Below are 57,671 nucleotides of genomic sequence, written 5' to 3'. Positions count from 1 at the left end.
TCTTTCCCAATGCTCTATTCCCTACTCCCTACTCCCTACTCCCCACTGCCCATTCTATGACGCATTAATTATTGGTAAAAAAAGAGGCAAATTACTTACCGCATCTATAATTGAATTTGATTTGTTATTCAACGCATACGCGTAAAACTAATTATGACAGGTAAAGGACAGGGATTCGGCTTTGGCTTAGGAAAAATGAAAGAATTGGCTGACGCTTTTAAGAAAGCGCAGCAAGTTCAAGAAGGCGCAAAGCGACTCCAAGAAGAATTGGAGCAAATGGAGATTCTAGGAGAATCTGGCGGTGGTCTGGTGAAGGTAATTGTCAGTGGTAACCAAGAACCCAAGCGGGTAGAAATTTCTCCAGATGCTTTAGGAGAAGGTGCAGAAGTACTTTCTGATCTGGTAACAGTGGCAATGAAAGAAGCCTACAACAAATCCACAGCAACAATGCGAGAACGTATGGAAGAATTGACCAGTGGACTTGAACTTCCTGGATTTTAGTCAAAAGTCATTGGTCATTGGTCAAATGACTTTTGACTTATGACAAAGGACAAAAAATATCTATGGCTTACAAGTTGCTATTTGTCTGCTTAGGTAATATCTGCCGATCGCCATCGGCAGAAAACATTATGAATCATCTAATTGAGCAGGCTGGCTTAAGCGAACACATACTCTGTGACTCAGCTGGTACATCTAGCTATCACGTTGGTAGCCCACCTGACAGACGCATGAGTGCTGCGGCTGCTACAAAGTTGGGAATTAAACTACGTGGTCAAGCACGCCAGTTTCAAAAGTCAGACTTTCAAGACTTTGATTTAATTTTAGCGATGGATCAAGAAAATTATGAGAACATCCTCATTCTTGATAAAACTAAGCAGTATCAGCATAAAGTACGTTTGATGTGCGAGTTTTGCTCTCGACACTCCCTAAAAGAAGTTCCAGATCCCTATTACGGTGGTCAAGAGGGATTTAATCGGGTTATTGATTTACTGATCGATGCTTGTGAAGGTCTGCTTACAGAAGTTAGGAGTTAGGAGTTTTAATTCCTCACTCCTGCACAAACACGATTAATCGCATCTCTACTCCTAACTTTTTTTATTCCACCAAACCATGCTTCATGGCAAAACGCACTAATTCCGCTCGGTTGCTGGTTGAGGTTTTTCTTAATAAACTGCTAACATACTTTTCCACTGTGCGAGGACTCAGGTGTAGCTGATGACCCATTTCGGCATTAGAAAGACCATGAGTCAATAACTCTAAAACTTCCTGTTCTCTATGAGTTAGGGATGAGTGCAAGTGGGATTTCTGAATTTGAGTGGACAGAGAATTATGGGCATCCACCGCTTTTGTAGAAGCGGAAATGCCCAAACTTTCTTTATGAGAAAACCGATACTCCGATTGAATAATTTGCGATCGCTCCAAAAGATTGCGGATTGCTGCTGCTAACTCTTCCAGTTCAAAAGGCTTGGGTAAGAATAAATCGCACCCTGACTGGTAGCCCAAAATTCTTTCCTGGGTCTTAGTTCGGGCTGTTAATAAAATTACAGGTAATAACCGAAACACTGGTTGTTGACGCACACGACGCACTAGTTCGTAGCCATTCATCTGCGGCATCACAATATCTGTGACAATCAAATCTGGATGATGCTCATCCACCATAACCAAAGCCTCTTGACCGTCATTAGCCGTAATCACTGAGTAGCCAGACAGTTCAAGATAGTCACTAACAGATAGGCGAGTGCCCAAATCATCATCCACTACAAGGATCGTCAAGGGCATGGACAATACACCCCTAGCATTTTTTTACTCAGAAATTTGCTTTTACGCGCTTCATCAGTGAACACAGACAATAATATTCTTATGTTTCATACTATGACAGGATTACCACCTAATGATATTTTTAGGGATGATTTATAAAGAAAATCTTAAATCCTTAGAAAAGGTTAAAGAAATGTAACTCACCTTTGACTTTTAACTTCCCCGTTCGCGCAGCGTCCCGTAGGTAAGGGGCTGACTAGCTCTCCTTGGGAGGCATAGAAAGCTTTGTCGTTTGTAACAACTCATCAATAAAGCACGGTAAATACTACCATAGTATAAATTAATATTAACTTAATAAATAATTTACTAAAACCTAAATTAGTGATATACAGTTCATAATTTATAGCGGTTCTAAGATACAGCCTATAATTAACAAAAAATCTAAATAATTTTTTAGGTACATTTAAAGCACACAAAATTATCAATGAGCGACAAGAGCGACAGTTACAAAGTTATTAGCGACAACCGCCAAGCCCGTTATTTGTATGAAATTCTAGAAACTTACGAAGCTGGAATTGAGTTGACAGGAACCGAGGTTAAGTCGATTCGTGCGGGTAAAGTCAATCTCCAAGATGGCTATGCTTTGCTTCGCAATGGTGAAGCATGGTTGATTAATGTCCATATCTCGCCTTATAACGCTAGTGGACAATATTTTAATCATGAACCACGGCGTACACGCAAGCTGCTGTTGCATCGCAAAGAACTCCGCAAGCTAATTGGCACAGTAGAACAGCAGGGTTTAACTTTAATCCCTTTGAAAATGTATCTCAAACGTGGCTGGGTAAAAGTGAGTATAGCCCTTGGCAAAGGTAAAAAGCTCCACGACAAGCGAGAAGACCTGAAACGACGCCAAGACCAGCGTGACATTCAACGGGCAATGAAAAACTATTGAGCGTCAGTGCCGCTAAACTACCACACCAGAATGAGAAACCGATTGCTGTAAGAAGTATGTTGTATATCCACAGCGTGAGTTGTGAAAATTCTTAGTTTATAGCCGCAGATTGATTTTCTTAAAGCCGGGAATCGATAAAGTGGTGAGTAACTTCGGATGGCATAAGGAATTGTCAAAACTTATGAAAAGTAATTTCATTACAGCTGTTGGTGCTGGCGTTCTCACGTTGAGTATGGCAGTTTTACCCTTAACTCTATCCGCACAAGCTCAGACGACAACTGACCCCGGAGGCAGTACTTCTTCAGGAACGTCAACTTCAGGAACGACAACTTACAATAACGATCGCAACGGTTTTGATTGGGGTTGGCTAGGATTAATTGGTCTAGCTGGTTTGGCTGGTTTGGGTGGTAAAAAGAGTGAGAACCGACCCACTGCTTACCGCGACCCTAATGCTCCAGGGACCACTACTTACAAAGACTAGACAATAGAAAATTCATTAAGTTGTCAGTTGTTCAGTAGAAAAACAACCGACAACTTAATCATGTTAGTTTACTGTTGGTTCTGAGTTAGATGAATTTATCTGGTTTTGAGCTAAAGGTGTCCAATAGCTAGCAATTAAGGCAACTATGAGCCACCAAAGGGTATTAACTTCAGGACGATACCAAACAGTATCCACGGTTCCATGAGCTAGCATCCCCAACAAAATAGCGATCGCTCCAATTAACCAAAATCCTTCTACACTTCTCAATCGTCGCAGTCGTCGCACTTGTAGAAATGCCGTATTAAATGTGACAATTATTAGCCAGAGAAAGCAGGCTAAACCAACAAAGCCAGTTTCTAGAGTCACTTCAAACAAAATCGAATAGGCACTCAAAGCAGTGTAACGAGGGCGTTGGTAAAGAGGATAAACTTGATTAAAAGAGTTGTGTCCAGGGCCAATGCCGAAAATTGGGCGATCGCGAATCATCTCGAAAACAGCATCCCACACATTTCGGCGAAAATTATTACTGCTATCTTGACGGTCAGCAAAAATGCTGAACACTCTTAAGCGCACTGGCTCTACAAATATCACTGCTAACACCAATATACCGATCAAACCTCCCAAAACAATCGGTAGCGACCAGGTACGCCAAAAACGAGGCATTTCCACGCTTTTCCAATAAACTAGCAATGCCATCACAGCTAAAATTGCCACCACTAGTCCAATCCAACCGCCACGACTAAAAGTAAGGATCAGGCAGGCAGCATTGACAATTAACATTGTTAATGCCAAAGCTTTTTTGATCCAACTTTGCCATGCAAAAATTGCCACTAAGCTGAAAATTACTGCTGGTAAGAGGTATCCAGCCAATAAGTTAGGATTGCCTAAATAACTGTAGACTCTGGTAGTCTTAGACATAGGAGATTCTGGATCAACCCAAGTTGCCAGTGCCGTGGCTCCAAAAAACCATTGCCGCAACCCATATACACTGACAATTAAAGATACGTGCAGGTAAAGGATGATAATCCAAGACCGGAGGCGAGGCGACCTCAGTATCCTGGCACAAAGGGCAAATAGCAGCAAATACAAGGTTAAGGTTCCCAAGTCGTTAAGTGCCGCTTTTTTCACTGGTGATAATGCCGTTGCGACTGCGGCAACCCCCCAGTAAAGCAATACCAGCAGGTGAATAGGAGTGACTGAGGAGACATTTGCTGGTGTTGCCTCATCAGATAAAGTTAACAACAGCCAAAATGCTACACAAGCCCCCAGCAACAAGCCCACCAATGTACTCGAAGCAAAAGGTGCAAGCGCATACACTAAACTGAGTAAAGCAGCTGCGATCGCATCTCCCCATTGAATCAAGACGCTGGTTTGCCGCCAAGAACTTAACAGTCCCACCAGAAAACGATGTACATAACTGGTAGCAAAGTATTCTTTGAGCGGTAAAGATGATAAAGTAAATCGTTGCCAGACTAAATTCATAAAAAACATTGCGATCAATTAGCCTGCCGACGCAGAACTTGGAATTGATCATAATGCCTATGGCTATAAAAAGGTAATAACGAAAATTGCAGTTTAGTGATGATGCTCTTATTCATAGCGATCAGCCACTACCTGTAATCTAAAACACTTCAGCTAATACTAAGTGAAGATAGCCGTTGATTAACCCTTCATCTAGTTACTACATAACAAAGCATGAATTTGTATTTCCTTATTATTTATAGCCTGTAACCTGCTCGCTACTTGTAATTAGACATCGCTGATTGTTTGTGAAGAAGTCGCCAGTTGCAGTGGCAAAGAAAGCACATAACGATATCCTGATTCTGGTGAACCTTGAATCAAAATTTGTCCGCTATGCAATTCTGCCAGTTGACAACTTAGCAACAGACCCAAACTTTCACGAGAGATATTTCCATGTGATTTAGCTAAATTTATACCTGAACTAGCAGCAAAGAAATTTGAGTGATTCGCACTCAAGTGATTTGAATTATCCACTGCTACTGATGAAATATCTCCTTGCTCCTGGCTTTGTCCATGAGTATTGTAAGTTGCTACTTCACCTGTTAGCTCCAGCAGCGACAAAGAATTGAGGCGGAAGTAGGGATCAACTTCAGTAATACCGTCCCCTAGCCAAGGGTGGGAAACCCAAATAGTAATGTTAAGCGTATCTTCCTTGTAAGAAACATGAATACGAACAATGCTACCTGTAGCCGAAAGCTGAATCACACTGAAAACTAGGTGATAGAGGATTTGCCGCACCTTGTCTTTATCTAAAGGCCAAATGCGATTGCGTCCCGGTTCTATAGAGAGACGAATATCTTGTTCGCGGCGATTAGCTGCTTCTTCAAGGGTATTGATAGCTTGTTGACACAGCATTTCGATATCCACAGGAGCTATATTTAGCACAGTTGAATTTTCATCCATAGCTCCTAGTTCGGTAATTTCGTTTACTAAGGAAAGTAAATACCGACCACTGTGTTGGATAATTTCCAAATATTCTCTCTGCTTAGTCGTCAAAGGCCCATAAATCTCACGTCCTAAAACACTAGCCATGCCGAGTACAGATGTTAAGGGCGTGCGTAACTCCTGAGTTAGCTGATCCAAAAGTTCCAGTTTCAGTTCCTTGGTAGAAACAGAGCCGCTATCTGTAGTGGCTGAGGTGATTTTAATTTCAGTATTCCGTTCGTCATTGATTGAAAATATTGGAGCGATTACGGGTGTACTTGATTCGAGTCTCCGTTGCAGAAGTCGGTTACGTTCAAATTCACTCATGCTCCAACGAGCTATAATTTGTAAAAACTCAATGTCTCGGTTTGTAAAATTGCGCGGCACTAAATCCATCACCGCCAATGCACCCAAACAATGTCCCTCAGCATCAATCAGTGGCGCTCCTAAGTAAGCACGAATACCATAGTCCTGTACTAACTTGCTGCTAGCAAGTACTGGGTCTGTCAGATTCTGCGTATCATTAATTACAAAAATTTGAAGACTCTCTACTACTTGGGTGCAAAAGGATTCCCGACGTGACAGTTGGCGGCTTTGTGCTAAATGATTCATTAGCCCCAGCCTAGATAAGCCCACCGCCGACTTGAACCAGTGACGTTCTTGATCCACAAATCCCAATATGGAAATTGGTGCTTCCAAAAAGTGGGCAGCAGTCTGTGTGGCTTCTTCAAAAACCGGAATCGTCTCTGGTTGCCGCAAACCTAAATCTGACAAAGCTTTAAGGCGTTGTTGTTCTCTTGATTCATGAGAGTCCCAACCATCCTTTAGGGCAAATAATTTATTTTCAGGCTCTATCATTGCCACTGCTACCTTAATAATTTCTCGATACTGTAATTGATATAAGCCCTATTCTGGGTTATCAATTCCTATTTTTAAGCATTCCCTATTTTTGCCTCTGACAAACAAATTTGGAGCAAAAATTTTTGATCTCTTACATTAAGTCGGTTACTGGTGCTGAATATTCTTTATTTAAAGCTGGTGTAGCCTTTATTGCTTGGGATTTTACAGCCGACTGCGTTAGATTTGGATTTAGCCAGGGTAAGCTAATGCTAAGGATACAATACAAAGGGGCTGTCATTGTTTATGTACACAAGGAAAAATTCTGACTGGTATATTCAAAGTAATTTTACTGAGAAAGTTAAAAGTCTGTATCTTTTATAGCAACAATTACTTATAGCAACTAGTAACTAGTATTAATGGCTGACAATCCTAGATAGTTTATAGAAGTCTCGATTCAATAAATTAAACCTATTACAATTTTCAGCATAAAATTGTGCAGGGTTTTTTATTTTTTCCATCCAAGGAAATATTTTTTGAGGACAATTGGTAATGAATAAAATGACCGTTAAAGTTCCTTTTGTAAACTTGAAGTTACAACACGAACCAATTCAAACGCAATTGCAATATGCAATCCAATCTGTATTGGAACAAGGAGATTTTATTTTAGGGCAAGCAGTCTCAGATTTTGAAGCAGCATTTGCGGCAGCCTCTGGGGCAGCTTATGGAGTTGGTGTTGCATCAGGAACAGATGCGATCGCTCTCGGTTTGCAAGCGTGTAATATTGGTGCTGGTGATGAAGTGATTTTACCAGCAAACACTTTTATAGCAACCTTGATTGGGGTACAACGGGCTGGTGCGAAGCCAATTCTGGTAGATTGCGATCGCCAAACAGCTTTAATTGACTTAAAAGAAGCAGCAAAGGCAATTACGTCTCACACCAAAGCAATTATTCCTGTGCATCTCTATGGCCAAATGGTATCACCACATGAACTATTGAATTTTGCCGATACCTACAAACTACTAATTTTTGAAGATGCTGCACAAGCACACCTCGCCCAAAGAGACGGATATCACGCTGGTTCAGTCGGAATAGCAGCAGCTTTTAGTTTCTATCCCAGCAAAAATTTGGGAGCGTTTGGGGATGGAGGAATGCTGCTAACACGAGATTCAGATATAGCTCAGAAGATGATGCGCTTGCGAAATTATGGTGCATCGCAAAAGTATTTTCATACTGAACCAGGTACAAATAGCCGCTTGGATACTTTACAAGCAGCAGTCTTGCACCAAAAATTACCATATTTGCCACAATGGAATCGCGATCGCTTGACTATTGCCCAGCAGTATGATGATGAACTAGCACCCTTGGCAACTGCTGGTATTATCCCTATGAAAAACCAAAGTTATACAGGCCATGTGTATCACCTTTATGTCATTAGAGTTGATGATTCTTGCCCCATAGAACGCCAACAACTCCAAGAAAAACTTACAGCAGTAGGAATTCAAACTGGCATTCATTACCCAATTCCTTGTCATCTCCAACCAGCATTCACCAACTTAGGCTATCAGCCTGGAGATTTTCCCCAGGCAGAAAAATTGTCAAAAGAAATATTATCATTACCGATGTATCCTGGTTTGACCAGTAGCCAAGTTAAAGAAGTTGTAGCAGCGATCGCTCATGCAGTCTCAACTTCTAAAACAGATAAACTCAAAGAGGGAGTGGGGAGTAGGGTAATACGGGAATGAGAAATACTTGTACTTAGTACAGAGCAACTGAATTTATTCATGAGGTTCCCCACTCCCCACTCCCCTTAAACATTGAGAGTTTTTGAACTACTGAAAATCATGGTACTACCGCAACAGCTTAAAAACAGAAACGCCTCAGAATTATTAAATCTAGCTATTTTAGGCGTTTTGCTGCTGCTTTATGCTCCTATATTGCTACATTGGTTGGATGGTTGGCTGAACAAAAATATCAGTACAGAACACGAATATTTCAGCCACGGGATTATTGGTTTACCATTTGCGGCTTATCTGGGCTGGATGAACCGGAAAAAGTGGAAACGTTTACCAGATACCATCCATCCTTTGGGCCCTGTTTTGTTGTTAATCGGGGCAGTGTTTTATCTTAGTGGTGTTACAGAGTGGGTTAACCTTTCCTTGCCCGTTATACTGGCAGGATTATGCTTGTGGTTTAAGGGAATAGCAGGTTTGCGATCGCAAGGGTTCTCTCTGATACTAGTATTTTTGGCAACCCCAACGGCACTACCCTATCTCATTGCTCCCTACACCTCGCCCCTTCAAAGCTTTATCGCTGGCACAGCAGGCTTTATACTGAATCAATTTGGTATGGACGTAACCGTAGACGAGATAAATCTCTACGTGGGGGGACGGATTGTAGAAGTTGCCCCCTATTGTGCAGGGCTGAAAATGTTGTTTACTACACTCTACGTCGGCTTGATGCTGCTTTATTGGACAGATGCTTTGTCTTCACGTCGCACAGTTATAACGTTTTTATCTCTTGCTGCGATCGTTAGTACTTGTGCCAATATCATTCGTAATACTTTACTGACTTTCTTTCACGGCACAGGTCAAGAAGGGGCTTTTAAATGGCTGCATGAGGGTTGGGGTGGTGACCTCTACTCTGCTTGTATGTTGGTGTCATTAGTGCCCTTACTAAATTGGATTAATAGCTATTTTTCAGTATCAGAAACTCAACAAGAAGGGGAAAGTCATTAGTCATTGGTCATTAGTCATTCTCCCCTTACTCCCCCTGCCTCCCCTGCTTTTTCTCTACTCATAAATATTACTGAACTCATGGTGCGATTTTATGAAGTAAAATTTTGCCTAAGTATTATAAATTTTACTGATGATTTCTTTCTCCAAGTTTTTTAAAGAAAATCAATTGAGTCAGGTAGCAGCACTTTTGTTATTGCTACTCTTGTTGGCAGTAGGAGGGGTTCCCGGATATCTGACAGGACACTGGCAATGGAAACAGCCGCCACCTGTTACTACCCTCAAGGAGTTAAAACAGATCCGCCATGCTGGGTTACACCTTCCCGGTTGGCAAACTATTGAACAAGCAGAACAGCAAATTGGCGAACATAAATGGTCTTTGCAGGTTCTTAAAAAAGAAGGTTCCGAATCCCAGGCAATCTTGCTTTTGCTGCCGCAAAATGGGCCTATGGATCAACCAGAGGTAGAGTGGACAGACGTTAAGGGCTGGGGAAGATCGCGCTGGGGAAAGTGGGATATAGCTCAATATCGTTCTGCTGAATTTACTGTAAAACCGCCTGCAAAATTGACATCTAAGGTTGAAACAAAAGTAGAAGCTAGATTCTTTCGCGCTGTCACACCGCAACAAACCTTCGCTGTCTTGCAATGGTACGCTATGCCAGATGGCGGAACTCCATCACCTTTCCACTGGTTCTTGGCAGATCAATTGGCTCAGTGGCGTAAGCAACGCACTCCTTGGGTAGGCGTGAGTATTCTGATTCCAATAGAACCTTTGGGGCAGGTAGAAACATCTTGGCCTTTAGCAGAGTCTATTGGAGAAACAGTGCAAGCTAAATTAATGACAGACTCTTTGTAAAGTCTGTTACAGATGCATTTGTGCAGAGATGCTTCAGTTGTATCTCTACAATCACGTTCAGGTTAACAATATGAAGTTATAAATTAGAATGGGTAAAATTTTTCTACTTTTTGTTGGTAAAATACTCACAGATAAAAAAGACATTTAGAGCATTTTTAGAGTAAAATTACCACTCGGCGCGACTAATTTTTATCTCTGTTTTCCTGCACCGATGTTTATAGATCAAAGTTCTTATATGCGTGCATTCAGCGCCCTGTGTTTTGTCAGTCTTCAAGTAGGAGTTTTTTTAACAGCACCTATCCAGCTTGTTGTTGCCCAGCCTTTTCCACCTCAAGGACAATCACCAAGGCAGCCCCCTGCACCTGTGCCAGGTACTGAGGTTGTGCCTCCAGGTGCAAATAACGAAATTTCCCCCCAACTCAGTCGCTATCTCTTGGGGCCAGGAGATACAATTGGCGTTGTGCTTCAGCGTCCTCCTGGGCCGTACCGCTTAGGAATAGGAGATGGAATTAGCGTTTCGGTGCAACGCTTTCCAGATTTAAGCTTTCAAGCTTTAATCAACCCAGAAGGTAACATTGTGGTGCCGCTACTGGGAAAAGTTTCCTTACAAGGTTTGACTTTGGAAGAAGCTCAAGAAAAAATTCGCTTGGGTTTAAATCGTTATGTGGTTGATCCAGTAATAGTTTTAGCCTTGGCAACGCAGCGTCAAGACTTAAGTTTTCAAGCTGTAATTAGCCCAGAAGGCAACATCGTAGTGCCACAAGTGGGAACGGTGTCATTACAAGGCTTAACTTTAGAAGAAGCTCAAGAAAAAATTCGTTTGGGTTTAAGTAGCATTTTACCCGATCCAATCGTAATAGTATCTTTGGCAGGAACGCGACCAGTTCAAGTTACCATTAGTGGGGAAATATTTAAACCAGGAATTTATCCAATTAATTCAACAACACCCCGCGTTGCTGATGCCTTACTAATATCTGGTGGTTCAACTTTGAATGCAGACCTGCGACAAGTACAAGTACGCCGGAAGTTAATCGATGGTTCTGTGATTTCACAAACTATTGATTTATATGCAGCACTGCAAAATGGCGGTTCAATCCCTAATTTACGCTTACAAGACGGAGATGCTATACTCGTTCCCCGTCGTGAAGTTGGTAATAATGACGATTATGACCGCAATTTGGTAGCACGTTCATCCTTAGCTACACCACAGATTAAAATCCGCGTTTTAAACTACGCTGCGGGTGGTCTTTCGATTCAAGCACTACCTAACGGGAGTACCTTTGTAGATGCTTTGGGAGGAGTAAATCTCGACACTGCTAATCTCCGAGATATCGCTCTAGTTCGCTTTGATCCTGAACAAGGTAAAGCTGTTACCCAGAAACTTGATGCGAAAAAAGCTCTAGGAGGCGATGCATCTCAAAATGTGGCCCTTCAAGATAATGATGTTCTTGTTGTTGGTCGAAACCTTATCGGTAGAATTACTAATTTCTTGACTACCATTACTCAACCCTTCTTTAATGTCCAGTCCTTTCTCCGATTTTTTGATAACTTCGGTGGCGGGTCAAATTAATGACTCTTACCTCTTCACCGATTGTTACCGGATGTGAAAGAAGAGGAGATGAGGGTGACAAATATAAAGCTGATAACTGATTCTATATGCCCCTGCCATGACTCCACCAATTGTTAAACGCTATCTTATTGCTTTTGAAAAATACAAGTGGATTGGACTAGCTAGTTTTGGTTTAGTCGTAGTGGGGTCAACGGTAGTGGCTATGCAGCCAGAACCACAGACTAACTACATAGCATCTGCCGCACTTACTTATGCTGGGCCACCAGTTTCTTTCTCTGCAACTGGTAGTCAAATCCAACAGCAAGGAAAGGAACTAAATGAGGATGTTTTATTATCAAACCAGATACTTGCCACAGTGGCAGAGAAAGTAAATATCAAACCGAAACAACTTGGTTCAAGTATTGTCCTTTCTCTACCTAAAAAAAATGCCAAGACTGGAGAATTAGAAACTAGTACATTTGAACTAAAATATGTAGATAGTGACCCCAAACGAGCCATAGAGGTCTTGACTGAATTGATGCAATCAATGATTAAGTTGAGCAGTGACATCAATACTGGGCGATTACAAGCAATTATTGAAAAGATTAATGAGCGCTTACCACAAGCTAAACGGGAATTGCAAATTGCCGAAAAGAAACTGGAACAGTACGATCGCATAGAGCGAACGGCGATATTAGCGGCGGAGAATGGCAGTTTATTAAGCGCTGTTACTGCCAGCCAAAATCTACAACGGCAAATTCAATTAACTATTTCTGGGGTTGATGGTCAAGTTAAGAGTTTACAAAATAAGTTAGGCTTAACAGTCGGACAGGCTTATATTTCTTCTGCTTTGAGCGCCGATCCAATTATTGGTAACTTGCGAACGCAAATTTATCAGAGTGAGTCGCAAATCGCCTTACTTAGGAAAGATTTGCGGCCGGAACACCCAACGATGGTTCAATTGCTGCGTCAGAAACAAGCTGCTGAGGAATTGTTGCAACAACGGGCTGCGGAGGTATTAGGTGGCAATGGAACGGCGGCTCCGCTTCAGGGTAGTGTTGCAGGTATTCGCGCCCAAAGTAGCTTAGATCCAGCCCGCCAGCAGTTGGCAAACCAAATGGTGTCTTTGCAAACCCAACAGGAGACGCTGCAACAACAGCTAGCTCAAGAAATCCAACAAGAAGCGCGACTACGACAAGAGTATTCTTTAATACCTAATAAGCAATTAGAGCGATCGCGTTTAGAACAAGAAGTTGGACTTAAAAAAGCCATCTATGACCAAATGCAGGCGAAGTTAACTGATGCCAAAACCGCAGAGGCAGAAACTACCAGCAGCCTTAGCATTGCCAGACGCCCTACAGCAACTGCTGACGTAAAACCACCTAAGAGTGTACCTATTACCCTTGCTGTGGGTAGTTTATTAGGTGTGTTAATTGGTGGCGGGGTGATATTTTTGTTAGGAGCGCTGGAAGGTACTTTCAAAACCAGGGAGGATATCCGCGAGAGCCTCAAGCAACGAGAAGTGGTACTATTGGGAGAATTGCCTTTAATGCCAGTTGATGATTTGCCTCAAGATGCGGTGCCTGTAGTACTTTCTGCTGATTCTCCTTATTTAGAATTTTATGAGAAATTCCGTAGTAATCTGCGCCGGATTGGTGGTAAAGCCTTAAAGGTGGTGTTGATTACTAGCACTAGTAACCTAGAGGGTAAAACGGCAAGTGCTTATAACTTGGGTATAGCTTCAGCTCGTGCTGGTAAAAGAACCTTGATTATTGAAACAGATTTGCGATCGCCTTCCCGTTGTGCATCAGTGAATGTAATTCCTGACCCCGACGCCACTATTGAACCCCTGCGTTATTACGCTAACTTAAGTGAATGTATTCGTTTAGTTCCTCATGTAGAGAATTTATACATTATACCCAGCCCTGGGCCTGTGCGGCAATCCGCAGCTATTCTTGAATCTAGCGAAATGCGTCGCCTGATGGAGGATGTGCGCGAACGTTTTGATATAGTTATTTTAGATACGGGTTCTCTCAGCATATCTAATGACCCTTTGTTAATCCAACCCTACAGCGATGGCATGGTACTTGTGGCGCGACCACACTATACACAAGAGAACATGTTAGGTGAAGCTATCGATCAACTGGTTGAATCAGAACTGGGGTTATTGGGGGCAATTATAAATGGCACTGATATCATTGTTTCTTTACCTGAACAAGTCGTAGAATCATCAACATTTACATCTAAAACGGAAGAATCAGAAGAATTTTCAGCAAGTGCCAACAAAAACTAAATAGTTTCCAAATAGGGAATAGTTTTAAATTGCTTAGTACAGCTTTGAGTAAAACCGTGATGAATCGAGAGGGGAAATTTCAACGCAAAGGATACGTAGACGATTGATAGGTAGCAATTATTTCGCTACGAATCTAGGAAATTTTGTACTTAGTCCTGCCTAAACAACCCAAATAGGGGAGCAAGAATTATCCCAAAAGCAAAACCACCAATGTGTGCCCAGTAGGCAACTCCACCAGTTTCAACGCTCATGTTAGCGGCTGTTTGCAGGCTAGCAAGACCGGAAATTACATTTTGGACAATAAAAAGTCCAATTATTACTAGTGCTGGCACTCTGATTGTGGTGATGAAAAACCCCAAAAATACTAGGGTCATGACTCTAGCTTGGGGAAAGCGGATAATGTAAGCACCTAGAACACCAGAAATTGCACCACTTGCTCCCAAAGAAGGAATCTCAGAATTCATGCCAATAAACCATTGACACAAGGCAGCTAAAGCACCACACGCTAAATAAAAAATTAGATATTTAACATGACCCAATCGATCTTCAATATTGTTGCCAAAAATCCAGAGAAACACCATATTGGAGATTAAGTGCCACCAACCACCGTGTAAAAATTGCGATGTAAATAATGTTATCCACTCTCCACTCCAATTGGTAGTTAACTGTTGAGGTATTACTGCATACTGACTTAAAAACTGATTCAATTGTACATTTGACGATGCATTTAACAACCTCACCTCGTGAAGAAAAACTAAAATATTCATACCAATTAACCCGTAGGTGAAATACGGGGTGGCTCGCGTCGGATTTTCATCGTAGAGGGGAAACACAAATGTTTTTCCTAATTTATTCACTAACTGCAATATAGCTTGTAAGGCTAGCAGCTGCGAAGCTTAGGCAATTTCATTAATTAGTCTGATTAAAAGCCTTGATGATCCTCTGAAAATTACTGATACCAAGCTTCTTCCTTTGATTTATCGTTAAACAAACCCAACAGTGGGCCCAGAATTGCTCCAAAGATAAAACCGCCTGCATGGGCCCAATAGGCAATACCGCCGCTTTCCATACCGATGTTGGTACGTGTTTGCAGACTAGCAAGCCCGTAGAAGGCTTGTTCAAGAAACCAAAATCCCAAAAAGAAATATGCTGGGACGCGGAAAGTCGGGAAGAAAAACCCTAAAGGCACTATGCCGAGAACTTCAGCGTTGGGAAAGCGGAGAATGTATGCTCCTAAAACACCTGCGATCGCACCACTTGCACCCAAAGAAGGAATGCTAGAATCTTGAGCGAAGAACCACTGGGTCAAGGATGCCAAAACTCCGCAAGATAAATAAAACAGCAAATATTTGGCATGACCTAACTTATCTTCAACGTTGTTACCAAAAATCCAGAGAAATAACATATTACCTGCTAAGTGCAAGAAACCACCGTGTAAAAATTGTGAGGTAATTAAAGTTGCCCACTCTGGCACTGGTTGATGTAAAGAGACACCAGCAAAGCTTAAAGTCAGTTCTCGTGGTACTACAGCCGCAAGGCGTAGAAACCCATTTAACGCTTGGGGGGGAAGATTTGCCTCATAAAGAAAAGCGAGGACATTAGCAGCAATCAGTCCATAAGTCACATAAGGCGTAATTTTTGTCGGATTATTATCTCTAATGGGAACCACAAGCGTTTTTTCCTGATTTTAAGACATCAGTTACACAATACTAATTTTTGTAAGTAGTTTCTTCTACCTCATGGATGGATTCCATCAAGATTTGTTAGCAAGATTGCAACCCATTATAAAAAATACAGTCTTTAACACTTCGATTTCACTCTGCCGCATTCAAATTTCCGTACAGAGATATAGTTCAAAATTATCAAAATATTCTTCAAAACATTCCTAACCAAAAATCGAATGATAAAGCGCTCGCTTAACTGAATTTTTATTGATCTTTACATGAACGCGCAGCCATTTTGTTAGAGGATGTTTGAAAAGTCATGATTGATGTGCCAAATATTTTTACCCCACCCTAACCCTCCCCTTATAAAGGGGAGGGAACCCGATTTTTCTTGTTTCTCCCCAATATATCGGGGGGACTAAGAGGGGTAACAACGTAATTAAAATCACAGCCAATCACTTTTCAAACATCCTCTTAGAGGTATTTCTGTATCACCATCAAAATTAATGTTGAATAGTTAGACCACCATCTAAAACTAATGAATGTCCAATAACAAAACTAGCTGAATCTGAACATAACCATAATACTGCTTGAGCAATTTCTTCCGGTGTACCTAATCGTTGTATGGGATATTGATTGTTATAGTTTTTTATTGTTTCCTCACTTAAGGCTTCCATTACCATAGGAGTTATAATAGTTCCTGGGCAAACAGCATTAATTCTAATATTATCCTTGGCATATTGTACAGCTAAAGATTTAGTAAGTCCTAAAACGGCGTGTTTGCTAGTACAATAAAAATGAATATTATGTTTACTTTCTTGATTGTTAGTTAAATTAGCAGCTATTAAGCCTCTAATAGAAGCATTATTAACAATAGCACCACCATTTTTAAGCATTTCAGGAATTTGATATTTCATACATAGCCAAACTCCTTTTAAATTAGTATTAATGACTTTATTCCAATTTTCTTCAGAATCATCTATGTCTACTTTTAGAACTCCAGGAGTTCCAGCATTATTAAAAGCATAATCTAACCGACCAAAAGTTTTAACTGTTTGGCTAATTAAGTTTTTAACTTCGGTTTCTTGGGTAATATCTGTAGTGATAAAAATACTTTGACTACCTGCTTTTTCAATTAAATTCACTGTCTCCTCACCTTCTTGAATTCTCCTACCGGCGATCGCTACTTTTGCCCCTTCCTTAGCAAAAGCTAATGCTGTAGCTTTCCCAATACCAGAATTGCCTCCTGTAATTAGAACAACTTTATCAGTAAATTTTTTCATAATTAAATAGTTTTACCTTTATTCAGAATTTAGTCTTATAATGCCTACATTCCACAGGTGTGATGGCCTAGGCGATCGCAAAATATTATATAACGTATGCATTTAGTATGACAAAACTTGACTCATTTTAGGTATTGACGAGTTCTCTCCAAGCTTGGAAATATTCTATTTAATGCATATTAGCTAGGCAAACTCATGTTTTTTTCAAATTCTTTGGAAAATCAACTCCAGCGCTGGAACGAAACCATCCGCAATCAACCGAAAAATCCCAATGCTTACATTCGTCGAGGCATGGTTAACTTTCAACTGGCCAAGATTGATGAATCTATTCAAGATTTTGACATGGCAGAGCAATTGGATGCCCGTATCAAACCCTACCTTTGGCAACGGGGATTATCGTATTATTATGCAGAAAGATTTGCTGAGGGCGCTGAACAATTTGAAATAGATTTGACAGTGAATGCTCAAGATGTAGAAGAAACAGTATGGCGATATCTCTGCATAGCTCGTTCATTAGGTGTTGAAGAGGCACGTAATTCTTTACTAACTGTGAAAAATGACCCTCGGCGCATCATGCAGCGCGTATATGATTTTTATTCGGAAAATTGTACCTCAGATGATGTTTTAACTGTGGGTCAATCAGAAGGGATAAAGGGGAATTTTTACAGTCATCTTTACTTGGGATTATATTACGAAGTTCAAAATAATCTTGATTTAGCTCAAAAATATATAGTTAAAGCTGCTGATAATTACAAAATTGATGACTATATGTGGTATCTGGCGCAGGTACACAAAAAATTGCGAGGCTGGATATAGTCGAGTATTAATTTCCTAGAGGATACCTTTTTGAGCTTGGGGTATTATTGATATAAATTAATCACAATTATAGAGAATAAAAACCATTTGGAGTTGCGTTGCTGTTACTTACCAAGACTCAGCCCCCAATTCTATATGTACGCACAATCTACGACCATCCTCGTTATGTTGATAGACTTTTTAGAGACTGGTATGACATTACGCAACTTCCTAAAGATGGCTTAAAAGTTACAATTAATTTTAACTATTGCGAATTTCTGGGACACATCGGTGTTGCGTTTCTAGGGGGAATGGTTCGCCTGCTTGAAGCTGATGGTGGTAATTATCGACTGGAATACACTTACCGATAAAAAAATTCGTACTAACTTGGCTCAGAATGGTTTTTTATGCGATTTTGGTTACAATTGGGAACTCAATTTTCGGTGGCTTCGGTTTCAAACTGCACTTGTCGGTATAAATCAGCGATCGCTATTTCTACATCCACTGATTCCAGCCGCAATTTCTCGTCCAAATTATACTCCGACAGCACCCATTTCCCTTGTTCGTTGCGCCGAAACACTTCTACGCTCGGTTGAGCTACTTGTACTAAGACATATTCTTGCAAGGTTGGAGATTGGCGATATTTGGCAAATTTTTTCCCTCTATCGGCTGCTTCGGTTGAAGGTGATAGCACTTCAATAATTAAGCAAGGAAATTGTACCAATTGTGGATCGTTATCGCGTTCATCGCAAGTCAGCACCACATCTGGATAAAAATACTTTTGCCCCGCTTCGACTTGCACCTTCACATCTACAATGTATACTTCACAGGTGCGATCGGCTAAGGCATCATCTAAAAGCTTAAAGAAATTTGCAGAAATCCGATTATGGTTGCGTGTACCATCACTCATCATCACAACTTCACCATCCCAATACTCGTAGCGTTCCTCTTGGGTGGGTTCCCAAACCAGATATTCTTCTGCACTGATCAAAATATAATCGGGTAAAGCAACCATCGGCGCAATCTCTTAATGATTCACTTTTTTAGAATAGCCAAATAATAGCCTTCCTTTTATCCCTCTTCTGTCACTTTCCGGGAGGGCGATCGCTATAACCCTGATGAGGCAATAAATACAAGCTATACTATTAGAAAAAAATTGGTCTTGAATTTGTTATTAGAAAAGAATCGTGCGATGGCTACGGCGGGCGGAGCCATCGCTTGCTATACAAAAGCTCTAGAATTCAGAAATGGCAAATGTATTTGGAGACTGACAGAAGAGAGATATCAGCTAGACGATTTCACTGAGCATCTGTTGTAGATTCAAACTGAGCTTTCCATCTTTGCCCATCCTCTATCTCAGCAAGGAGACGAGCAGCGATACCTGCGGCGGGCTACGCCTACGCATCCTGTTCGGCAACAGGTAGAGTTATTCAATTGTGCGATGTCTACGACGGGCTACGCCTACGCACGCTCAAGTAACTCAGTCATGGCTACCACACTCTTAAAACGTAAATGGCATCTGATCCATTATCGCTTCTTGGTGGCAAGTTAAGCGCTTTCTCACCCAGGCGATAACCTTTCTGTGCAGGTAATTACTGATTTGTGAGCGTAAGATTTAGGTTAATTTCCTAACATTTTATCTCGCAGATGTTTAATGCGATCGCGCAATTTTGCCGCCTCTTCAAATTCCAGTTTCTTCGCTGCCTCTTTCATCTGCGCTTCTAACAACGTAATCAACCCTGGAATCTGTTCTAATGGCAGTTCATCTATATGTTCATCTACAACTTTTAAGTCAGTTGCATTTAAGCGCCGAGAGACATCTAAAAAAGCCAAAATCGCATTACTTGATTTTTTCACTATCGGTTGTGGTGTAATCCCATGCAATCGATTATGTGCTGTTTGAATACCACGCCGTCTATCTGTTTCATCAATGGCTTTAATCATGCTACCTGTCAGATTATCGGCATACAAAATTGCTTGTCCCTGGATGTGACGCGCGGCTCTACCAATAGTTTGAATTAAAGAACGCTCCGTTCGTAAGAAACCTTCTTTATCTGCATCCATAATTGCTACTAAGGAAACTTCGGGTAAATCCAAGCCTTCCCGCAGCAAGTTTACACCTACTAATACATCAAATTTCCCCTCGCGCAAGTTCTGCAAAATTTCAATGCGTTCAATAGAAGTAATCTCGGAATGTAAATACCTTACCCTTATACCGTGGTCTTGCAAATATTCGGTTAAATCTTCCGCCATGCGCTTAGTTAATGTGGTAATTAACACTCGCTCATGGCGATCGGCTCTATCTTTAATTTCTCCCAACAAATCATCAATTTGTCCTTCTGTGGGACGTACAGAAATTTCTGGATCAACCACCCCAGTTGGTCTAATCACTTGCTCAACTACACGATCTTCAGAAATTTCTAATTCCCAATTTCCGGGAGTTGCTGAAACAAAAATACACTGATTCACCTTTTGCCAGAATTCTTCTGCTTTTAAAGGACGGTTATCAGCAGCACTAGGAAGCCGAAATCCATGTTCAATTAAAACTTTTTTTCTAGCTTGGTCCCCGTTATACATGCCGCGAATTTGTGGCACTGTAACGTGAGATTCGTCTATAACTAGTAGCCAATCTTTGGGAAAATAATCAATTAAACATTCTGGCGCTTCTCCAGCTTGTCTTCCTGCTAAGTGACGGGAATAATTCTCAACGCCGTTGCAGTAACCTACTTCGCGCAGCATTTCTAGATCATAGCGTGTACGTTGATCTATGCGTTGCGCTTCTAATAGTTTCCCAGCTTGTTCTAAGTCTAGTTTTTGCTGTTTTAATTCGGCTGCAATGTCATTACAAGCTACTTCTAATCGTTCTTCTGGGGTGACGAAGTGGCGTGCGGGGTAAACATTCACCGCTTCTAAACTTTTTAGAATTTCACCTGTCACTGGATCAATGTAGCGAATCGCATCAATTTCATCACCAAAGAACTCGACACGAATAATTCGGTCTTCATAAGCTGGGCCAATTTCTAAGACATCACCACGGACGCGAAATTTTCCCCGACCCATTTCTATGTCGTTGCGGCTATATTGAACATTTGCCAAATCCCGTAAAATTTGGCGCTGATTTACTTCCATACCTATCTGAAGGGGGATGGCAGCTTTCAGATATTCTGCTGGCATTCCTAAACCGTAGATGCAACTGATGGAAGCAACGACAATGACATCACGGCGTTCAAAAAGCGATCGCGTTGCCGAATGCCGCAACATATCTATTTCATCATTAATTGCCGCTGTTTTTTCAATATAAGTATCGGTAACGGGAATATACGCTTCTGGCTGATAATAATCGTAATAGCTAACGAAATACTCGACTGCATTGTTGGGGAAGAAATCCCGCAACTCGTTACAAAGCTGTGCAGCAAGGGTTTTATTATGCGCTAGAACTAAAGTAGGCTTGCCAATTTTCTCAATAACTGCTGCTACCGAAAATGTCTTACCAGTTCCAGTAGCTCCTAGTAGAGTTTGGTAACGATTACCCGCTTGGATACTAGCAGTGAGTTGTGCGATCGCTTGTGGTTGATCGCCTGTGGGACTAAAGGGAGCTTGAAGACAAAATTCTGTCATACAGTTTTGCTGTTAATACCCTATCTCATGGTGATGATTCCGCCCTGTATCCATTGTAGCTGGGTTATTAGAGCAAATAAATAGTAATGATTCTTTACAAAAATTATTTATTTAAATTTCCTTATGTATCAGTTTTAAAGATTCTTATATCTATATGAGGTTTTTTAAGGTTAAACTCTAATATATATAGGAAAAAATTTCATCTTTCCTTAATTATTGTAAAATTCAATTAACAAACCAGAGGTTTTCGTTTATGACTATTAGCAACGCTGGCAAAGCAACTAGTTCTCGGCAAAAGTATGCCAAGTCTTTAGGAGAAGCTACAGAGGAAGTTGAAAATCAACAAGACCAGAGCTTGAATGCTGATAAAGTCGATGAAGTTAATGAACTGCCAGTGGGAGCTTCTGGAACACTCGCCATTTCTGGAATTCGTCCTATAGGGGCTAGCGACTTAGAAGTTGCTGAACACCTCTCAATTGCTGGGGTGCGTCCCGTTAGCACCAGTAGCTTGGAAATAGTTGAAACCTATAACTCAATGGGCATTCGTCCAATTGGTGCTAATACATTCCAAGTTGTTGAAAGTATTAATCTCTCTGGGGTTCGTCCAATTGGCTCAAGTTTATTGGTAATTGATGAAAGCTATTCCACCTTCGGTAATCGTCCAATAGCATCAAATGAGATTGACAATTCTGAAAGCCTGATGGGTTTTCTAGATTAGACAAATAAAAAATCCCCATAATTTTATTAACCCAGTTTCTATACAAAACTGGGTTTTTTATTTAAACAGTTAAAAATAAGATTACCATATTTGCATTGGTTCTATGTCTTTTAGCATAGGTAACTGAATTATTCTTACTTTAATTTACATTAAGCCAATAGCCAGGATGCTTACTACAACTAACTTTCTTAATTACGGATTACGGATTACGAATTACGAATTACGAATTATTAGAATATGCCTTGTGGTGGAAGGCTTTAGCAAAAACTTTAAGCTAGTCTGTAAAGGTAATAACAAAAGATTTCAAAGCTGTAAACAAACTTTGAAATAATTTTTTGATTAAATCAGGAGTACAAAATGAGCATAGAAGATCGCGCAAAAGCAGCTGCTAAAAATGTTGAAGGTAAAGCCCAAGAAGCTTTAGGAAATGTCACTGGAGATCCAGAAGATAAAGCTAAAGGTAAAGCAAAGCAAGCTGAGAGCGAAGTACGTCACGGTATTGAAGATGTGAAAGATAATGTCAAGAAAAATATTGACTAAGAAATAATTACAGATTTTTTGCGAAAATAGGGATATAAATGGGGTGAATTCCATTTTTGCAAAAAAGCATGAAGGATTGAAGATTCAAGTCTATACCTCTTTCTTCTCTTCTTAGCAAGTTTGGAAAGTTAAAGAAATAGCTTGATTTGCAGAATTCCTTGTAGAGACGTAATTTATTACGTCTCTACATTAAAAAAGAAATATATTACAAATTAGAGGAATAACCGCTATATATTCCAAGTTTATAAAAGCAATTAGTTTGAATATAAAACCTATTCTATCTGTTTGTTGTTTAAAGTGTTTTTTCAGGAGGTAAAAAAATGATTCTGCTTCAGCAAAGTCGCAAAATATTGGCGACTTTCCTTTTAATCGGCGTACTGATGATAACTACCGCTTGTGGTGGTACAAGTACAATGTCACGAGTTGACCGCTCAACTACTCCCTCAGCAATTGGTCGAGATGTAACTTATGCAGAGTTAGAGCGAGGCAATACCCCAGGAGGGCAAACCTTTGGTAACTGGGTTGTCCAAGCATCTCAAGGGTTAGTTCAGGACGCTTTTGTTCGTGATAACAACAAACTGGGTGTTGTGATTTCCCCTAAAGTTCGTCCGAACGAAGTGCGACCATTAGCAAAATCTTTAGTTCAAGGTTTTCATAAAAACTTCCCAAAACAAGACTTGAAGGTTTTGATTTACGCACCTGATAAGCAATTGATTTTGACTACTGAATATGACACTCAAACTAATCAAGTCAAGTATACCTAATTGCTGTATTTGCAATGGAAACTTGAAGATAGGTTGATGAATTTGGAATTAAGGCTTGGAAATATTAGCCATCCAAAGAGTTTGATAAAAAAGGAGATTATTAAAGTGGCAACCAGCGAAGATTACAAACGTCAAATAATGAAAGATTTGGCTAAAGGCGATGTTGAATCTCTGGATGATACTACAGCCGAATCAACGACGGAATACCAAAATTTTGATGATTTTGCTCAACGGACAACACCAGATCAACGTCGCCACTTATTTGGTAAATCTTTACATCCCGATCGCATTCCAACCAGCCAAATGGAGCCAGAATTACAACAGGCGATCGCACAAATTAAACCCAATGAACGGGATGATGTAGCAAGAGCCTTTTTCAAACACTTGAAAGAAAGAAAACTCGACGAGAAGCATCTAGAGCAACAGTTGGGACTTTCTACACACCACCCCAGCCGCATGAGTGCTGATGATGTTAGCAAACTAGCGTCTTTTGTGTATCATAACCATCCCGACATTTTCCGCGAAGTGCTGGCGGAGCAACCAGGGATTATCAAGTTTCTTAGTAATCCTGTAGTAGCAGGCATTCTCGGAATTGCGGCGGCTAAGTGGTTGGGTGGTCGCAAGTAAGTTCTGACATTTTAAGTTTGGAGGATGAGTAAGAGATTAGGTGGGTAATAACCCACCTTTATTTTTTGCTTATTAAAATGAGCCAGATAAGCGATCGCTAAATGGCAATATCTACCACGAGCCTAGTTGCTGCAACTTTGCCCTGAAAATCATTCCAAATATCAAAAAACTGTAGTAATATACCACAGGCATTAACTAACTTTAGCTACATCTGATTATTAACGCTGTTAAATTTACTGAGAATATACCGTGAGCCTAACTCTTTATTTCCTCCGTCACGGACAAACAGAATGCAGCCGCAATAATTCCTTTTGCGGTTCCATAGACTCAGAACTTACCCCAGAAGGGTTGGAGATGGCAAAGGCTTTTGCTGACGCATATAGTTCTATGGATTGGACAGCAATATTTTGTAGTCCAATGCAACGAACTGTATTGACAGCAAAACCTTTATGTGAAGCAATAAAGATAGAACCACAACTCAGAGATGGTTTAAAGGAAATCAACTATGGTCAGTGGGAAGGAAAAACGCCAGAAGTAATTAGCCGTGAATATCACGATGATTATATTCGCTGGTCAGCAGATCCGGCTTGGAATGCTCCTACTGGTGGAGAAATGGCTGTGACAATTGCTTCTCGCGCCTTGCAGGTAATTGAAGAAATTAAACAAAATTACACTAGTGGCAATGTTTTAGTTGTTTCACACAAAGCAACCATCAGAATTATGCTGTGTAGTGTACTGGGGATTGATGTGGGACGCTTCCGTTTTCGTTTGGGATGCCCTGTTGCTTCGGTGAGTATTGTAGAATTTAGCTCACATGGGCCACTGTTAAAGGTTTTGGCAGATCATAGTCATTTGAATGAACAATTACGAAATTTACCGGGAACGTGAGAGAAGTTAGGAGTTAGGAGTTAGGAGTTATTATTTTTACCTTGCTCCCCCTCGCTATCTGTCTCAGTGTATTTGCAGAGAACGTTTATTCCAATTTTCAAAATATATAACACGACAATTGTGGCGATGTCTACGACGGGCTACGCCTACGCACCATCAATAGGTATGCCATGTACTGCTGCAATGGCAACCAGTGAGCCAATGATACTATTGAGCAGAGAACCACTACCAGGGTTATTAGTGTATTCTTTGATTTTGCCCCGTAATAGCACCAACACTTGTTCGCTTGCCTCTAGAAAAGGTTCACGCTCAAGGGCATCATCTACAATGATGTTGGTGTCTAACAAGATTTTCACAGATTATGTTTCTCCTTTAAAGCTTCCCATCGAGCTTGGTCTGGGTCAAAGTCTGGTGGTGTCGGTGGGGCATTTTCAAATAAACCTTCAAATGCTTTGACTTTAGACTTTCTTCTCGGCTTTTCTGGCTGTGACTCAGTAGAAGTTTCCAAGGATGGAACTGGCTGCAAAATAATCACTTCCACCTTTCCAGGAGCAATATTTAGAGGTTCGTCAATAATTAAATGGCCTGATTCATCAATTGTGGCGTTCAGCTTGTAGGCTTGCATACTTTTGCCCTTTTTGTTTCTAGGATAGAACACTGCTGCTATCAATATTGCGAAAATGTTGCGATCGCACTTCCAAATGACTAGCTTGTAGTGGTCAAAACGATCGCTTTAGTCATGAAAACGATCGCATTGGTTATGAAAATGACGATGTTGGTTACAAAAATGATCGCTTTGGTTATGAAAATGATGATTTTGGTTATGAAAATGACGATGTTGGTTATGAAAATGATGATTTTGGTTATGAAAACGATCGTTTTTGTGGCAAACGCTTATGCGATCGCAACCAATGCTTAAACAAAACTTATGAATGAGTAAGACGCGTTAGTTGAGTAGCTGCAATATCCCCGACTTCTTGAAGAAGTCGGGGATCTGAATCAACCTAGCCTATCTCGTGCTGTCCAAATTGCCTCGCGCACCTCTCCAGCGCACTCTCCACTCGTCGCCTTGCGCCAAATGGCTTGAAATTGACTTTCTCCTAATTGCTTGAGCATACGGGCTAAATTATCGGTCTGATAACCAATCCAATCTTGATTATGCTGTAGGCCAATGGCTAAAACACAAATGTAAATTTGCAAAGCTCCAGAGTAATTTTCTTGAGCTTCTAAAACCCTCCCACATTTCCATAGTATTGCTGAAGCTTTATACCAATCGTGGAATTTTTCAAAAACTTCCCAGCCCTTTTGATAATACTCAATTGCTTCTGCAAACCCCTGCTGGTCTTCGGCTAACATACCCAGTTGATGATAAATACTGGCAGCACTGTACAAACCCTTTGCATCTTCATAAATTTTTAGTGCTTTGAAGTAGTAATCAACTGCCACATCAAGCTGCTGTTGTTCTTGAGCTACTACGCCCATCTGGTAATATTCATCAGCAGCACTATACAAATCTTTTGTATCTTTGTAAATCTTCAGTGATTTGAGGTAGTAATTAACTGCTACTGTCCTGGTTCCTGGGTAATTTGATGCTAGCTTAATTTGGGTAATTTACGCAGAAGCGCAAAAACGCAGATTCAGTTTTTGTAGGTTTTAATTCAGTACAGATACAGCGATAATGTAATCAAATCATCACCGAGTTGTTTCATGCTGGCAATTATTGAGACTATTGTATTACGTCAAATGGCTTCAGGCGATCGCCTATCCTTACAACTATACAAATTCATCGGCGCTCAACCTGGTAAAAAGGTTTACATTCAATCTAATCTGCACGGTGCAGAAATCGCTGGTAATGCCGTTATTCACCAGCTAATTGAGTTTTTGCTAACAATAAATGATACAGATTTAGCTGGAGAAATTTGGTTAGTTCCCGTTTGTAATCCAATGGGGACGAATGAACGCGCTCACCATTTCTCCCCTGGTCGTTACTGCGTTTACGAAGCCAAAGACTGGAATCGCATATTTTGGGACTACGAGAAAGAAGCTGATGATTTAGTCGCTTTTACTAAATCTCAACTTCATATTGATTTAGAGATAATTCGACAAAATTATCTAACTATAATTAAGCAAAAATTCGCAAACATTTTAGAAAAAATTAATTCTTCTAGTGGTGTTCCTTACACTGAGCTTTTTTCCTACAAGCTACAAAACCTGAGTTTAGATGCAGATTACTTAATTGATTTACATAGTTCTACCAATCAAGCTTTAGACTACCTTTATTACTTCCAAAATCGAGAAGATAGTGCAAAATACTTCCAACTCGATTTCGGAATCTTGCTTAATAAATATGATGGTGATGCTTTTGATGAAGCTTTTATCAAACCTTGGTTAGCACTGGAAGCTTGTTTTAAAGAGTTGGGTAGAGAAATCAAGTTTGATGTGGAAGCTTGGACGCTGGAATTAGGAACAGGAATGCAAATGAACCCTGATTCAGTCGCTAAAGGTGTACGGGGTGTGAAAAGTTATTTAGCACAAAAAGGTGTACTGCAAATGTCTGATTTATCAGGTGACACAAAAACTCATGAAATGACTTTTGCATCTAGCAGCAACCGGAAAAAATATTATGCGATCGCAGGTGGTATGATTCAATCCAGAATCGAATTAGGTACTCAAGTAAAAGCTGGAGACAAGCTCTATCAAATTCTCAGCTTTAATAAAGAAGGTAAACTACCTAATGTAATTGATATCTGCGCTCAACATGATGGATTGGTTTATGATGTCGCAACTAATCAGGCTGTGAATGAAGGTGAATTTGTATTGGGAATTGTTAGTTAGGGGATAGCGCCAACACAGAAAACTAGCTTTTTTAATTTCCAACACCTGTGCAATATCAAACTCTACTAAACTTTGTACTTTGATAGGCACAGCTATGCTGTGCCTATACCATGTATATTTAGTCTCCCAAATAAATACCCATACCACGAGCAGTTTTAACTAAAGTACCATTGGGATCGACGGCACTATATTGAGCGATCGCTTCTGTAATTGGTACACTTAATACTTGGCGATTTTGCCAAGTCACCATGCGATCGTATTTATCCTCTGCAATTAGATTAACTGCCGCAACACCAAAAGCAGTTGCAACTAATCTATCTAATGGTGAAGCAGTTCCACCCCGTTGAATGTGTCCTAAAACTGTGACTCGCGTTTCTACGCCAATGTGTTCAATAATTTTATCTGCTAAATATTCGCCAATTCCACCGTATCGAGATTGGCCTAAGCGATTTGTAATTGTCACATTTTCCCCATCGTGGGTACGAACTGCTTCAGAAACAATTATCAAACAATAGTTTTTGCCTTTCTCTTGGCGTTCTTTAATTTTGTGGCAAATATGCTCAACTGTGTAAGGGATTTCGGGAATTAAAATTACATTTGCTCCCCCCGCAATTCCCGCAGCTATTGCTATGTGTCCGGCATCACGCCCCATTACTTCCAAAATCATGACTCGGCTATGACTTGCAGCAGTAAAATGTAATCTATCTAATGCTTCTGTAGCAATATTAACTGCTGTATCAAAACCGATAGCGTGTTCAGTAACACCAATATCGTTATCAATTGTTTTGGGAATACCTACTAGATTAATCCCACCTTGTTGAGCGAGGCGGCGGAGAATTGCCAAGCTACCATCGCCACCAATACCAATCAAAGCGTCTAAACCTAGCTCATGATAACCTGCAATAATTTCTTCGGAGCGATCGCATAAACTTCCATCCGCCATTGGAAAAGCAAAAGGGTCGCCTTTATTGGTTGTCCCCAACATTGTGCCACCCGCAGTTAACAGCGAGTCAACTTGATCAACTTCTAGCTTGGTAAATTGTGGGGGATGCGCCATTAATCCTAAAGTGGCTTGACGAATTCCCAAAACCTCCCAGCCGTAAGTATCCACAGCACAATTCACTACAGCCCTAATCACAGCATTTAAGCCAGAACAATCACCTCCACTGGTAAGAATTCCTATGCATTTGGGTTCTCCCATATTTTTTATTGACATTTTGATCCAAATATATTGAGTAGTCAATGAAACTTAAGCCAAAGTTAGCAGCAGATTAAACCTAAGCAAATGCGCTCCTTATAAATCCAAAGTAATTTTATGTTTGTTTTGTATCTAAAAACAAAACAAAGTTATCTCAGCTGTAAAATATAGGTGTATAGGCAGTAGTAGATTAAACCTCGGCAAAAGTAATCCCTAAAAATGCCAGGGGAATTTTATGCTTGTTTTGTGTCTAAGAAAAAACCAAGTTATCCCAACTGTAAAATATGAGGGTGGAGCCAAAGGTGACTAGTATTGATAATTACAACTTCTCTTTTTCAGGAGAAGTAGCAATTCCACAGGCTTCTCCTGAATTCAAATCAGGTTTTATCGGCATTGTTGGTCGTCCTAATGTCGGTAAATCTACTTTAATGAATCAATTAGTAGGGCAAAAAATTGCCATTACATCACCAGTAGCGCAAACAACACGTAACCGTTTGCGCGGCATTTTAACTACACCAGAAGCGCAATTAATTTTTGTAGATACGCCAGGAATTCATAAGCCCCATCATCAATTGGGGGAAGTATTGGTGCAAAATGCCAAAATTGCCATTGAATCAGTAGATGTAGTGCTATTTGTAGTAGATGGAGCGGTAGCTTGTGGAGCAGGCGATCGCTATATTGCCGAATTGCTATGTCGCAGTAAAACACCAGTGATTTTGGGCGTTAATAAAATCGACCAACAACCATCCGATTCTCAGTTTCTAGATGATAGTTACGCTCAGATGGCCCAGTCCCATGAATGGGAAATCGTGAAATTTTCTGCCAAGACGAGTGCAGGATTACCGCAACTTCAAGAATTATTAATTGAACATTTAGAAATTGGGCCGTTATATTACCCGCCAGATTTGGTAACTGACCAACCAGAACGCTTTATTATGGGTGAATTAATCAGAGAACAAATTTTATTATTGACTCGTGAAGAAGTACCCCATTCAGTAGCGATCGCTATTGACCTAGTAGAAGAAACTCCCAGCATCACCCGGATACTTGCTACCATCAACGTTGAGCGCGATTCTCAAAAAGGCATACTCATTGGCAAAAGTGGAGCAATGCTCAAAGCAATTGGTAGCGAAGCCCGCGAACAAATCCAAAAGTTAATCTCTGGTAAAGTTTACCTAGAATTGTTTGTGAAAGTTCAGCCAAAATGGCGACAGTCGCGGATCAGTTTAGCAGAATTAGGCTATCGCGTGGAAGAATAAAAAAGTTAGTCATTGGTCATTAGTCATTGGCAAGCAAAAAAGCAAAAGATGAATAACTAATAACTAATAACTAATAACAGATGACAAATGACTCTTAATAAATAAAAATGTCTTTAGATACTCGCTATCCCTTAAATTTACCCGCCAATGCTCCGCCGTTGCGCGTGTTAATTGTCGAAGATGATCCGATGATGCAACTCGGATTAGAGCAATCATTAATGGCTCATCCTCAGTTAGAGATTGTTGGACAAGCAGAAGATGGTTATTTGGGAGTTCAAGCAGCACTACAACTGAAACCTGATTTAGTGGTTATGGATATTGGGTTGCCGCGATTGGATGGCATTGCAGCAACACAGCAAATTAAGGCGGCGCTGCCAGCAACTCATGTGGTGATGCTGACATCTCATCAAACGGAGACAGAAATTATTGCAGCACTCTCTAGCGGTGCAGATGCATATTGCATCAAAGGTGCAAGTGTGGAACGATTGTTAAGTGCGATCGCAGCCGCAGTTGATGGTGCAGCCTATCTCGATCCCCAAATTGCGCGGCGAGTAATCGATAATCTCAAACCGCCTTCACCCACCACCAATACAGCCAATTTATCTGGGCGCGAGTTAGAAGTATTGAAACTGATGGTAGACGGCTTGAGTAACCCGGAGATTGCCGAAAAACTCTATCTCAGTCCCAACACCATTAAAACTCACGTCCGAGGGATTATGAACAAATTAGCAGTGGATGATCGCGTGCAAGCAGCAGTTGTGGCACTGCGTTCTGGGTTGGTTTAGAAAACAAATGCAGCAAAAGTAAGATTACTGATGTATCCAAACTTAATAATGAATTCCCTATTTTCTACCCTCAAAGCCGCGAAAAATGGCGGAAATAGTTAGAAAAAAACCATCGCAATATTAAAGAACTTATAGAACAAGGTTTGATGACTACAGTTTAAGCTGCAAAACAAGATAGCTCATAGAAGATGTTAGATGCGATCAAAAAATAGTGCCAAAGAAGCTTAACTCCTTTGGCACACTTTCTTTATAACTATATATTTTATCGCCTCATGCGCGGTTTTTAATTAAGATTACTTGGATAATTTGTATTGCTATCTCGCTAGAAACACCTAAAGCTTGATATAAATCATTTAAAAAGTTTTTTTCTTCTTCAGCTACGATACCTTCAGATAGAACTAGATCGGTGGCTACTGCAAAGGCTGCTTCCCGCAAGTCTTGAGATAGAGCATCTTTAGCCGCATTAAATAAATTATTAAAGCCATCTCCTTCGAGAATGCCCAAGATTTTCTCAAACAGCTTGTTCATCATCTCATGGGGATAACTTTTAAAAAGTTTCATCCGAGACAGCACAAAACTGATAGAATTGGCTTCCTCAAAAGAAAGATAACCGTCTGACGCCGTTGCTGCCAAAACAATGACAGCAAAAGCCTCCGCAGGATTGAGTGCTGTTTTAGTTTGGCTTTCTGTGCCCAACACAGCGTCAAATAGACCCATTGTAGTAACTCCTTGGTTAGAGCCTCAATAGCGCTACAGTTACCTGCCTGTTTGGTAGATTTACAGGCAAGAGTGCAACGCTATGAGACTTTCATGCTTTAGTATTCCCAGGATTTGTTTATGGCGAACACTTGCACCCAATGGTTTTTGGCAATAACTACACTGCCATTTGTAAACTACTTAGCGTTCTTCTGCCTTTTCTATTGTTTCAATTACCGCCAAACCTATACCAGAAGCTGCTATTAACAGTACTACTGATATTAAATAAGCGTTGGTCAGCATCCGTAGGGCTTCATCAAAAAAAATGTAGGTGGTCATTGCTTCACCTTTTGAAATTTGTGCTGCTAGTACTTTTTATTTCTCCACACACCGATAGGTGAATTTCGCCGAGAAACTGCTAGCAATTGCATCTTAACAAAACTTTAGCTGTTTCAGAACAACATTCAAACTTTTTATTTCTGAAGATTTGATGAATTTTAGAAAGCCTTGGTAAAAGAAATTACTTAGGTTGAGTTTAGAGCAAAAGTTGTGCCGCCCTAATTTTACGTAAAAATAGCTGTTAAATTAGTCAACTAACTCACAAATAATTATGAGAAGAAGTATCCACAAATTGTTTATTTTTGCAGATTATGTTGTGAAATCCAAAGAAAACACACAAAAAGATTCCCAGTTTATAAGAGAAATTGGGAATTTGAGCCACAAAGAAATAGGATTATTATGATCTCAGTGCATGTACGAAAGTCACTCAATTACGAATTCCGAGGTTTTACCTAAAAAAAAGAAAGTAAAGAAAGTATCTAAAGTAAACAATTTTCAATTGTCGCTACAACTGATTGAGAAAGAGAGTCAAAGTCGTAACCACCTTCTAAGCCAAACAGAATTTTACGAGTTATCCCTAGACAATAATCAGTAAATAAAGCGTAGTCTTCTGGCTGCAAATTGATACTTGCCAAAGGATCTGCGGCATTACCATCATAACCAGCACTCACAATTAGCAAATCCGCCTGAAAGTTAACTAAAAAGGGTACAACCTGTCTTTCAAATAGTGGCTGATATACTGCAATATCACTACCAGGGGGTACAGGTAAATTTAATACATTATTATGAAAGCCGCGTTCTGTCGATCTTCCAGTACCAGGATAGCAGGGATACTGATGTAGGGAACAGTAGGCGATGTGTGCTTGGGTTTCAACGATCGCCTGAGTACCATTACCATGATGTACATCCCAATCGAGGATAGCGACGCGGTTAATTCCGGGTTGTTCGAGGGCAAATAATGCCGCGATCGCAGCATTAGAAAATAGGCAAAAGCCCATCCCTGCATCACTTTCTGCATGATGTCCTGGGGGACGTGCTAGTACAAAAGCTGGATTAGCCGACTTTAACACAGCCTCAACACCATCCAACCATGCACTTACTGCCAACAATGCCACATCATAACTACGCGGGGAAACTGGCGTATCTCCATCCAAAGGGCCGCCACCACTAGAAGCGATTTGCCAAAGTTTTTTGATGTAGGCTGGGCTATGGGCCTTAGCTAACATAGACATCAGTGATGGCTGTTCTGATGCTGGTGTAGGCGATCGCCAGTCAATTTGATCTGCGAATGTAGCTGCTTTTAGGGCAGTAGCGATCGCACTTAAACGTTCTGGTCTTTCAGGATGGTATTTTCCAGTCTTGTGATCTAAAAATTCGTCGGAATAGATGACTGGCAGCATAGGACGAAAAAGGTTGACAGCAAGACAATGAATGCTATTGTATCGTCACTGGTACAAACAGTTTTTCTTTAGTATTAGTTACTGTGTCAAGCTAAGTTTGCTGGATTATGTAACGTAGACGCATTCGCAAAGCGTCTCCAAGAGTTGCGGCTTGTCGCAGGATACCGCAGAGGCACAATGTTGCGAAGCTTCCCTAAATATAGATTCGTATCAAAAGTAAATATATCTTAAGAAGCATTTAAATAAATAAACCCAGCAAATATACTGTTATGAGACATGTAGATAATTTTAACTTTGATAAATTGTATTTAATAAAATAAAAATCTCAGCAGGTTGGGCTTGCTCCAACTTTGTACTTTGGTCAGTAATGGAAAAATTTGATTGCTGTCTCATCATTGATAGATAAATTAGTAAATCAAGAAAACAAGTTCTGCAATACTTAATTTACAACGTGTCTACTTTTGCAATTAACCCGGCGATTCCCTGCTCAATAGGGACTAAAGACTTGAGGAAGGCATGGGATTTGCTTCCCTAGTTTTTTCCTTCACAGCTACGCTTCATAGTTATGTGAGTTGAGCAACATGAACGTGGATGGATTTAGCCAGCAGATAGAGAAATTGTACTCAAAGATACAGGGGCTATTGCAATGCAATGAAACTAAGGCAAACTCACAAGAAGAGATAATAACAGAGGCTATTGAGGAACTCCACACTGCAATGGAAGAACTATTGACAGCCTCCGAGGAGTTAGAAATAACACGAGCCGCAGCAGAGAAAGAGCGCCAGCGTTACCAAGATTTGTTTGAGTTCGCTCCAAATGGTTATTTGGTAACTAATGCCGTAGGGACAATCCAAGAGGCTAACCATGCAGCAGCAACTTTGCTCGGTGTCCACCAAAAGTATCTAGTAGGTAAACCATTAATTGTCTTTATTGCTCAACAAGACCGCCAGTTCTTTAGCCTTCATCTGAACAATTTCCAGCAGCTACTGAACTGGGAAATTAACTTACAACCACGGGGAGGAGAGCCTTTCCCAGCTATGATTAAGGCGTCTGCGGTGTACGACTTACAGAAGAAGCAGATTGGCTGGCGTTGGTTGCTGTGCAACATCAGTGAGCGCAAACAAGCTGAAGAAATGTTGCACCAAGCTTACGATAAGTTAGAAATACGAGTAGCAGAACGGACAGCAGAACTGGTAAAAGCAAATCAGAAATTGCAAACTGAAATTACAGAGCGTAAACGAGTCGAATCACAACTGCTGCACCTTGCGTTTCATGATGGGCTGACGGGTTTGCCGAACCGCGCTGCATTTATGAACCGCTTAAGACGTGCAATCGATTATTCAAAACGGCATTCAGATTATTTATTTGCTGTACTATTTATCGACCTAGATCGCTTTAAGCTGATCAATGACAGTCTAGGACACATGAAAGGAGACCAATTTCTGCTTGCTATTGCAAATAAGCTAGAAATATGTCTACGCTCCATAGATACAGTTGCACGCCTTGGGGGAGACGAATTTACCATCCTGCTTGAGGGAATCCAAGATGTGTCAGACGCCATCAAAGCGGTTGAGCGGATTCAACAGGAACTAGCGTTACCCTTTTATCTTGACGGACAAGAAATGTCCGCAACGGCAAGTATTGGTATTGCGTTGAGTTCGACAGTAAGCTATGAACAGCCAGAAGAACTTTTGAGGGATGCTGATACGGCAATGTACCGAGCCAAGGTACTGGGCAGAGCGCGTTACGAGCTATTCAACTCAGATATGTATGCTAATGTTCTGGCAAAATTGCAGTTAGAGACCGAGTTACGCCGAGCAACTGAACACCTTGAGTTTCGAGTTTATTACCAACCGATTGTTTCGCTCACCAAAGGCTCTATTTTAGGTTTTGAGGCTCTGTTGCGCTGGCAGCATCCAGAGCGTGGTTTGCTTAATCCAGCAGATTTTATTCCCCTTGCAGAAGAAACTGGACTAATTTTCTCTATTGGCAGCTGGGTGTTAAATGAAGCCTGTCGCCAAATGCAAGCTTGGCGGATGTGTCATCATTCCAACTTGCTAGAGAAAATCAGTTTCAATCTCTCCCTCAAGGAATTTTCCCAGCCAAATTTGATTGAGCAGATTAGGCAAGTTTTGCGCTCAACTGGTCTTGATGCTGCTAATCTAATGCTAGAGATTACTGAAGGCGTAATTGTGGAAAATAGCGATAAGGCAACTGCTGCACTTTTACAACTTCGAGAGATGGGCATTGAGTTATCAATTGATGACTTTGGTACGGGCTACTCCTCATTAAGTCATCTTTATAACTTTCCGATTAGTGTGTTGAAGATTGACCGTTCTTTCATCAGCCTGATGAGCGCTAATAGGAAAAACTTAGAAATTATTGAGGTAATTATTACATTTGCACACAAACTGGGTGTGGATGTGCTAGCCGAAGGAGTAGAGACAAAAGAGCAATTAGCACTTCTAAGAAAGTTGAACTGTAAATATGCTCAGGGACATTTTTTCTCTGTTCCATTAAATAGTTCAGCAGCAGAAGCATTAATTATGACAAATCCTCGGTGGTAAGGGTTATTTAAAAATTAATTCGTTATTTGTATTTCAAACGGGTATATAGCGCCAAACCAAAGTGAGGATTTGTTGTAATCTAGTTTTGTAAAAGAGACTTTGACTGAAACAAAACCACTTGATAGACGAATGCGAGTGCGTCTTTGCAGCACAGGGGGAAGTGAACTACCCCGTAATAATTGGTCATTGCCCTCGTTACCGTAGTTACTACCCATCACATTAACAAGCTCTCTCGTTTTTCCTTTATCCCTTTTGTTCAATGACTCTCAACTTTCGCTAAATTGGAAAAAGGTAAACTTAAGGGAATTTTAAATGTCAGCACAATTGTTACTGGTGGATGATGAACCAGGGATACGGGAAGCCGTGAAAGACTATTTGCAAGAGAGCGGTTTCAGCGTTCAAGTCGCCAGTAACGCCCTTGAAGGTTGGGAATGGATGCAAATGAATACACCTGACTTAGTGATTTCTGATGTCATGATGCCTCAGGTGGATGGCTATCAGTTCCTCAAGCAACTGCGAGAAGACCCCCGCTTCCAAGCACTACCCGTAGTATTTTTAACTGCTAAAGGTATGACAGGCGATCGCATCCAAGGGTATCATGCTGGTGTCGATGCCTATCTACCCAAACCTTTCGATCCAGATGAGTTAGTGGCTATAGTCGAAAATTTACTAGCCCGACGCGCCGCTAAAGCTGCAACTACAGGAGATGATGTTGAAACCCCCGATCTTGCTGAACTAGCTAATCAGATTGCCCAAATTAAGGCATTGTTAACTCAAAGAAGTGCCATTTCCCAATCGCCAGCCCCTTTTAAAATTGATTTGACTCCTAGAGAACAAAGTGTTTTAAACTTGGTCGCTGAAGGGTTGATGAACAAAGAAATCGCCCGTCGCTTAGAAACCAGCGTCCGCAATGTAGAAAAATACGTCAGCCGTTTGTTCAGTAAAACTGGCACCAATAGCCGTACAGAGTTAGTTCGTTTCGCCCTAGAACACGGTCTTGCTAAGTAGACAGTTTTTAAATTGGGCATTAGGCATTGGGACATAGGAGGCAGTTTTTGCTGGAGGCAGAAATTCTTGAATTTTGAATTTTGTTAGCGCAGCGTTAGCGAGTCCGCGTTCGCGCAGCGTCTCGTAGAGAGCGTCATTTTGAATTTTGAATTGATTTCTCCTCCTGCCCCCTTCTTGTGGGTAATTGGCAATAGGTAACTGGCTGTTAAACCATAACCTATTACCAGTAATAGATAAAACATAAGTATTTCAGCAAATCAGGCACTTAGCTAAAGTAAAAAGCTAAAAGTAAGGTTATTTATTTTCACTTTAGTCTTTTAGGTTTTCATTGAATTCGCGCCTGTTGTCCAATTCCCCATCTGTAAAGACACAGAATTTTCTTGTTCCTACAATGTTTTTATAAAAACTCGGTAAAATGCACCCGGCTGAATTTGCTCTTAGATTCTACCAGTACCCTTTGCTACAAAGTTTTTAATAGAGAAACTGTTCCTGGGACTCCGTGCTGCTAAATAAGACTTTCACAAAGGAGAAATCACAATATTTTATGAATTCTACTTACTGCTTAGTTTTTATTGCAACGGGGCTATACGATCAACATTTGATTTGATGCCCAATTCATGTTTTTTCGCTACTTAAATTACACCTTTAAGGCTGGGGATTTTCAGCAGCATTACGCAAGCGCATCAGTTGGCGTCGCATTTGAGGTGAAGCTTTAAACTCGGACACTTCCTGCGCTTTAACAGACGCTTGCAGTGTCTCTAGAAAGTCGTCAGAACCCTCGGTCAAGGCATCAAGTAATACCTGTAACAGTTGTTCGCGATCGCCCAATAGACTCTTTTCCTCAATCAACCGAAATTTGAGATGGATTTCGCACTCATAAACACCTACTTCGAGATTATTTATCTGGCGTGGTAATGCTTTGGAGTTCATAGCTATTGAGATTCCTTTACTTGGTGGTCATGAGGGTAAGGAGGTAGATGCCCAGCAAAATTCTTTATATCTTCTTTGAATCTAAAGTGCTTGAATTAAGAATTTTTCTTCATCAATCACCTTTGTATTCCATTTCAGTCTCCTGTGTTTTATTTTCAAGCTAGATTTTGATGTGACTGTGCCAGATATAGCTTATGGTAAGCCATAACTATTATTCAGTTTTTAAGATTCTACACAATAAAGTTTCTGTAAGAAGTTGTCCGGTCTTTTTAAAGGTTTTTACATCAACTTTATATGAACGTCAAGAACAGTTTGACTTGTTACTTGAATTTTGGTGTTTATACGTAAGTAAAATCGCTTAATTTTTTTGAACTTATTAAAGCCAGAGGTCGATGTAGCCTTATTCAGTAAAATTACTTGATGTACGTTTTTTGCAATAGAAAATTTTGCAGAAATTGATGAGCAGAATAATTAAGGTAAAAACTTTTGTTCTCCATAAAAAAATGTACACAGATCAAATTATTCCTGGTGAGTGCTTGACTCTACTGGCTTTTAGGCTTCATGAGTACGAAAATCTTAGCAGTAGGTAAGATTAGCACACCACTTTGACTTGTTTGTATACGCCAAATAAAAACACTCTCACCAGTAATTTTTACAAAAAAATAATTGGACTACTGTCAGTACTCGCTACTAATTGTGTCTTCAACTCCTAACAGAAGTAGTAAGTTAATCAGTACAGGTGATATTTTTACTTATGCCCATTCAATATACCCTTTTGAAACTGAGTTCAAAGCTTGTAAATTGAGAGCATTCAAGCTTGAATATAGCGTTTACAATAATTTCAGTGTAATCCACCCAAATCTTACACCCTCTTATGGATAACCCGATGCTGCTCAAGTCCACAACCCGGCATGTCCGCATTTTTGCAGGCGAAATTGACCGGGATGGCGAACTGATTCCCAGTGAACAGGTCTTAACGTTAGATATTGACCCAGATAACGAATTTAACTGGAACGAAGATGCGCTGCAAAAAGTTTATCGAAAATTTGATGAACTAGTAGAAGCATCTAGTGGCGCAGACCTTACAGACTATAACTTGCGCCGTGTTGGGTCAGACTTAGAGCATTATCTGCGATCGCTCCTGCAACTCGGCGAAATCAGCTACAATCTATCTGCCCGCGTTACCAACTACAGCATGGGAGTCCCCCAAGTCGCAATTGACGACAAACAATAAGCGAATGAGTTGGTAGCGATTTAGTTGAACTTTTCTGACAATTCAGATTCATCTGGAATCCACGAAAAACCTAACACCCTAACCCTCTTCCTGCGTTGGGAAGGGGGAAAATTAATCTGTGAAGCTTTGCAATCTCCCGAGAAAGAACCCGAAAACGAGATTACCAGATTTTTAAAGCCTCTTCATTAGTCAGCTACTTTGAGTAGTTCACTTATCTTAATTCTTAATTAAAGTTAATTCTTGCTATCCTACTTATAAACTAAATAAATACCAAGATTATCTGCCTCTTGATGATGGGGTAATTCAGCAAAATCTTGGGGCGCAGTTATGCTTGGGTTATGCTTTGCTAACAGGGTTGGAGTTAGTTGCTTTGGTGATGGAGAGTCACAGAGCAATAGAAGCTATGATGAGGCTGTAGGGTTGACTTAGGAGCGGATTCTTTGGATAAGTAAGTATTAGCACCTGCTGATATCCCCCAGCTAAAATCATCATCTAAAGTCTGGGTATGTCAAGTTTAAGAAAGATGAGCGGTCTAGATTGTCCCTAATAATGCTGTTAAAGAAATTGCCAATCGCTTCCCGGTGCGAAAACTATGGAAAATGACGCGGCAACGCTCTACTGTACAAATGAAAGTTGTCAGGCTGCCAACCCCCTGACTCACAAGTTTTGCCTGCGATGTTCCACGCCCCTAACGAAAAATTACCTCTGGGCTGTGGTAGATGGCCCGAGTGTGGGTAGCCCTGGAGAAATATTAGCCGATCGCTATTTAGTCCTTGATAAATTTCTTCTTTTAGATACCAAACCTGGTTTATTAGCGCTAACGTCTGAGTTAGATAATTTGCAGCCTCTAAAAGCTTACCTGAGACTGATTCCCTACCGTTTACACGTACCGCAGGTATATGGAGCGCTTTTTCTCGGTGACGGGCCTTCCCATCGAGAAATATTACTTTTAGAAAAACCTCCATTATTAGTAGATGACAAAATCCAACAAGTGCAGTTGGCCAGTGAGTTAACCACTGCTTGGCGTGATGCAACATCGATGCGCCAACTCAATTGGTTATGGCAAATAGCTCATCTGTGGCAACCTCTTGCAAGTGAAGGTGTCGTTTCTAGCTTGCTTGACTCAAATGTATTACGGGTAGAAGGATCGTTAGTCCGTTTGTTAAAATTGCGTTTCGATGCCGCAACATTACCAGAATTGCCCCAATTAGGTCAATTTTGGCAGCAGTTGGTTAGTGGTGCTAAACCAGCCATAACTGAATTTATTAATGAGGTTAGCCTTTCTTTAATTCAGGGAAAGATTAATTCAAGCGATCAATTAATCGGAGTTTTAGATCGTGGACTGGCTGGGTTAGGGCGATCGCAAACACCCTCAATCAAAATTATCACCAAAACCGACACCGGGCCAAGTCGCCAACGTAATGAAGATGCGTGTAGCCCACCCAGTGGAACTCTAGTAAGTAAACCACCCCAGCCAACAGCCTTAGCAATTGTCTGTGATGGCATCGGTGGGCACGAGGGTGGCAATGTCGCCTCAAATTTAGCCATTGAAACGATCCAGCAACAGGTACAGCAACTAACAAAAGTTCCCTACGACCACATAGATCCCTCACTGCTACTTAATGACCTAGAAAAGGTAGTGGCAATTGCTAATGACAAAATTAGTCAGCGCAATGACAGTGAAAATCGCCAAGGGCGTCAGAGGATGGGCACGACTTTAGTCATGGCATTGCCTGTTGCTCATGAAATGTACATTACCCACGTCGGTGATAGTCGTGCTTACTGGATTACCCGCCACGGTTGTTATCAAGTTACCCTAGACGATGATGTTGCCTCCCGCGAGGTGCGGCTAGGCTATGCCATTTACCGCGAGGCTGTACAACAAAGTTCTGCTGGCTCTCTCGTCCAGGCTTTGGGCATGGGGCCTAGCACTTCATTGCATCCCACATCTGGGCGGTTTATGCTCGATGAAGATGCTGTTTTTCTGCTCACATCCGATGGTTTGAGTGATTTTGATCGGGTGGAGGAGTACTGGGAAACAGAAATCTTGCCGATTCTAGTTGGGGAAGCAAATATAACAAATGTTGCAGATAGATTAGTTGAAATTGCTAACACTAAGAATGGACACGATAATGTCACCATCGCTTTAGTCCATTATCAAGTCCAATACTGGGAACCAGAAATTACGATTCAAGCCTTCATTCCAGAGAGTTATTCTGCCAAAACTATCGATTTTTCATCCAGGGCGACAGCTCCGACACTTTTAAGTAGCCCAAACCATAAAACTCAGGTGATTCCAGATACTGAGCCTGCCAAAAGGCGCAGTTTACCCCTACAGTGGATTGTTCCGTTAATATTTGTGGTAGCAGCAGGTGCTTTAGGATTGTTCGTGAAGCAAGTGCGACTGCGATCGCCATCAGTCCCCTTGATTTCATCCACTCCCATACCAACTTCAAATCCTACCATCGAAGCAACACCTATACAGCGATCGCTAGCCAACCTTTCTCCTGGCTGGGTAATAAAAACTAACAATCAAATCACCTTGGGAAACAACCAATCACTTCCACCTGGAGCTTTTTTACAAGTTATCAACACAAAACCAAATCCTAAAACTGCTTCGGGAAATTTTTCAGTGTCTATGCGAGTCTGTGCTAATAAAAGCACACAAACTCCAGCTAACACTAATAATCCAGCAGTAACTTCCTCAGTTCCATCAAATTCAAAACCTTTGCCAGAAACAGTATTGCTGGACTTCTCCCAACTAAAACGCTTTGGTGTCTCTGTTTTACCAGAAGATGCAACAAGTCCATGTACACCTGTCACACAACCGCCAGTTACTCAACCACCTGACGACAGCAGTCGAACTTAGTCAAATAATCGATAAACTGGTAGAAACCTGGAATAATAACAGGTAACATCAGAGTAAAAACTTACAAGGTAAAAAAGTAGAAAGTTTTCACCTTGGACAATTCTTATTTGAAATTATTTATTTTAGTTTTTATTTTAATGAATCCATGCCATCCCTGAATTTGGCGATCGCCCGTCTCCGTAACACTGGCACTGACAACTTCGCCATTTGGGTGGTCAAAGCTCCCTATCCCAGTGGCTACGTTTTACGTGACTGTGTATGGCCTGATGAACTCAATCACGTCTGGCAAGAATGGCAGCAACTGTTTGCTGGTCATAGTCACTTAGATATTTCCCCAAACTCAACATCCCAAAAGTCCAACCCATTCCCCATAGATTGCATTTCACCCCCTTCAGGTCAAACCACTGGCCCCTACAGCAGTCGTCTGATGCAAAACTTGGGAATGAATTTATGGCGCTGGGTATTTGATGGGCAAATTCTTGGTAGTCTAGAACGCAGTCGCGGTATTGCTATGGGTCAGCATACACGTTTGCGTTTTCGCCTAGAAATCCGCGACCCGGATCTGATCGCTCTCCCTTGGGAAATTATGCAGCGTGAACCTGGTCAATCAGCTATGTCTCTCTCCCAAGATTTGCTATTTAGTCGCACCAGCACCGAAGTTGACCCCTTACCGTATTTGCAAACTGACCAGGCTTTAAGTATTCTGCTGGTTTTAGGTCATGATGACAAGCTGCAACTAGAACAAGAAGCTGCTATCTTACAGCAAACTCTTGCAGATACATCGGTGGGTGGTAATTCCCACAGATGTGCCCCTTGTATAGTGACTCAACTCTTACAACCAACTCCACAGGAGTTAATTCAAGAATTAGAAACTAGAGCATACAATGTTTTCTTTTACGCTGGACATGGTTTGCCAGGCCCAGACGGGGGGTTACTGTTTTTGCGATCAGATATGCCCCTAAATGGGATAGAATTAGCGCAAGTATTGACTCATACAGGTGTGAAATTAGCAGTTTTTAACGCCTGTTGGGGCGCACAACCAGCTGCTATCAATCATCAAGCTATCCCTGCTAGCAGTTTAGCAGAAGTGTTGATTCGTCATGGTGTGCCTGCGGTTTTGGCGATGCGCGATGAAATCGCAGACCACGAAAGCCACAGTTTTATTCAAGCCTTTACTGAGGCTTTGCGATCGCACAAACCAATTGATGAAGCCGTAGCCCAGGCTAGACAAGAGTTGTTAACACTGTATAAATTTAATCAACCTGCTTGGAGTTTGCCTGTTCTCTACTTGCATCCAGATTTTAATGGCGAACTAATTAAGAATCTGGATGAAGGGATTACCGAACTACCAGACACAGCCATTCCTGATATAGGTTCCCCACTTCCGGCTGCTTCGTTGCGATCGCTTGCCCCAAAAGGTAAAACCTGGTTCCTGCGTTATGGAGTCACCCGCATCGGTCGCACGCAAGACAATGATATTGTTATCCCCGAACCATCGGTATCCAAACGCCATGCCGAAATTTTCTGCCGTAATACTCTTACTGATGCTACATTGGTGCGAAGTTATTATTTGCAAGATTTTTCTACCTACGGGACAACTTGGTTTTTAGGGCCTAATGGTTGGCAACAAATCCTCCGAGAGGAAGTCCCATTGAAATCGGGAATGCAGTTAAAGTTTGGAAGTGCTAGAGCTGAAACCTGGGAGTTTATTATTGAAGACTCTTAGCAGAGCTATTGTAAAAATAAATTTTAGTCTTTAGCATCAACCTTTAAAATCTGTTTTTACTGGAGAAAAATTCAACTGTTTTTGCGGAAATCTATTTTGAGGAATTGTAGTTGTAAAGACGACCAAATAATAATTGTGAGGCAATTAAAAATGGCTAATAAAATTAACGGTTCAGAGACTTTCTCTTCTTTGCCATATAAAGTAGATTTAGAATTATTAGAAGCATTACTGGAACCAGATGATGCTACCTATCCCTGGAATCCAGGTGATGAAGAATCAGAAGCTTATTTTGACGAATTAGAACAACAGTTCGGAATACAAGATTTGCTTGAGGAAGAACTGACAACGCGATCGCAAGATTTTTATAGCCATCTAGATACACTTTGGTCTGGTATCTCTTTAGAGTCAGACAATAATCACAATCCCCAACAAGCACAAGTACTTAATCTTCAAGAAAGATTATCTAGTACTTTTGCCGCCTGTGTCCCGCAAGCATTGCTCAACGCCATCGCCACCAAAGCTGCTGAAATTCTTGCTGCCCAGCAATCAATCGGTGAACAACTGGTTGAGTGTGTTCAGACAGTACTACCAAATTGGGGAACAGAGGATCTTTTAGTTTTGGCTCGTCCTTTTGCTTACGCTATGCGAAGCAGCGAATCGCAAAACGCGGCATCTGCACTCAAGAATCTTCAAAACAGCGAGTGGACGGCTTTATCAGAAGTAGAGAAAGCAAAAGTTACTTTAGCGATCGCTTCTTATGCTTTTAATGAACTCAACAAGTCTGAGTATGAAGCATAACTTGAATGCACTGTCTCTTTTTTCTACATAAATTTCCGGTGCAAGCAGATTTATCTCCTGATAACACTTATGCTCCGATTTTAAACATCCACTAATTCTTACTACTTTTGTATAGTGAGCCTAAAGTAACCTCACAATAAACTGATTATAACATTAGGCCATCTATCACAAGACATAAATATTCAAAAGTAATTAGGCATTGGGCATTGATTATTAATTCTTGTCTCTTGCTCCCTGATCTCCGCCTGCCTCGCCAGATCCTACTGCCCCATCTCTTATTTTGGGCCAAGAAATCGGGTTGCAAAATTTTGCGATCGCGTCGGTGATAGCGCCCGTGCCTTGAGAATTGCTGCCATCAAAAAAGCGTAAGATAACACCCCAACAACTACCAACAGCAAGGCATTGATTGATCCTGTAGCATTCCACAAAGCATGGAGCGCAGCAGCACTAAGATAACCAATAGAGAGAATTTGCCAACTTCTACTGGGTTTGAGGACAGCCAACCCAATAAAGTAACCCAGATAGCCACTATAAGCCATGTGTCCGGCTACAGACCCTAAAATTCGCGGAATTAGCAGTTGCAAACCCGCCAGTTGACCAGCAGCGCCTATACCTACCTGTTGCGTGACATTCTGAGTAATATCTGGCACATATTGTCCGAGAGTTTCCAAGAGAGTGAAGCCTACAGCAGAAGCTGTCCCCAGGAGAATACCATCTAAAGGTTCCCAGATGCCTATGCGTTCCCGCCAAGGTGAAGACAATATTCTACCGATGGCAAACGCCCCTAGTACAGGCAATGCCTTGAGTAATTCCTCCATCAAGCCAGCGCCAAAAAACATCCGCACCAGTAACTCTGTAAAGGTGATAGATTCTTGGGATGAGGGCAAGTTTCCAGGCAAGACGGTGCGAAACACGAAGATAAATAAATCCAACAACGGACTAAGCAAAATCAGCATTGTACCCAGTGCCGCAGCCATTAGCACCCACCAAGGCTTCTGTTTACCGCAAAGTTGATAAACAAAATAGTACGCAGCAAAGGCGATGTAAGTAGCTACAATCACTTGATTTGCTTGGGGCTGACCGACTGTAGCAAACATTAACACTACAAAGATTACAGTCAGTATTCCCGGTACGAGGTAAGCTTTACGGGTTAAATCTTTACCAGTGGAAATAATCGGAAAAAGCTGGGTGAAGCTAACAGAATCTGGCTGCTTTAATTGCGTGTGGCTGTGGTGATTTGTCGCCGAAGGTAATGGTGTAACTTGGTTAACTGTTGTGGCCGGGGTGAGTAAAGTATACTCGTACTCAAAAACGTATTGCGGCCCATCAGCACCTAGAGAAATGCGATCGCCTGGGTGCAATTCCTGACATTCATACAAGCGTTGTCCATTCAAATAAGTGCCATTTGCACTATTTAAATCACAAAGCACCCAGCTGAATTTGCTATCTGGCGATATAGAGAGGGGACGAACCACCGCATGACGACGAGATACCATTCGGTACATCATGGCATCCAAGACAACTTGGCAGCTGGGGTCGCGTCCAATTACCATCTCTTTACTGGGGGGCAGGGAATAGCGAGATTCTGATCCAAAAGCTGCCCCATTACCAGACACTAGCCGCAGAAATGCATTATGTCTTGCGTGTTTGCCTGTCATCGATAAGAAGTGCGTTTCTAAACTAATTCTTCACATAATTTGGCAGCAGGACTAACCTTAGCCACATTAACAGCAGCATTGCTAAATCCACTATAGCTTCACTTTCTGCTAAGAAATTTAAATTTATAGATGCAAAATTTCAAATTGTTTTACCTAACGTAAATAAGTATTCCATTTGCTCTTGAGTTTATCCTAAAACTGGCTTGTTAGGCGGATAAATCAGATTGTATGGGTGGTATACTCAAGACATCCTAACTGCAAATTAAACCCATTGCAATTTATCAAAAAACAGTATTTTTTACTGCATTTTGTTCTATTCCAAAAATATATAATTTTCAGTGCTATTTTGTGAGCTAGTACGGTCTTTTGACAAAAGGAGAGGCTAGCGCCTTCTCTGCTAGAGGCTTTTATACAAAGCGTCTCGTAAAGAAAGGGGTTTCCACACCACTTGCTTTATGCCTCTTAACCTGCCTCGAAGATCGAACCAAAAGATTTCCGGTATATTACCTCAAACAACTGTGGTCAATTCTGGGTGTTCAATCTTAGTTCCAAGTACTGTCAGGAATTCTGCCAACCAATGGGGGTGAGCAGGCCAAGCTGGTGCTGTCACCAAATTACCATCAACTATTGCCCGATCAACAGGGATATCGACATAAATACCTCCAGCACTTTTGACATCTGGGCTACAAGCAGGGTATCCAGTACATCTTTTGCCTTGCAGTACATCAGCCGCCGCTAATAACTGCAAGCCGTGGCAGATGGCAGCAATCGGTTTATTCGTTTGGGCAAAGTAACGGGTGATTTCTAGTACTTGCTGATTCAGGCGGATATATTCTGGTGCGCGTCCTCCGGGAATGACTAAGGCATCGTAGGTTGCAGCTTCTACTTCTGCAAAGGTGGCATTTAAAGTGAAGTTGTGGCCAGGTTTTTCACTATAAGTCTGATCTCCTTCAAAGTCGTGAACTGCTGTCCGCACCTTGTCGCCAGCTTTTTTGTCTGGGCAAACTGCATGGACAGTGTGTCCCACCATTTGCAACGCCTGGAAAGGAACCATTACTTCATAGTCTTCTACGTAGTCTCCAACCAGCATCAAAAGTTTCTTTGCAGCCATATTTTTCCTACCCTCACTTACTAGTCAATAGTGGTTTATTTATTAAATATTAATTGAGAGTTAGCTACATTTAGTGTTAAGCTATGCGTAACTTTCTGATACATTACAGCACAGTTAATGCTGTAATGTATCATTTCAGAGCGTCAAATTAACAAAGTTGTTCTGTTAATGATTATTGACTAATTAAAGCAGATGGAATTCTGCGATCGCTCTCTTAAAATTTTGATTTTCATGTCCTGGGCGGCTGAGTTTAATCAAGGCAAAACGCTGTAAGGGCGTTAAACCTGCCCAATGTTGCTGTGTCAGGGTTACACCTATTTCTTGAGCTTTTTCTTGGAGGCTAGGTGGTAAAGTGGCATCTAGCCATGCGGGATGAGGCTCAATAGGCAATTTTGTAGCTGGGATACCCGTGCGTTGTAGAATTAATTGCTGGATATGCTCGCGGTAAGACTGAATTTCTGTTTCTGTAGCGCAAGGTAATTCGACTAAAGCTTGACGCTCGGCTGTAGTCATTTGATTCCAATCAGACAATTTTAGCTTAATGCCACAGGTATCTAATTTGCAACGCACCTGCATGGGGATACAACGCAGCGAATCAACAAAGTCTGCTTCAAATTCAAAGAAATCTGTCATAAGAAAGTATTCAAAATTTGAACGTTCAAAATTAAAGGTTTTTAACCATCAATGGAAGGTGCGTTACGCAACGTTTCACACCCTATATATACCTAGATTTTTTCATAATCAAATCGGATTGTTATATATCTAACTAAATTGTATGCCAGACGTCTTGAATTTTTAATGGGTATTTTTGGAATTACTAAGACGAATTATCAAATAACTAATTGACAATGCGAGAATAGCAATTCCTAAACCAATTATATCAAGACCTCCAACTTTTTCTAAGTCAAGAATAATAATTTTTCTGGCAACAGCAATTAAAGATGTGACAATAACTAATTCAACTTGAAAAACGTGTTTTCGTAAATAAGCTGTGATATTTTCTAAAATTTCTAAAGCAATTAAAATATTCAAAAATAGCCCAAAAATTTTATACAATGTTGTGTAAAATTTTGCATAAGACGCTGTAAATAACTCTTTAAAAATAAATACTCCTAAATCCCCGATTGCTACCAAAATTACGATCACCATAAAAATAGATAGAACTTTAGAAACTATCACTTCTATGTTTTCAATGATGTACATGAAGTTCTCATCTTTGGTAGCTCCTAGAATTTGCCTCATTAACTTTTTCATCTGCTGCACCCAATTTTTAAACAAAATAAAATCCCATAGATAAATCTAGAGGATTAAAATAAGATGATTTCTAATACTATCTGATTTTTATTTTTTACCATAGCTGAACTCGGCGCTAGTCAAACCTCCGGTTATTATAAATTTAACCTCTTCAAATATGGTAATTGGTATAGGTCAATAGTAGAGAGCTATAAAAAATAATAATCACTATTGGCTATTGATTATTGACTAAATTACCTATTGGTGATTATTAATTATCTCTTAAGCAGTAAACTTAGGAGTTTACCATTGTGAGGATTGGAGTTGATAATCTTTGACTGTAACTTCTACAGAGATTGGTATCAGCTGTACAGCACAAGCTTTTAATTCTGGTTGCAGCGAATCGGGACAAGATTCTGGATGGGTTAGGGCGTTGGCTTCGGCATTATCTGCCCACAGTGAACCCCAATGCATGGGGACAAAAACTGTACCAGGCGCGATCGCTTTTGTCACTTTAGCAGGAAACTTCGCTTTACCCCGACGCGATCGCACTTCAACATACATAGTATCTACAATACCTAACCGAGCAGCATCACGGGGATGAATTTCGATAAACGGTTCGGGATGCATTTTACAAATTTTTTCAATTCGCCCGGTACGTGTCTGCGTATGCCAGTGTCCGTAAAGTCGCCCGTTAGTTAGCACAAAAGGATAATCTGGATCTGGTGGTTCTGCCAATCCCTTTGAGTAATATGCTCCAAATCGAGCGCGTCCATCAGGGGTGTGGAAACGCAAGTTAGTATATAAGCGTTTCCCAGAGCGATTGGCAAATACTTCTCCCCCTGCTTCCCCTACTCCTCTACTCTCCCTGCTCTCTTCAGGGTGAGGCCATTGAGTCGGGCCTTTAGCTTGTAATTGCGCGTGGCTGATACCCGTCATATCGCAGGGGCGAGTTTTAGTTAGTTTCACAAACTCAGCATAAACTTCGGCGGAGTTAGCAAAGGCAAACTCTTTCTCAAAACCTAATCTACGTCCAACTTCGGCGAAAATTTCCCAATCTGCTTTAGCTTCTCTTGGCGGTTGGCGGAATGCTTGACACAGAGTTACTACCCGTTCGGAGTTTGTCATCACACCAGTTTTTTCACCCCACTGGGCGGCTGGTAGCAAAACGTGAGCATAAGCAGAGGTTTCTGTAGGATAATATGCGTCTTGGTAGATAGTGAAAGGCGATCGCAATAACGCCTTCTTTGTGCGCTCCAAATCTGGCATACTCACAGCTGGATTAGTCGCGGCAATCCACAGTAACTCTACAGCGCTATTTTCCAAGCCAGTAATCATATCCCAAGCAGTCAAACCCGGATTGGGCGAAATCTGTCCTGGCTTAAGTCCCCAAAACTGCTCAACTTCTGCTCGGTGCTGAGGATTTTTTACCGTCCGATAACCCGGTAATAAATGCGCCAAACCTCCGGCTTCCCGTCCTCCCATTGCGTTCGGCTGACCAGTGAGGGAAAAAGGCCCAGCCCCAGGTTTGCCAATTTGTCCTGTCATCAGGTGCAGGTTAATGATAGTTCTTACCTTAGCCGTCCCTTCTGAGGATTGATTTACACCCATTGACCACAAAGAAAGTACCCGCTCTGATTTACCCCAATAGCGAGCTGCTGTTTCTAAATCTTCAATACTGATTCCACATTGACGAGCTACTATTTCTGGGGGATAGTGGCGAATTACTTCAGCATAAGCCGGAAAGTTGCTGGTGCAGTCGTCCATGAACATGGTATCAATGTAGTTCCAGCGCATTAATAAATGTGCGATGCCGTTTAACAAGTCGATATCTGTACCGGGACGAATTGCTAAATGCAAGTCAGCAGCTTCTGCGGTTGGTGTGCGACGGGGATCGACCACAATCATTTTGACTTTGCGGTTCTTTTTGTGATATTTTTCTAGCCGATTAAAAACGATAGGGTGACATTCGGCTGTATTAGTACCAATTAAAAATGCACAATCAGTTAACTCCAAGTCATCGTAACAGCATGGAGGGCCATCTGAGCCAAAGCTTTGAATGTAGCCAGCCACCGCACTAGACATACATAAGCGAGAGTTAGCATCAAAATTATTAGTACCCAGACAGCCTTTCATTAGTTTCTGGGCTATGTAATAATCTTCAGTTTGAAACTGGCCAGAACCATACATACATAAGGCTTCTGACCCTTGGGTGAAGCGGATAGTTTGAATGCGCTGCGTGATGATATTAAAAGCTTCATCCCAACTAACGCGGCGAAACTCTTGATCTAAGGAGTCTCGCACCATTGGGTAATGTAATCTATTTTTATCTAAAGATTCTGCGATCGTTGCGCCTTTGACGCAAACCATTCCTTGACTAGATGGATGGGCTTTATCACCGCGCACCCGCCAAGTTGGAGTTCCTTGGCTATCTCGATTAGTTGCTTTGCCAAGTTGGGCTGGGGGTGAAACTTCTAAACCACAGCCGACACCACAGTAGGGACAAAGGGTTTTGGTAAATTCACTCATGGCTGTTGTACCATTTTGTTATTTTGATTTTGCAACCTCAGATGTAGCGCCAGGTTGAGAAATTTGTGTTTTATGCAAAAACTCTTTGAATTTGAAATTCTTATTCCTTTGCGTCCTTTGTGTCCTTTGCGGTTTGTTTTTTCATAAATCTGAAGATAGGAATAAGAGAATGAGTAAACGAACCACGAAGAACGCAAAGAGCGCAAAGCTAAGAAGGTAAGAAAGGGTTTTTGCATCAGTACTGTTAATTTTTAAAATATCTCAGCGCAGAGAGAAGAAAAAAATCATGAATTAGGATTGCTATGGAAGGATGAAGTCTAAAGTTCCCTAATTCAGATTTGATAGTGAATTTTTTACTTCATCCTTCAGTTGATTATTCTTCAGTTAAGAAAATGGAGTTTTTAGTTGCTGTTTCTGGTAATTCATCTTCATAAGCAGCGGCAAAGGAACCTTTTGGTTCTTTGAGGAAGAAGGCGCACATGAAAGCACAGACTAAAGCAGCTATACCCATTGTGCTAAACAGCGTTGGAGCGTCGGTTAAGCTAAAAATTGTCAGGTAAACTACGCCGCCAAAATTACCGTAGGCTCCCACATTACCGGCAATTTGTCCAGTGGCTTCTTTCTTAATTAGGGGTACGATGCTATAGGTTGCACCGCAGCCGGCTTGGGCAAAGTAAGCGGCAAACATTGTAACTGCGATCGCTAGCGGAATCGGCCAGTTACTACTAATAAAATGTGCGATCAAATAACTAACACCAATGCCAGCACTGATAATTGTCATTGTCCACTTTCGGGAGCTAAATTTATCAGAAATTAAGCCACCACTGGGACGAGAAATTAAATTTAAGAAGGGATAAGTAGCAGCAATCATCCCAGCTATAACATGCTCTAAAGCAAAAGTTTTTTCAAAAAATGCCGGAAGCATGGAAACGGCTGCCAGTTCGCTACCAAAACTAGTTATGTAAGTAAATTCTAATAAAGCTACTTGACCAAATTGGAAACGTTCAGATGGAGCGTAAGTTTTCTCGCCAATTAGAAGTTCTCGGTTTACCTGCCAAGCTTTGTAACTTTGGTAAACAAATAATCCTGCTAATAGCAACCAAGCTAGGTACATTTGGCTCAAAGTTAGGAAGTGAATATTTTTTTGTTCTAAGCGCCAAGCTAATAAACCTAGAGCGAAAATCAAACCAAAATTCGAGACAATCATTGCCCAGAAGCTTTTAATACTGGTCACTTCTAGAGAACCATTTTTCTTAGGTTTCTTGTAGACTTTACCTGTGGGCGTATCTTGGACGTTATTGTAATAAATTACGCCATAGATGGCTGTAATGATCCCTGTAAGTGCGATCGCAAACCGCCAGTTAGAAGCACCACCAGCAAAAAAGCTAGTAGAAACTGCAATCATCGGTAAGGCAAACTCTGCACCAAAAGCCCCAAAGTTACCCCAACCGCCATAAATGCCTTGAGCAATTCCCATCTCCTTCGGCTGGAACCATTCCGCCACCATGCGGATACCCACAACAAACCCAGATCCGACAATTCCCATCAGCAAACGACTGATAACTAATTGATTAAAGTCTTGCGCTAGTGCCGTCGCCAAACAAGGAACAACCGCAAACATCAGCAACATTGAGTAGGTGATTCTGGGGCCAAAACGATCCAGAAGCATTCCAATAATTAACCGGGCGGGAATTGTGAGAGCAAGGTTACAGATGCCTAAAGTTTTGATTTGCTCTGGTACTAGATGTAGTTCTCTGCCAATGGTTGTAGCGAAGGGAGCAAAGTTAAACCAACAAACAAATGTCAGAAAGAAAGCAAACCAAGTCTGATGTAAGATACGGTAGCGATCGCTGAACGAAAATAAGTTTTTAAGCATTCTAATCTTTCTAATTGAATAAAATACGGAGAAGATAAGCCTTTTTACTCGGAAGTTGCACCTTTGAACTCGGAGGTTGAGCCTTTGAACTTGGAAGTTGCACCTTTTTACTCGGAGGTTGAGCCTTTGAACTTGGAAGTTGCACCTTTTTACTCGGAGGTTGAGCCTTTGAACTTGGAAGTTGCACCTTTTTACTTGAAAGTTGCACCTTTGAACTTGGAAGTTGAGCCTTTGAACTTGGAAGTTGCACCTTTTTACTTGGAAGTTGCACCTTTGAACTCGGAAGTTGCACCTTTGAACTCGGAAGTTGAGCCTTTAAGGTTGAAATATGAGTTTTGCTCAATCCCCCATGCCCAATGCCCAATCAGTTCCTAACTAGTAGAGCTTCTTGCTTGAGTTTTGCCCCAAAGTTTTTGATCAGTAAATCTTGTAATACTGGCTGCAAGTCTTCGCATGGTATGCCTTTGATGACGCAAGTTCCCAAATGGGCATCTTTGCCGACTTTGCCACCCATATATATGTCAACACCTTCCAAGGTTTTGCCATTTTTGCGAGTTTTAGTTCCCATCAAGCCGATGTCTGCAACTTGGGGTTGTCCGCATGAGTTGGGGCAACCTGTCCAGTGAATTCGGACTGGATTGGTAAAGGTTAAGTCTTCTTCTAAGGCTTTAATCATTGCCAGGGCGCGGTTTTTGGTTTCGATGAGGGCAAAGTTGCAAAATTGTGCGCCTGTGCAGGATACTAGCGATCGCGTCAGCAAACCTGGATCAATAGAAAACCTTTCTAGCAAAGACTCTGTTAAAAATGTTGCTAAACGCGAGTCAGAAATGTTGGGAATAACGATGTTTTGCTCAACTGTGAAGCGGATTTCGCCACTGCCGTAAACTTCTGCAAGACGGGCAATTTCAAACATATCTTCGGCATACAGCCGCCCGACGGGAATGTTCAAACCTGCGTAATTTAATCCTGCTTGTTTTTGTTTATATACCCCGATATGGTCGCGTTTTTCCCAGTCGATTTCGTCTTTTGCTGCTGCGGGTAATAATGATTTACCCAAACGGCTTTCTACTTCTGCTCGAAACTTTTCTACACCCCATTCATCAATTAGCCACATTAGGCGCGATTTTTGCCGATTAGCACGCGGGCCATGATCGCGAAAGACTTCCAAAACGGCTCTACATACAGCAACTACATCTTCGGGAAGTACCCAAGCATTTAAAGGAATCGCCGCCTCACAACGTTTAGCTGAGAAAAAGCCACCCACAATGATATTGAAGCCAAAAACTTTTTGGGGAGTAGGGAGTAGGGAGCAGGGAGTAGGAGATTGTTCATCATTCCCTACTCCCCATTCCCCACTCGCTTCCTTAAATGCTGGAACAAAAGCTAAATCGTTAATTTCAGCATGAACTGAATTGTCTCGTCCACCTGCGATCGCAATATTAAACTTCCGTGGTAAGTTGCTAAACTCTGGGTTCCCTTGGCCTTTGTTGGTGAGCATATCTTGAATTTGCTGTACCAACTCTCGTGTGTCGTACAACTCATCCGCATCCAACCCCGCCACCGGATCGCCTGTGATGTTGCGGACGTTATCCATCCCTGACTGGATAGTGGTTAAACCAACTGCGTGAAATCTATTAAAGATATCTGGTAAATCTTCAATTCTGATCCCCCGTAATTGGATATTCTGTCTCGTAGTAATATCAGCGCAACCATCATCACCGTAACGTTGCACTACTTGGGCTAAAACACGCATCTGGCTACTGCTGAGAATACCGTTAGGCATTCGCAACCGCATCATAAACTTACCTGGGGTGACTGGGCGAAAAAACACACCCACCCACTTGAGCCGATGATCGCGATCGGTTTCGTCCATTGCTTCCCATCCCAAGGCGGCAAATTTCTCTATCTCATCCCTGATTGCGAGTCCATCTTTTTGAGCCTTGAATTTCTCGAACTTGTTGAGGCTGGTAGTCTTAGTTGTTGTGTCTGTCATGAGCCTGGCTCTCGTTTAAACTACTGAATATGGTGATAATTGCCCAATCTCAATCAACCCGTAGTTCCATCTGTTGTATCTACGAGGATTTTGACTTTTTACCGCATCTGGAAAACCTCACTTCTATTTCTCTCTTCCTTTAAGGAGAGAGACTTTGAATTTTCCCCCCTTCCCGCGACGAGTTGGGGGTTAGGGGGTTAGGTTTTTGGTGGATTCCACATAACGTCAAAAGTTAGACAAAGGTTAGGAAATAAAAACTTAATATTTGCTTACGGTTGATTATTTTTACTTCAGAGCATTCAAAGCGAAACTCCAAATCCGTGATTCGTTAAGGAAAAGTTGTTGCCATTTACATCTTGGAAATTTGTCAAACAGATTCAGATAATGTTCATGTAACAATTTCGATACTTATAACTTAAAGCCAGATTTCTGTTAAGATCGTATAAATAGCTACGGTTTTTTGGTAAGATTGCTGAAAAAGGATAAATAATATGCATTTTTTGCATCAAAACCAGCCAATATCTTACGCAAACCTTTAATTACGAGTATTTGAAACGATCAAAGAGATTTTGGATTGCCATAAATTAATCCTGAATCCAAAATTGAGTGGCAGATGTTAGCTAAAACTTAAATATTATTTCAGCAGCTATGAAACGTCGTGATTTTATTAATTGGGTAGGTTTGGGTTTGATAGCGAGTTCTCTACCTGTAGCGATCGCAGCTTGTTCTTCTCAAACAACCCCAGTATCTAAGGATTGGCAAACAGTCGGTACATCGGCAGAATTAGATAAAACTGGCCAATTGCTGGCTAAAAACTCACCTGCTGGGCCTGTGTTAGTAGTCGGTACATCTAAAGGTGCAAATCTGACAGCAGTTAACCCTACCTGTACTCACGCAGGTTGCACAGTGGGATGGATAGCTGAGGCAGAAAAATTCGCCTGTCCTTGTCATGGTTCGGAATTTGGAATTGACGGTAAAGTGCAAAAAGGCCCAGCGACAGAAGCGCTTAAAACTTATGCCGCCAAGATTGAAGGTAATTCAGTTCTAGTCAAGCCAAGTTAATAATAATTCGTAGTATGCACTTTAGTGCTTAAATCAAAGCTAAAACTCTCACTACGAGCCGAACTAAATAGATGTAATGATGTACTAAAAAGCAGAGTAAGGACAAAGCAAAATAGCAATTTATTTCCGATTTTGTGCTTTTGTTGTATTTATATTAATTCAAAAATCAGGGTATGGTGAGTAATATCAACCAGCTTTTAGTGCAAGCCCAGACAGCATACGATGCAGCTGATTGGTCATCACTAATTCAATATTTACAACAATTAATTTTAGGGACAGATTCTGAGCATCCAGAAATAGTTAAAAATCGAGAATATCTACTGAAATTAATACTTGCAATCTTAGAGATGGGCGATTTTCAGCAACGCTGGGAAATTACCAAGGTGTTAACTCGCTTGGGAAATATTGCCATCCCACCACTCATTGAGATATTAGAAGACGAAGATGCAGAGGAAGAATTACGCTGGTATGCAGCACGGACTTTAGGCGAATTTCAGCACCCAGAAGCCATCGCACCCTTAGTTGAATTATTGAAAACCGATGAGGATGAAGAAGTTAAAGCGATCGCAGCTACAGCGCTAGGACAAATGGGTACTGTTGCGATTACTTCATTAACTGAACTTCTAGCAGATGAAGATACAAGGCTTTTAGCAGTGCGATCGCTTTCCTGCATTCCTCAAACAGAAACCATCACACCATTATTGAGTGTAGTGCAAGATCCACAAGCAACAATCCGCATGGCTGCAATTGAAGCCCTCAGCAGCTTTCATGACGAACGTATACCACCGATATTGTTAAACGCTTTGGATGATATAGCCGCCACAGTTAGGCGTGCAGCAATACTTGGTTTAGGTTTTCGCCCCGACTTACGCGAAGCATTAGATTTGGTGAAGAGATTACAACCCAAGCTTTACGACTTTAATATTGATGTTTGTTGTGCAGCCACAGTTTCCCTTTCTCGAATGGGTTGTGATGACGCAGCCCAGCAATTATTTAAGCTGCTAATATCACCCCATACACCGCTACCACTGCAATTAGAAACCATCCGCGCTTTAAATTGGCTGGGGACGTTATCTAGTTTGGAATATTTACAAACAGCATTTAATCAAATCACTTCAGAGACACTTTGGCAAGAAATTGTTACAGTTTTCGGGCGAGTGCAAAAGCCGCAAACTACACAAGCCGCAGAAATATTATTGCAAATCCTACGATCGCACCATCCAGCCATAGAGATTGTCAGTATCAAAAGTGCGATCGCTTTATCTTTAGGGCAGTTAGGCGAAATGCAAGCTATTGAACCATTGATTTCGCTGCTAGCTGATTCTAATGCATCAGTGAGACTACACGCGATCGCAGCACTAAAAAATTTGGATAGGGAAGCCGCATATCAAGAATTGCAGCAGTTAGCAAAAAATACCGCACTCACACCAGATTTGCAACAAGGAATAGCGATCGCTCTGGCTGAGTGGTAATTTCGTCAAATGGCAACAAGACTGATTTGTATCAGCAAATGTATCAAACCCAGATTTCACAGTTATAAATGGTCTGTCAAGGTATTTTTCAAATAACTCTATAAGGATTTTACTATAAACACCCTCTGATAAATATTATCCTCACAATCAAGGACTTATGGCTTTTTGAGCGGCAATATGTCATCAAACCGAGTATAAGTAGGTGGGCGGGAAAATTTATAACTATGTAACGAAAATTTAACCAGAGAAATTAGAGTTAAATTTAATACGTCGCGTACTGTAGTTGCCT

51 protein-coding genes and 1 pseudogene are annotated in these 57,671 nt (G+C 41.2%); 29 read left to right on the top strand and 23 right to left on the bottom strand.

The window, feature by feature from the left end; translation table 11 throughout:
• Positions 1–153 precede the first annotated feature (153 nt).
• Together V7K25_RS06580 and V7K25_RS06575 are read left to right on the top strand one after the other, a co-directional pair.
• Positions 154–501 (top strand): YbaB/EbfC family nucleoid-associated protein, encoded by a 348-nt coding sequence (locus V7K25_RS06580; RefSeq protein ID WP_100900466.1) that lies wholly within the window; start codon positions 154–156, stop codon positions 499–501.
• A gap of 62 nt (positions 502–563) precedes the next feature.
• Positions 564–1,034 (top strand): low molecular weight protein-tyrosine-phosphatase, encoded by a 471-nt coding sequence (locus V7K25_RS06575; protein ID WP_335156200.1) that lies wholly within the window; start codon positions 564–566, stop codon positions 1,032–1,034.
• Between the two features lie 61 nt (positions 1,035–1,095).
• Here V7K25_RS06575 and V7K25_RS06570 read toward each other — a convergent pair whose 3' ends face one another.
• Positions 1,096–1,779: a response regulator transcription factor gene (locus V7K25_RS06570; RefSeq protein ID WP_335156186.1), complete on the bottom strand. Its 684-nt coding sequence runs from the start codon at positions 1,777–1,779 to the stop codon at positions 1,096–1,098.
• A 463-nt stretch (positions 1,780–2,242) separates the two neighbouring features.
• Between V7K25_RS06570 and smpB the strand changes: the two genes are divergently transcribed.
• Both smpB and V7K25_RS06560 read left to right on the top strand, forming a co-directional pair.
• On the top strand, positions 2,243–2,710 hold the full coding sequence (gene smpB / locus V7K25_RS06565; protein ID WP_100900463.1) for an SsrA-binding protein SmpB: 468 nt from the start codon (positions 2,243–2,245) through the stop codon (positions 2,708–2,710).
• Positions 2,711–2,891: 181 nt separating this feature from the next.
• Positions 2,892–3,191 (top strand): WGxxGxxG family protein, encoded by a 300-nt coding sequence (locus V7K25_RS06560; protein WP_335156184.1) that lies wholly within the window; start codon positions 2,892–2,894, stop codon positions 3,189–3,191.
• Positions 3,192–3,254: 63 nt separating this feature from the next.
• On the opposite strand, the gene V7K25_RS06555 is transcribed toward V7K25_RS06560, so the two are convergent.
• Positions 3,255–4,673 carry an IctB family putative bicarbonate transporter gene (locus V7K25_RS06555; protein WP_335156182.1) on the bottom strand — a complete coding sequence of 473 codons (1,419 nt, stop codon included), beginning with the start codon at positions 4,671–4,673 and terminating at the stop codon, positions 3,255–3,257.
• 267 nt (positions 4,674–4,940) lie between these two features.
• Positions 4,941–6,494 carry a sensor histidine kinase gene (locus tag V7K25_RS06550; RefSeq protein ID WP_335156198.1) on the bottom strand — a complete coding sequence of 518 codons (1,554 nt, stop codon included), beginning with the start codon at positions 6,492–6,494 and terminating at the stop codon, positions 4,941–4,943.
• 540 nt (positions 6,495–7,034) lie between these two features.
• Here V7K25_RS06550 and V7K25_RS06545 point away from each other — a divergent pair.
• The 5 genes from V7K25_RS06545 (at position 7,035) to V7K25_RS06525 (ending at position 13,907) form a co-directional block, all read left to right on the top strand.
• Positions 7,035–8,219, top strand: a complete 1,185-nt coding sequence (locus V7K25_RS06545) for a DegT/DnrJ/EryC1/StrS family aminotransferase (protein ID WP_442948067.1) — start codon at positions 7,035–7,037, stop codon at positions 8,217–8,219.
• Positions 8,220–8,318: 99 nt separating this feature from the next.
• Positions 8,319–9,212 carry a cyanoexosortase B gene (gene crtB, locus V7K25_RS06540; RefSeq protein WP_335156178.1) on the top strand — a complete coding sequence of 298 codons (894 nt, stop codon included), beginning with the start codon at positions 8,319–8,321 and terminating at the stop codon, positions 9,210–9,212.
• A gap of 130 nt (positions 9,213–9,342) precedes the next feature.
• Entirely contained in the window at positions 9,343–10,065 is a 723-nt protein-coding gene (locus V7K25_RS06535) for a cyanoexosortase B system-associated protein (RefSeq protein ID WP_335156176.1), read from the top strand.
• 211 nt (positions 10,066–10,276) lie between these two features.
• The gene (locus V7K25_RS06530; RefSeq protein WP_335156174.1) at positions 10,277–11,635 is read left to right on the top strand and encodes a polysaccharide biosynthesis/export family protein; all 1,359 of its coding nucleotides are present in this window, start codon (positions 10,277–10,279) and stop codon (positions 11,633–11,635) included.
• Between the two features lie 97 nt (positions 11,636–11,732).
• The gene (locus V7K25_RS06525; RefSeq protein WP_335156172.1) at positions 11,733–13,907 is read left to right on the top strand and encodes a GumC family protein; all 2,175 of its coding nucleotides are present in this window, start codon (positions 11,733–11,735) and stop codon (positions 13,905–13,907) included.
• Positions 13,908–14,056: 149 nt separating this feature from the next.
• Here the strand turns inward: V7K25_RS06525 and V7K25_RS06520 are convergent, their stop codons facing one another.
• From V7K25_RS06520 to V7K25_RS06510, 3 genes are all read right to left on the bottom strand, one after another.
• Entirely contained in the window at positions 14,057–14,740 is a 684-nt protein-coding gene (locus V7K25_RS06520) for a rhomboid family intramembrane serine protease (RefSeq protein WP_335156170.1), read from the bottom strand.
• Positions 14,741–14,856: 116 nt separating this feature from the next.
• Positions 14,857–15,576 (bottom strand): rhomboid family intramembrane serine protease, encoded by a 720-nt coding sequence (locus tag V7K25_RS06515; protein ID WP_335156168.1) that lies wholly within the window; start codon positions 15,574–15,576, stop codon positions 14,857–14,859.
• A 498-nt stretch (positions 15,577–16,074) separates the two neighbouring features.
• The gene (locus V7K25_RS06510; protein WP_335156166.1) at positions 16,075–16,854 is read right to left on the bottom strand and encodes an SDR family oxidoreductase; all 780 of its coding nucleotides are present in this window, start codon (positions 16,852–16,854) and stop codon (positions 16,075–16,077) included.
• A 195-nt stretch (positions 16,855–17,049) separates the two neighbouring features.
• On the opposite strand from V7K25_RS06510, the gene V7K25_RS06505 reads away from it, so the two are divergent.
• Positions 17,050–17,670, top strand: a complete 621-nt coding sequence (locus V7K25_RS06505; protein ID WP_335156164.1) for a tetratricopeptide repeat protein — start codon at positions 17,050–17,052, stop codon at positions 17,668–17,670.
• Positions 17,671–17,768: 98 nt separating this feature from the next.
• Positions 17,769–18,020, top strand: coding sequence for a hypothetical protein (locus tag V7K25_RS06500; protein WP_335156162.1), 252 nt, complete (start codon positions 17,769–17,771; stop codon positions 18,018–18,020).
• Positions 18,021–18,082: 62 nt separating this feature from the next.
• On the opposite strand, the gene V7K25_RS06495 is transcribed toward V7K25_RS06500, so the two are convergent.
• Both V7K25_RS06495 and uvrB read right to left on the bottom strand, forming a co-directional pair.
• Entirely contained in the window at positions 18,083–18,664 is a 582-nt protein-coding gene (locus tag V7K25_RS06495; RefSeq protein WP_335156160.1) for a Uma2 family endonuclease, read from the bottom strand.
• Between the two features lie 605 nt (positions 18,665–19,269).
• On the bottom strand, positions 19,270–21,267 hold the full coding sequence (uvrB, locus tag V7K25_RS06490) for an excinuclease ABC subunit UvrB (RefSeq protein WP_335156158.1): 1,998 nt from the start codon (positions 21,265–21,267) through the stop codon (positions 19,270–19,272).
• Between the two features lie 253 nt (positions 21,268–21,520).
• Between uvrB and V7K25_RS06485 the strand changes: the two genes are divergently transcribed.
• The 5 genes from V7K25_RS06485 (at position 21,521) to V7K25_RS06465 (ending at position 24,804) form a co-directional block, all read left to right on the top strand.
• Positions 21,521–21,985 carry a hypothetical protein gene (locus V7K25_RS06485; RefSeq protein WP_335156156.1) on the top strand — a complete coding sequence of 155 codons (465 nt, stop codon included), beginning with the start codon at positions 21,521–21,523 and terminating at the stop codon, positions 21,983–21,985.
• A 357-nt stretch (positions 21,986–22,342) separates the two neighbouring features.
• Entirely contained in the window at positions 22,343–22,525 is a 183-nt protein-coding gene (locus tag V7K25_RS06480; protein ID WP_099103871.1) for a CsbD family protein, read from the top strand.
• Between the two features lie 320 nt (positions 22,526–22,845).
• Positions 22,846–23,289 carry a hypothetical protein gene (locus V7K25_RS06475; RefSeq protein ID WP_335156154.1) on the top strand — a complete coding sequence of 148 codons (444 nt, stop codon included), beginning with the start codon at positions 22,846–22,848 and terminating at the stop codon, positions 23,287–23,289.
• A gap of 105 nt (positions 23,290–23,394) precedes the next feature.
• Complete coding sequence (locus tag V7K25_RS06470) at positions 23,395–23,916, top strand: hypothetical protein (RefSeq protein WP_335156152.1); 522 nt, start codon at positions 23,395–23,397, stop codon at positions 23,914–23,916.
• Positions 23,917–24,165: 249 nt separating this feature from the next.
• Positions 24,166–24,804, top strand: coding sequence for a histidine phosphatase family protein (locus tag V7K25_RS06465; RefSeq protein WP_335156150.1), 639 nt, complete (start codon positions 24,166–24,168; stop codon positions 24,802–24,804).
• A gap of 20 nt (positions 24,805–24,824) precedes the next feature.
• Here the strand turns inward: V7K25_RS06465 and V7K25_RS06460 are convergent.
• Positions 24,825–25,160, bottom strand: a pseudogene (locus V7K25_RS06460) (hypothetical protein).
• Positions 25,157–25,429, bottom strand: coding sequence for a hypothetical protein (locus tag V7K25_RS06455; RefSeq protein ID WP_251959623.1), 273 nt, complete (start codon positions 25,427–25,429; stop codon positions 25,157–25,159). Before V7K25_RS06455 ends, V7K25_RS06460 begins: the two are co-directional and overlap by 4 nt.
• A gap of 90 nt (positions 25,430–25,519) precedes the next feature.
• Between V7K25_RS06455 and V7K25_RS06450 the strand changes: the two genes are divergently transcribed.
• Positions 25,520–25,723, top strand: coding sequence for a hypothetical protein (locus tag V7K25_RS06450; protein WP_335156148.1), 204 nt, complete (start codon positions 25,520–25,522; stop codon positions 25,721–25,723).
• A gap of 80 nt (positions 25,724–25,803) precedes the next feature.
• On the opposite strand, the gene V7K25_RS06445 is transcribed toward V7K25_RS06450, so the two are convergent.
• A complete protein-coding gene (locus V7K25_RS06445; protein ID WP_335156196.1) occupies positions 25,804–26,406 on the bottom strand; it encodes a tetratricopeptide repeat protein in 603 nt (200 codons plus the stop codon).
• Between the two features lie 105 nt (positions 26,407–26,511).
• On the opposite strand from V7K25_RS06445, the gene V7K25_RS06440 reads away from it, so the two are divergent.
• Positions 26,512–27,639 (top strand): succinylglutamate desuccinylase/aspartoacylase family protein, encoded by a 1,128-nt coding sequence (locus V7K25_RS06440; protein WP_335156146.1) that lies wholly within the window; start codon positions 26,512–26,514, stop codon positions 27,637–27,639.
• Positions 27,640–27,757: 118 nt separating this feature from the next.
• Here V7K25_RS06440 and V7K25_RS06435 read toward each other — a convergent pair whose 3' ends face one another.
• A complete protein-coding gene (locus tag V7K25_RS06435; RefSeq protein WP_335156194.1) occupies positions 27,758–28,840 on the bottom strand; it encodes an ATP-dependent 6-phosphofructokinase in 1,083 nt (360 codons plus the stop codon).
• A gap of 281 nt (positions 28,841–29,121) precedes the next feature.
• Here V7K25_RS06435 and era point away from each other — a divergent pair, with 281 nt between their 5' ends.
• Complete coding sequence (era, locus tag V7K25_RS06430) at positions 29,122–30,096, top strand: GTPase Era (protein ID WP_335156144.1); 975 nt, start codon at positions 29,122–29,124, stop codon at positions 30,094–30,096.
• A gap of 107 nt (positions 30,097–30,203) precedes the next feature.
• Positions 30,204–30,881, top strand: coding sequence for a response regulator (locus V7K25_RS06425; RefSeq protein WP_109008954.1), 678 nt, complete (start codon positions 30,204–30,206; stop codon positions 30,879–30,881).
• A 270-nt stretch (positions 30,882–31,151) separates the two neighbouring features.
• Here V7K25_RS06425 and V7K25_RS06420 read toward each other — a convergent pair whose 3' ends face one another.
• The 3 genes from V7K25_RS06420 to V7K25_RS06410 form a co-directional block, all read right to left on the bottom strand.
• Entirely contained in the window at positions 31,152–31,598 is a 447-nt protein-coding gene (locus V7K25_RS06420) for a tellurite resistance TerB family protein (protein WP_335156142.1), read from the bottom strand.
• Positions 31,599–31,778: 180 nt separating this feature from the next.
• Entirely contained in the window at positions 31,779–31,916 is a 138-nt protein-coding gene (locus V7K25_RS06415; RefSeq protein WP_229471698.1) for a hypothetical protein, read from the bottom strand.
• 479 nt (positions 31,917–32,395) lie between these two features.
• On the bottom strand, positions 32,396–33,316 hold the full coding sequence (locus V7K25_RS06410) for a histone deacetylase family protein (RefSeq protein ID WP_335156140.1): 921 nt from the start codon (positions 33,314–33,316) through the stop codon (positions 32,396–32,398).
• Between the two features lie 581 nt (positions 33,317–33,897).
• Between V7K25_RS06410 and V7K25_RS06405 the strand changes: the two genes are divergently transcribed.
• A complete protein-coding gene (locus V7K25_RS06405; protein ID WP_335156138.1) occupies positions 33,898–35,883 on the top strand; it encodes a sensor domain-containing protein in 1,986 nt (661 codons plus the stop codon).
• A 312-nt stretch (positions 35,884–36,195) separates the two neighbouring features.
• Entirely contained in the window at positions 36,196–36,891 is a 696-nt protein-coding gene (locus tag V7K25_RS06400) for a response regulator transcription factor (RefSeq protein ID WP_335156136.1), read from the top strand.
• 645 nt (positions 36,892–37,536) lie between these two features.
• Here V7K25_RS06400 and V7K25_RS06395 read toward each other — a convergent pair.
• Positions 37,537–37,821: an Npun_R1517 family heterocyst differentiation transcriptional regulator gene (locus V7K25_RS06395; RefSeq protein WP_118166493.1), complete on the bottom strand. Its 285-nt coding sequence runs from the start codon at positions 37,819–37,821 to the stop codon at positions 37,537–37,539.
• Positions 37,822–38,695: 874 nt separating this feature from the next.
• On the opposite strand from V7K25_RS06395, the gene V7K25_RS06390 reads away from it, so the two are divergent.
• The 4 genes from V7K25_RS06390 (at position 38,696) to V7K25_RS06375 (ending at position 44,448) form a co-directional block, all read left to right on the top strand.
• The gene (locus tag V7K25_RS06390; RefSeq protein WP_100900765.1) at positions 38,696–39,055 is read left to right on the top strand and encodes an NAD(P)H-quinone oxidoreductase subunit M; all 360 of its coding nucleotides are present in this window, start codon (positions 38,696–38,698) and stop codon (positions 39,053–39,055) included.
• Between the two features lie 592 nt (positions 39,056–39,647).
• Positions 39,648–41,924: a PP2C family protein-serine/threonine phosphatase gene (locus V7K25_RS06385; protein ID WP_335156131.1), complete on the top strand. Its 2,277-nt coding sequence runs from the start codon at positions 39,648–39,650 to the stop codon at positions 41,922–41,924.
• Positions 41,925–42,069: 145 nt separating this feature from the next.
• Positions 42,070–43,650, top strand: coding sequence for a CHAT domain-containing protein (locus V7K25_RS06380; RefSeq protein WP_335156129.1), 1,581 nt, complete (start codon positions 42,070–42,072; stop codon positions 43,648–43,650).
• Positions 43,651–43,800: 150 nt separating this feature from the next.
• Entirely contained in the window at positions 43,801–44,448 is a 648-nt protein-coding gene (locus V7K25_RS06375; RefSeq protein ID WP_335156127.1) for a hypothetical protein, read from the top strand.
• A 275-nt stretch (positions 44,449–44,723) separates the two neighbouring features.
• Here V7K25_RS06375 and V7K25_RS06370 read toward each other — a convergent pair whose 3' ends face one another.
• The 6 genes from V7K25_RS06370 to V7K25_RS06345 all read right to left on the bottom strand — a co-directional run bounded on the left by V7K25_RS06370 (position 44,724) and on the right by V7K25_RS06345 (position 52,855).
• Entirely contained in the window at positions 44,724–46,106 is a 1,383-nt protein-coding gene (locus V7K25_RS06370) for a PrsW family glutamic-type intramembrane protease (RefSeq protein WP_335156125.1), read from the bottom strand.
• Positions 46,107–46,614: 508 nt separating this feature from the next.
• Positions 46,615–47,217: a DJ-1/PfpI family protein gene (locus V7K25_RS06365; RefSeq protein ID WP_335156123.1), complete on the bottom strand. Its 603-nt coding sequence runs from the start codon at positions 47,215–47,217 to the stop codon at positions 46,615–46,617.
• Positions 47,218–47,400: 183 nt separating this feature from the next.
• A complete protein-coding gene (locus V7K25_RS06360; RefSeq protein ID WP_335156121.1) occupies positions 47,401–47,850 on the bottom strand; it encodes a nitrate reductase associated protein in 450 nt (149 codons plus the stop codon).
• Between the two features lie 162 nt (positions 47,851–48,012).
• Positions 48,013–48,471 carry a phosphate-starvation-inducible PsiE family protein gene (locus V7K25_RS06355; protein WP_335156119.1) on the bottom strand — a complete coding sequence of 153 codons (459 nt, stop codon included), beginning with the start codon at positions 48,469–48,471 and terminating at the stop codon, positions 48,013–48,015.
• 282 nt (positions 48,472–48,753) lie between these two features.
• A complete protein-coding gene (locus tag V7K25_RS06350) occupies positions 48,754–50,979 on the bottom strand; it encodes a molybdopterin oxidoreductase family protein (protein WP_335156117.1) in 2,226 nt (741 codons plus the stop codon).
• A gap of 373 nt (positions 50,980–51,352) precedes the next feature.
• Positions 51,353–52,855, bottom strand: a complete 1,503-nt coding sequence (locus V7K25_RS06345; RefSeq protein WP_335156115.1) for a NarK family nitrate/nitrite MFS transporter — start codon at positions 52,853–52,855, stop codon at positions 51,353–51,355.
• Positions 52,856–52,939: 84 nt separating this feature from the next.
• On the opposite strand from V7K25_RS06345, the gene V7K25_RS06340 reads away from it, so the two are divergent.
• Positions 52,940–53,230, top strand: a complete 291-nt coding sequence (locus V7K25_RS06340) for a hypothetical protein (protein ID WP_335156113.1) — start codon at positions 52,940–52,942, stop codon at positions 53,228–53,230.
• Here V7K25_RS06340 and V7K25_RS06335 read toward each other — a convergent pair.
• A complete protein-coding gene (locus V7K25_RS06335) occupies positions 53,220–54,848 on the bottom strand; it encodes a ferredoxin--nitrite reductase (RefSeq protein WP_335156111.1) in 1,629 nt (542 codons plus the stop codon). The two genes, V7K25_RS06340 and V7K25_RS06335, sit on opposite strands and share 11 nt — an antisense overlap.
• A 648-nt stretch (positions 54,849–55,496) precedes the next feature.
• Here V7K25_RS06335 and V7K25_RS06330 point away from each other — a divergent pair.
• A complete protein-coding gene (locus tag V7K25_RS06330) occupies positions 55,497–55,910 on the top strand; it encodes a QcrA and Rieske domain-containing protein (protein ID WP_335156109.1) in 414 nt (137 codons plus the stop codon).
• A 173-nt stretch (positions 55,911–56,083) separates the two neighbouring features.
• On the top strand, positions 56,084–57,382 hold the full coding sequence (locus V7K25_RS06325) for a HEAT repeat domain-containing protein (RefSeq protein ID WP_335156107.1): 1,299 nt from the start codon (positions 56,084–56,086) through the stop codon (positions 57,380–57,382).
• Positions 57,383–57,671: the final 289 nt, after the last annotated feature.

The organism is Nostoc sp. (genome assembly GCF_036919495.1).
Lineage (GTDB): Bacteria > Cyanobacteriota > Cyanobacteriia > Cyanobacteriales > Nostocaceae > Nostoc.
The sequence above is the reverse complement of the archived record's forward strand: the minus strand, read 5'-3'. Positions and strand labels throughout refer to the sequence as shown.

What these genes read in the sequence shown, in the direction of transcription:
- V7K25_RS06580 (WP_100900466.1), top strand. Translation starts at nt 154, where the DNA reads ATGACAGGTAAAGGACAGGGATTCGGCTTTGGCTTAGGAAAAATGAAA.
- V7K25_RS06575 (WP_335156200.1), top strand. Translation starts at nt 564, where the DNA reads ATGGCTTACAAGTTGCTATTTGTCTGCTTAGGTAATATCTGCCGATCG.
- V7K25_RS06570 (WP_335156186.1), bottom strand. Translation starts at nt 1,779, where the DNA reads ATGCCCTTGACGATCCTTGTAGTGGATGATGATTTGGGCACTCGCCTA.
- smpB (WP_100900463.1), top strand. Translation starts at nt 2,243, where the DNA reads ATGAGCGACAAGAGCGACAGTTACAAAGTTATTAGCGACAACCGCCAA.
- V7K25_RS06560 (WP_335156184.1), top strand. Translation starts at nt 2,892, where the DNA reads ATGAAAAGTAATTTCATTACAGCTGTTGGTGCTGGCGTTCTCACGTTG.
- V7K25_RS06555 (WP_335156182.1), bottom strand. Translation starts at nt 4,673, where the DNA reads ATGAATTTAGTCTGGCAACGATTTACTTTATCATCTTTACCGCTCAAA.
- V7K25_RS06550 (WP_335156198.1), bottom strand. Translation starts at nt 6,494, where the DNA reads ATGATAGAGCCTGAAAATAAATTATTTGCCCTAAAGGATGGTTGGGAC.
- V7K25_RS06545 (WP_442948067.1), top strand. Translation starts at nt 7,035, where the DNA reads ATGACCGTTAAAGTTCCTTTTGTAAACTTGAAGTTACAACACGAACCA.
- crtB (WP_335156178.1), top strand. Translation starts at nt 8,319, where the DNA reads ATGGTACTACCGCAACAGCTTAAAAACAGAAACGCCTCAGAATTATTA.
- V7K25_RS06535 (WP_335156176.1), top strand. Translation starts at nt 9,343, where the DNA reads ATGATTTCTTTCTCCAAGTTTTTTAAAGAAAATCAATTGAGTCAGGTA.
- V7K25_RS06530 (WP_335156174.1), top strand. Translation starts at nt 10,277, where the DNA reads ATGTTTATAGATCAAAGTTCTTATATGCGTGCATTCAGCGCCCTGTGT.
- V7K25_RS06525 (WP_335156172.1), top strand. Translation starts at nt 11,733, where the DNA reads ATGACTCCACCAATTGTTAAACGCTATCTTATTGCTTTTGAAAAATAC.
- V7K25_RS06510 (WP_335156166.1), bottom strand. Translation starts at nt 16,854, where the DNA reads ATGAAAAAATTTACTGATAAAGTTGTTCTAATTACAGGAGGCAATTCT.
- V7K25_RS06505 (WP_335156164.1), top strand. Translation starts at nt 17,050, where the DNA reads ATGTTTTTTTCAAATTCTTTGGAAAATCAACTCCAGCGCTGGAACGAA.
- V7K25_RS06495 (WP_335156160.1), bottom strand. Translation starts at nt 18,664, where the DNA reads ATGGTTGCTTTACCCGATTATATTTTGATCAGTGCAGAAGAATATCTG.
- uvrB (WP_335156158.1), bottom strand. Translation starts at nt 21,267, where the DNA reads ATGACAGAATTTTGTCTTCAAGCTCCCTTTAGTCCCACAGGCGATCAA.
- V7K25_RS06485 (WP_335156156.1), top strand. Translation starts at nt 21,521, where the DNA reads ATGACTATTAGCAACGCTGGCAAAGCAACTAGTTCTCGGCAAAAGTAT.
- V7K25_RS06480 (WP_099103871.1), top strand. Translation starts at nt 22,343, where the DNA reads ATGAGCATAGAAGATCGCGCAAAAGCAGCTGCTAAAAATGTTGAAGGT.
- V7K25_RS06475 (WP_335156154.1), top strand. Translation starts at nt 22,846, where the DNA reads ATGATTCTGCTTCAGCAAAGTCGCAAAATATTGGCGACTTTCCTTTTA.
- V7K25_RS06455 (WP_251959623.1), bottom strand. Translation starts at nt 25,429, where the DNA reads ATGCAAGCCTACAAGCTGAACGCCACAATTGATGAATCAGGCCATTTA.
- V7K25_RS06440 (WP_335156146.1), top strand. Translation starts at nt 26,512, where the DNA reads ATGCTGGCAATTATTGAGACTATTGTATTACGTCAAATGGCTTCAGGC.
- V7K25_RS06435 (WP_335156194.1), bottom strand. Translation starts at nt 28,840, where the DNA reads ATGGGAGAACCCAAATGCATAGGAATTCTTACCAGTGGAGGTGATTGT.
- era (WP_335156144.1), top strand. Translation starts at nt 29,122, where the DNA reads ATGAGGGTGGAGCCAAAGGTGACTAGTATTGATAATTACAACTTCTCT.
- V7K25_RS06425 (WP_109008954.1), top strand. Translation starts at nt 30,204, where the DNA reads ATGTCTTTAGATACTCGCTATCCCTTAAATTTACCCGCCAATGCTCCG.
- V7K25_RS06420 (WP_335156142.1), bottom strand. Translation starts at nt 31,598, where the DNA reads ATGGGTCTATTTGACGCTGTGTTGGGCACAGAAAGCCAAACTAAAACA.
- V7K25_RS06415 (WP_229471698.1), bottom strand. Translation starts at nt 31,916, where the DNA reads ATGACCACCTACATTTTTTTTGATGAAGCCCTACGGATGCTGACCAAC.
- V7K25_RS06410 (WP_335156140.1), bottom strand. Translation starts at nt 33,316, where the DNA reads ATGCTGCCAGTCATCTATTCCGACGAATTTTTAGATCACAAGACTGGA.
- V7K25_RS06405 (WP_335156138.1), top strand. Translation starts at nt 33,898, where the DNA reads ATGAACGTGGATGGATTTAGCCAGCAGATAGAGAAATTGTACTCAAAG.
- V7K25_RS06400 (WP_335156136.1), top strand. Translation starts at nt 36,196, where the DNA reads ATGTCAGCACAATTGTTACTGGTGGATGATGAACCAGGGATACGGGAA.
- V7K25_RS06395 (WP_118166493.1), bottom strand. Translation starts at nt 37,821, where the DNA reads ATGAACTCCAAAGCATTACCACGCCAGATAAATAATCTCGAAGTAGGT.
- V7K25_RS06390 (WP_100900765.1), top strand. Translation starts at nt 38,696, where the DNA reads ATGGATAACCCGATGCTGCTCAAGTCCACAACCCGGCATGTCCGCATT.
- V7K25_RS06385 (WP_335156131.1), top strand. Translation starts at nt 39,648, where the DNA reads ATGGAAAATGACGCGGCAACGCTCTACTGTACAAATGAAAGTTGTCAG.
- V7K25_RS06380 (WP_335156129.1), top strand. Translation starts at nt 42,070, where the DNA reads ATGCCATCCCTGAATTTGGCGATCGCCCGTCTCCGTAACACTGGCACT.
- V7K25_RS06375 (WP_335156127.1), top strand. Translation starts at nt 43,801, where the DNA reads ATGGCTAATAAAATTAACGGTTCAGAGACTTTCTCTTCTTTGCCATAT.
- V7K25_RS06370 (WP_335156125.1), bottom strand. Translation starts at nt 46,106, where the DNA reads ATGACAGGCAAACACGCAAGACATAATGCATTTCTGCGGCTAGTGTCT.
- V7K25_RS06365 (WP_335156123.1), bottom strand. Translation starts at nt 47,217, where the DNA reads ATGGCTGCAAAGAAACTTTTGATGCTGGTTGGAGACTACGTAGAAGAC.
- V7K25_RS06360 (WP_335156121.1), bottom strand. Translation starts at nt 47,850, where the DNA reads ATGACAGATTTCTTTGAATTTGAAGCAGACTTTGTTGATTCGCTGCGT.
- V7K25_RS06355 (WP_335156119.1), bottom strand. Translation starts at nt 48,471, where the DNA reads ATGAAAAAGTTAATGAGGCAAATTCTAGGAGCTACCAAAGATGAGAAC.
- V7K25_RS06350 (WP_335156117.1), bottom strand. Translation starts at nt 50,979, where the DNA reads ATGAGTGAATTTACCAAAACCCTTTGTCCCTACTGTGGTGTCGGCTGT.
- V7K25_RS06345 (WP_335156115.1), bottom strand. Translation starts at nt 52,855, where the DNA reads ATGCTTAAAAACTTATTTTCGTTCAGCGATCGCTACCGTATCTTACAT.
- V7K25_RS06335 (WP_335156111.1), bottom strand. Translation starts at nt 54,848, where the DNA reads ATGACAGACACAACAACTAAGACTACCAGCCTCAACAAGTTCGAGAAA.
- V7K25_RS06330 (WP_335156109.1), top strand. Translation starts at nt 55,497, where the DNA reads ATGAAACGTCGTGATTTTATTAATTGGGTAGGTTTGGGTTTGATAGCG.
- V7K25_RS06325 (WP_335156107.1), top strand. Translation starts at nt 56,084, where the DNA reads ATGGTGAGTAATATCAACCAGCTTTTAGTGCAAGCCCAGACAGCATAC.